A 57,671-nucleotide genomic window follows, 5' to 3' on the forward strand; every position below is an offset into this window, starting at 1 on the left:
GACGAGCACCCGCTGGTGCGCGAGTCGGCGGTGATCGGGGTCCCGCACGAGGATCTGGGCCAGGAGGTCGCCGCGATCGTGGTGGTCGACGACCCGCAGCAGCTGTCGGAGGACGAGTTGCGCGATCACGTGGCCAGACAGCTGGCCTACTTCAAGGTGCCCGCCCGTTGGCTGGTCACCGCGGAACCCCTGCCGCGCAACGCAACCGGCAAGGTGCTGCGCCGCGACCTCTCCCTGGGAAAGTGAATTCCTGTGTACGACACCATCATCAAGAACGGGCGCTGGTTCGACGGCACCGGCGCACCCTCGGCCATCCGTAATCTCGGCATTCGGGACGGCCGGGTGGCGACCGTGTCGGCCGCGCCGCTGGACGAGACCGGCTGCGCGCGAGTGATCGACGCGACCGGCCGCTGGGTCATGCCGGGCATGATCGACATCCACACGCACTACGACGTGGAGGTGCTGCTGGATCCGACGCTGTCGGAGTCGCTGCGGCACGGCGTCACCACGCTGCTGCTCGGGTCGTGCTCGCTGTCCACCGTGCATGTCGGCGGTTCGGACGCGGGCGACCTGTTCGGCCGGGTGGAGGCGATTCCGCGCAAGCACGTGGTCGAGGCGGTGGACGCGCTGAAGACCTGGAACAGCGCGCACGGCTATGTGGCGGCGCTGGAGTCGCTGCCGCTGGGCCCGAATGTCGCTGCCTTCATCGGTCATTCGGATATCCGGGCGTCCCAGCTGGGTCTGCAGCGGGCCACCGATCCGGATGTGCAGCCGACCGAGTCCGAGCTGACGGCCATGGAGCACAAGCTGACCGAGGCGCTGGACGCCGGATTCGTCGGCATGTCCTCGCAGCAGTTGCTGTTCGACAAGCTGGACGGCGAGGTGTGCCGGTCGCGGACGCTGCCGTCGACCTATGCCACCGGCAAGGAGCGGCGGCGGCTGAATCGCATTCTGCGCGACCGCAAGCGCGCGTTGCAGGGCGGTCCCGATGTCGCCAAGCCGCAGAGCATGCTCGGCATGGCGGCCAGCAGCCTGGGCTTCTTCCGGCCCAAGCTGAAGGTGAGCCTGCTGTCGGCGGCCGACATCAAGGCGATTCCCGGTGTGGTGAAGGTCTTTCCGCTGCTGGGCCGGATCATCAACGGGCTCGGCGGCGACTTCCGCTGGCAGCATCTGCCGGTGCCGTTCGAGGTGTACTCCGACGGCATCGATCTGCCGGTGTTCGAGGAATTCGGTTCCGGCGCAGCGGCTCTGCACCTGTCCAACCAGCTGGAGGAGCGGCGGGAACTGCTGGCCGACGAGAACTACCGCCGCTGGTTCCGCAAGGACTACGACAAGAAGTGGGGCCCGCGGGTCTGGCATCGGGACTTCTTCGACGCCGAGATCACCGAGTGCCCGGATGCGAGCGTGATCGGCAAGACCTTCGGTCAGGTCGGCGTGGATCGCGGCGGCGTGCACCCGGTGGACGCCTTCCTGGATCTGGTGGTGGAGTACGGGCCCAAGGTGCGCTGGCGCACCACCATCTCCAATCACCGGCCCGAGGTGCTGGATGTGCTGGCCGCGGATCCCAGTGTGCAACTGGGCTTCTCGGACGCCGGCGCGCATCTGCGGAACATGGCCTTCTACAACTTCGGGCTGCGGCTGCTCGAGCGTGTGCACAAGGCGCAGCAGGCGGGTCGGCCGTTCATGACGGTCGAGCACGCTGTGTACCGGGTGTCCGGCGAGCTGGCCGACTGGTACGACCTGGATGCCGGTCACCTGCGCGAGGGCGATCGGGCCGATGTGCTGATCATCGATCCGGCGCGGCTGGACGACAGCCTGGAAGCCTATGCCGAGAGCCCGATTCCGGAGTTCGACAACCTCTCCCGCATGGTCAACCGCAATGACGACACCGTCACCGCGGTGCTGGTGAACGGTGAGTTCGTCTTCGGGCTGGGGGAGAAGGCCGACACCCTGGGCAAGGAACGCACCGGCGAATTCCTGCGGGCAGGTGCCCGATGAAGGCCCGTAGATTCGACGGCCGCGCCGCGGTCGTCACCGGTGCGGCCTCCGGTATCGGCGCGGCCATCGCCGCCGCGCTGATCGCCGAGGGCGCGAATGTGGTCGGCCTCGACATCGACGAGGCAGGTCTCGGGAAGAAGGCCGCCGAACTCGGCGACGCCTTCGTCCCCGTGGTCACCGATGTCACCGACGAGGCCCAGGTGGAGGCCGGGATCGCCACCGCCGCATCCCGTTTCGGCCGTCTCGACGCGGCCTTCAATGTGGCGGGCGCGTCCCGTATCGGCGCGGTCACCGACCTCACCGAGGCCGACTGGGATTTCACCATCGACCTGATTCAGAAGAGCGTCTTCCTGTGCACCAAACATGAAGCGCGACTGATGAAGTCGACCGGTGGCGGCGCGATCGTGAACATCTCCTCGCTCGACGCCCGCGTACCCATGCCCGGTGGCAGCCCGTACTCCACCGGCAAGGCGGGGGTGGTCATGTTCACCAAGAACGCGGCCCTGGAGCTGGCCCAGTTCCGCATCCGGGTGAACGCCATCCTCCCCGGCCTGGTGGACACCCCGCTGGTCGCGGCGGTCATGGGCTACGAGCCCGCCAAACAGCTGTTCCTGGACCGCATCCCGATGGGCGCGCCCGCCACCCCGGAACAGATCGCCGCCCCCAGCCTGTTCCTCGCCTCCGACGACGCCTCCTACATCACCGGCATCGACATGGTGGTGGACGGCGGCTGGGAGCTGAGCAACTTCCCGAACTTGGCGAAGCTCGCGGGCTGAGCCGGGAACCCGCCCTGGGCCCCGAAACACGTTCCAGCCCAGGGCGGTTCAGCTCACGCCTCAGCGACCGGCCACGGAATGGGAATTCGGGTAACCGTGCCGGGCACGCGCGGCCAACCTGACCTGCTGAGGGGTGGTGCCGAACCAGCGGCGCACCACCCGGGTCAACTTCGATCCCGGACCCTCCGGAATGCCGCAGCGCCCGCCCGATTGCGTGCAGTCGGGCGGGCGCCACCGGCTTCGCTGCGACCGCGGGGCGGCTATCAGGACAGATCGAACCGTCCGCCCTGCACGGCCCGAGTGAACACGTCCCACTCAACCGGTCCGAAAACCAGCGCGGGCTGGAATCGCACGAGTCGTGCGATGGGCGGTGTGAGGCGAAACGCTATTTCGCCGCGCTCGTTCCGTATCTGGACATGCTCGCTCGGCGCCGGGCGGCCTCGTCCGGATGGAATCTGTGGACCTCGCGGCAGTAGTGGGCCGGGCGGCGAATTCAAGAGGCGTGCTGGTCGGTCGGCAGCAGTTCGCGGATGAGTTGTTCTACACGCGTGCGGATTTCATCGCGTATGGGCCGTACGGCGGCGACGCCCTTGCCCGCGGGGTCGTCGAGCTGCCAGTCGCGGTAGTCGACGCCGGGGAAGTACGGGCAGGTGTCGCCGCATCCCATGGTGATGACGACGGTGGAGGTCTGCACGGTGTCGGGTGTCAGGATCTTCGGTGTCTGAGCGGTGATGTCGATGCCGAGTTCGGCCATCGCCTCGACCGCGGCGGGGTTGATGGTTTCGGCGGGTGCGGTCCCGGCCGACCGGACCTCGATCGCGTCGCCGGCCAGGTGGGTGAGGAAGCCCTGGGCCATCTGGGAGCGTCCGGCATTGTGGACGCAGACGAACAGCACGCTGGGTGTGGCGGTCATCGGCTGGGCGGGCCTTTCAGGAGGTCTGGATGTTGTGGGGCGTGACGATGTCGTCCGCCGGCACGGGATCGGGGTAGAGCAGCTCGATCAGGCCGAAACCGAGTGCGGCGCCGAGGATTTGGGCGGCGATGAACGCGGGCACCGACGCGGGGGCGATCCCGGCGAAGGTGTCGGAGAAGACGCGCCCGAGGGTGACGGCCGGGTTGGCGAAGCTGGTGGAGCTGGTGAACCAGTAGGCCGAGCCGATGTAGGCGGCGACGGCTGCGGCCGAGAGTGCCGCACGGCCGGTGCGGGCGAGCGCGAAGATGACCGCGATCAGTCCGGCCGTGGCAACCACCTCGCCGACCAGGTGACCGGTGGTGACGCGGTGATGGGTGGCGATCTGAGCGGCGGGCTGGTCGAACATGATGTTGGCCAGCACCGCCCCCGCGATCCCGCCGGGGATCTGCGCACCGATGTAGGCCGCCAGGTCGGTGGCGCTCAGCCCGGTGCCGCGGCGGCGTCCTGCCCACCAATCTGCTACCGAGACAACGGGATTGAAGTGCGCCCCGGAAACCGGGCCGAGCATCAGGATCAGGATGCCCAGCCCGAACACCGTGGCGGTCGAGTTCTCCAGTAGTTGGAGACCCACATCGTGTGCGGATAGTTGCTGTGCCGCGATCCCGGAGCCGACCACTACGCACACCAGCAGACCGGTGCCGACGAACTCGGCCAGCAGTCGTCGTCTCAGCGTGTTCATCGGATCGCAGCCTCGGGGAGTGCGATGTCCAGTAGTGTCGAAAGCTGGTGCAGTGCAGCGGGTTCGACCCGGTAGTACACCCATGACCCGCGCCGCTCGCTCGACAGCAGCCCCGCCTCGCGCAATACCCGCAAGTGATGGGAGATGGTCGGCTGGGAAACGTCGAAGCCGTCGGAGATATCGCACACGCAGGCTTCCTGCCCGGTGTGGCTGGCGATCACCGACAGCAGCCGCAAACGGACCGGGTCCGACAACGCCTTGAACACCGCCGCCAGTTCCGTCGCGGCCTGTGCTGTCAACGGTTCGCGGACCAGGGGCGTGACCTCACACGCGGGTGAGGTCACGGTCAGCGGAAGCAATCGATTCGACACCCGTCGATATTGATGGATATCGAATCCGTGGGCAAGCGAACACCTGGTGAACGCCCCCGGTGCGGGCTCAGCCGCAGCAGGATGCCCCGGAGGCCACGGCATCCGCCTTGGCCGCGCTGCCGCAGCAGGCCCCTTCGGCGGCGGCTTCCTCCGCGGTGCCACAGCAGACCGCCATGGCCTGCGCGTCGTCCGCGACCGCTCCCGAGGCCAGAACCGGTGCGGTGCCGAAGGTTTCGCTATCGGCCAGCACCGTGTAGACCTCCCAGCGCTCGGCGTCGGGCGCGGTGACCCACACCTTGTCCTGGGTGGCGAAGCAACAGGTGGTCGCGATCTGCTCCTCGGTGAACATGCCGGCCTCGGAGAGCCGCGCGATCTCGGCGTGCACCTGGTCGCTGGACTCGACCTCGACCCCGAGGTGGTTGAGGCTGCCGCCGTGCCCCGGGTTCTCGATCAGTACCAGCTTCAGTGGCGGCTCGGCGATGGCGAAATTGGCGTAACCAGGCTTGCGCTTGGCGGGCTCGGCCTGGAACAGGGTCGAGTAGAACGCCACCGCCCGGTCGATGTCGTCGACGTTGAGAGCGAGCTGAACACGGGACATGAGACTGCACCTCCGCTTGTGAGACATATGTCGAAGAACTTGTGTGACCGAGTCTGCGCCACTATTTCGACATATGTCAAGAAGGTGGGTAACCTGGTTCGCATGCCCAAGGCGCTGCCCGTGATCGACATGTCCGCCCCGGTCTGCTGCGCCCCTGTCGCCGCCGGTCCCGTCGACGACGCCGCCGCCCTGGAAATCGCCCTGCGCCTCAAGGCCATTGCCGACCCGGCTCGCGTGAAACTCCTGTCCCTACTCCTTGCCAGCCCTCTCGGCGAGGAGAACACCGGCGACCTGGCCGCAGCTGTCACCCTCGCCGAATCCACCGTCAGCCACCACCTCGGCCAGCTGAAGAAGGCCGGCCTGATCGAGTCCGAACGCCGCGGCATGAACACCTACCACCGTGTCCAGCGCGACTCACTCGCCGCCCTGTGCGTCGTCCTCGACCCGAACTGCTGCCGCTAGCCGCGACTGTCGAGATCCGCGAACAGCCTCGGTTGTCAAAGGCTTTTCGATGGTGTCGTGCTGCCTCAGGTGCCGGTGGCCGAAAGTCGTTGCCGGTGAGAATGCGTTGACGCGGCGGGCATTTCGTGGGCCGGCCGCGTCGATGCAACCTCGTCGTGTTCGTGTCAGTGGACGCCGGAGCCGGTCGCGGCGTTGCTGTAGATCTGCGCCATGGGGCAGGTGGGCTGGGGGTTGCCGCCGCAGAAGACCAGGACCAGGAAGCCCAGGGGGAAGAGGATCGGTGCGGTCAGCGCATCGGTGAGGGCTGAGCCGGTGGTGGCCACCGGGGTCGCGACGACGGGGGCGGGAGCGGGTGCTGCCGCTGCTGTGGCGGCGGGCGCGGCCGACGCGAGCGCGATCGAGACGATGGCTGCTGCACCAAAACGCTTGGCAATGTTCACTATTGGTCCTCCTTGGCGGGAGAGTATCGATTTGCGAACACTGTAGTTCGTGAAGACTCGGTATGAAGTGACATTGCTTCAAATCGGGTGGGATTGCGCAGGTGGCGCCGGGCGCTCGGCCGGCGAAGCCGATAGCGGCCCCTCCGTCCGGAATCTGTGCTTGGATACGCGAACCTGGGCGGCCGGCGAGGTAGTCCGATGTGACCGTCCGTTGGAACCTGTTTCACTGGGTGAGGTGGGCTTGACCAGGGATTATCGGATTCGATGCCCCGGAAGTTGGGGGCAGTTTCCCGAATCGGGGTGGGTGGGGTGAACGCGTTTTGTACACTGCCCGCTGAAGTGAATAGACGTCACTTCAGATCCTGAATTCGAGGTACCCATGAAGTCTTCAACACCGGTGGGGGTGTTTGCCGTCCGTGTCGCCGCGGCCGTGATCGGCGGGGGGCTGCTGATCGCGGGCGTTGCCGGGTGCGGCAGCGACAAGTCGTCCGACAGTTCGCCGGGCGGTGCCACCAGCACCGCCGCCACCTCGGCGAGCTCCACGGCCGCCCCCGCGCCGACGACCGTCGCGCCCGCGCCGACCACCGAGGCCCCCGCGCCGCAACCGGCGGCCACGGAACCGGCCGCGCCGCAGCCCGTCGCGCCGGAGGTCGTCGCGCCGCAACCGGTCGCGCCGCAGCCGGCCGCGCCCAAGCCTGCGCCGCAGACGCAGCAGCAGCAGAAGCCCGCGCCGCCGACCCTGGACGCGCCCGGATTCGAGCCGCGTGCGGGTTACTGAGAGGGCTGGACAGGTTCGTGCTGGGTAATGGCGGGCGGTGGCTGTGTGCCGCTGCGGTAGCGCTCGCGGCCTCGGTGTCGACCGTGGCCGCGGCGAACGCGGATCCGGCCTCGCCGGATGCCGCCCCCGCGGGCAAAGAGCTGGTAGTGCTGGGTGATTCGTTCTCCGCGAACGCCTGGGACTTCTTCGACGAGGGCAACAGCTGCCTGCGCCACGGCCGGACGGCCTGGCCGGTGCAGCTGGGCCGGCTCATGGGCGTGTACGGGACCGACGAGATGGCCGATCCCTCCTGCCCGGGCGCGTCGATCGACAGCGGCCCGGGGTGGAGCCTGGCCCAGGAGGCCCAGAAAGCGGACAAGGCAGGCGCTTTCGGGCCGAATACCAAGGTCGTCACGCTGCAGTTCGGGCTCAACGACAAGTGGGGCAAGAACGACCAGACGCTCTGGAAGTCGTTGCAGGGCTGCGTGTTCAACCTGGCCGACGGCTGCGATCCGGAGTCGGTCGACCAGGGCCGGATGCCCGACTACAACGGTGTGTCCGGGGCGTTGATGGCCAAGCGCATGAGCAATGCGGTGACCTACATCAAGTACTACGCACCGAACGCCCGCATCGTGTTCGTGGGCTATCCGGAATTGTTCGCCCCGGGCAGCAGCACGGTCTGTCTCAGCATCGGCGGCATCGCGCCGTTCATCCAGTCACGTGGTCGCGCGGTGGTGGAGTACTTCGACCGCATCGACCAGGCGCAGCGGGAAGCCGCCCAGCTGCTGGGCATCGAATTCCTGGATTCCCGCGCGCTCACCACCGGTCATGGGCTCTGCTCGTCGCAGCCCTGGCTGAATGGCGTGTTCGATCCGCGGACCGACCTCGACGGACTGTTCTTCCATCCGTCGAGCCAGGGTGACGCCGTGGTCGCCAATGCCATCTACGACCGATACGGGCACTGATGCCATCGAGATTTCGTCGATCGGACCGTTGACCATCGATAGCCTCCTCGTCGAGTTTCCCGATTGTCCAGGGGTTTTGCGGTTTGCTGAATCGCGCACCCCGGCCCTCGGGGCCTCTTGTACACTCCGCGCAAAAGTGAAAAGTTCACCGTTCAATTTGCGATTCGAGGGTTTCATGAAGTTCCGTATCCCAGGCGCGCGCACCGCGGTGGCCGCCATCGGCGGAGTCGTGCTGATCGGCGCGCTGGCGGCGTGCGGTAGCGACAAGGCCGCCGACACGCCCACCACCCCGGCGAGCACCACCGCTGCCGTCGTGAGCAGTTCGGCCGCTCCCGCGAGCAGCGCCGCCCCGGCGCCGAGCGCGGCCCCCGCACCCGCCGCGGCCCCGGAGGCCGCCACCGAAGCACCCGCCCCGCAGCCGGCGGCTCCCGCAGCGCCCGAAGCGCCTGCGGCACAACCGGTTGCGCCCAAGCCCGCGCCGCAGACCCAGCAGGCGCCCAAGCCCGCGCCGCCGACCCTGGATGCCCCCGGGTTCGAGCCCCGCGCAGGCTACTGACGAAACCGGAGTACACACGTGTCGGGAATCAACGGTCGGTGGCTGTGTGCCGCGGTGGTCGCTTTCGCCGCGGCCATGACGGGAACATCGGGGGCGCACGCGGATTCGGTTCCGCAGGGTAAGGAACTCGTCATCCTGGGCGACTCGTTCACGGCCAACGGCTGGAACCCGCTGTCGCAGGATAAGAAGTGCGACCACGGCGACACCGCGTGGCCGGTGCAGCTGGGCGCGCTGATGGGCGTGCAGGGCACGGATCAGATGTGGAACCAGTCGTGTCCGGGCGCGTCGTTCGACACCGGGGATGGGTACACCCTGAAGGTCCAGGCGGCCAATGCCGACAAGGCGGGCGCGTTCGGGCCGAACACCAAACTGGTGACATTGCAGTTCGGGCTCAACGACTTCTGGGGCGGCGCGAAGCAGTCCCCGTGGAATTCGATCGAGCACTGCTTCTACGACGTCCTCGGCGGCTGTGGTCCCGACGCGGTGGCCGCCGGCCGGATGACCGATCCGCAGAACGTGACCGGCACCGAGTACGCCGCCCGCATCGCCAAGATCATCACCTACATCCGGTACTACGCTCCCAACGCGCACATCGTGATCGTCGGCTACCCGGAACTGTTCCGGCCCGACCAGGATTCGATCTGCTACGACATCGCGGGCATCCCGGCCACCCAGCCGCGCGGCCGCACCGTCGTCGAGTACCTCAATCGCCTCGACCAGGCCGGGCGTGAAGCCGCCACCCAGCTGAACCTGGAATACCTCGACGCCCGTGCGCTCACCGCCGGGCACGGGCTGTGCACGCCGCAGCAGTGGGTCAACGGAGTGTTCGACCCGAAAGTCAATATCGCCGGGCTGCCGTTCCACCCCGCTCCGCAGGGCGACGCCGTGGTAGCAAACGCACTGTACGAGAGGTACGCACGATGACCCGCCCGCCCGAAGTCGCCCCGCGCGAGGCCTCCGCCGCGCTCGCGGTGGAGCAGTACGCCACCCAGCTCCTCCAGCCCGCCCAGTCCACGCGGGCCGCCGAACCGGTCCTGACGGCCGAGCCGGTCCGGCCGAAGGGTCTCACCGAGTCCGTCGCCGAGCGCGCCCGGCGGGAGCGGCCCGCGCTGCCCTCGCTGACCGGCGCGCGGTGGTGGGCGGCCTTCGCGGTATTCGTGTTGCACGCCTTGGTGTTCCTGCCGGTGTACCCGTTCCAGAAGTCGGCGCTGTTCCGCCATATCCACGAGTGGATACCGATGCAGCTCGGGGCCGCGGGCGTCACGTTCTTCTTCGTGCTGTCCGGCTTCATCATCTACTGGTCGTTCCGGCCGGGCATGTCGGTGCGCGCCTTCTACCGGCGGCGGGTGCTCAAGATCTACCCGACGCACCTGCTGGCCGCCGCCGCCTTCATCGTGGCGGCGAGCGTGCCCCTGCACCGCGCGGTGGTGTGGGTGCCGAACCTGCTGCTGGTGCACACCTGGGTGCCGAAGTGGACCACGGTCGGCGGGTTGAACGTCCCGTCCTGGTCGCTGGCCGCGGAAGTGCTGTTCTACCTGAGCTTTCCGCTACTGCTGCCGCTGGTCATGCGAATCCCGACCCGCCGCCTGCTGCTGGCCGCGGGCCTGCTGATGCTGGGCATCGCCCTGCTGCACACCTCGTACTTCCTGTGGGTGGACGGTCCGAAGGGCATCGCGAATGCCTTTGCGCCGCGGCTGGTTCCGGGCAATGCGTCGCCGCACTACGAACTGCACGCCTCCCCGGCCTGGTTCCAGCAGCCCGACATCCCGGTGTCCCCGTCGTACTGGCTCAGCTACACCTTCCCGCTGTCGCGCCTGCCGGAGTTCTTCCTCGGCGTGCTGGCGGCCCGCATGGTGCTCGAAGGTCGTTGGCGCAATACCAATCTCGCCTGGCCGCTGGTCGCGCTGACCGTCGCGTACGCGGCGACCTGGGTGGTGCCGGTGAACTACAAGATGTCGGTGCTGCTGCTGCCCCCGATGACGGCGGTGGTGGCCACCATGGCCGCCCGGGACCTGGCCGGCATCCGCGGCCTCAACTCCCACCCGCGCATGGTGTGGCTCGGCAATGTCTCCTTCGCCTTCTACCTCATCCAGTTCCCGGTCATGGTCGTGGTCACCCGATACCTGATCGGCGGCAGGGAGTTCGGCATCCTCGGCTGGGCCGGCTTCTCCCTGCTGTGCCTGGTAGCGTCCACCGCCCTCGCCGCACTGCTCTACCACTGGGTCGACCTGCCCATCATGCGGAACTTCGCTCGCTCGAAGCGGGTCGCCCGCGCGAAGGTCTAGTCCACGCTCGAACTGTTGCTTGTCGATAGCTGTCCTTGCTGACCGACGTTCCTTGTGGCACAACCTTCCCCATTGCTGGTCGTCCGTCCAAAAGCCGGGTGGTGTTCACCACCCGGCCATGGGCAGAGCGGTGATCCGACACCTAGAACCTGTTCTATTCGGGGCGCACTTCGGTAACGACCCGCAAAGGAACATGTATGCGCCACAAAGGCGTTGGAAACGGCCATGGCAAATTCTTCGCTATCACTGCTGCGGCCGCACTGGCCGTGTTGGGGGGCTCCGCGGTCACGCCGTCCGTGGCGCACGCCGCGGTCACCAGCCCGAACCTGATCGTGGATGGCGATGCCGAGGCGGTGGCGCAGTGCTCACCGAAGGGGCTGGACGGCATGACGCTGCCGGGCTGGACCATCGGCAAGGGTGAGCCGAACGCGGTGTGCTACGGACAGTCCGGATGGCCGGACGCGTCCTCGCCGGGACCGTCGAACCGGGGTTCGAAGTTCTTCGCCGGCGGCGGCACCGGTAATGCCGAGATGGATCAGACCATCAGCGTCTCGGCCGCGGGTGCGGCCATCGACCAGGGTGGCGTGAGCTTCGATCTCAATGGCTGGCTGGGCGGATTCGGTGCCCAGGACGATCGGGTCAACATGACGGCGACGTTCCTCAGCGCATCGGGGTCCGAACTCGGTTCCGTCGAGTGCGACGACGTGAGCAGCATCGATCGCGGCCTGAAAACCGGTCTGCTGCAGCGTGATACGAAGGGCACCCTGCCGAAGGGTACGCGTGCGGTGAAGATCGAGCTGAACTTCAGCTGGACCTACGGCGACACCAACGACGGGTACGCCGACAACCTGTCGTTCACCATCGGCGCCGCACTGCCCGCGCCGAAGCTGACCGCGCCCGCCTCGACGGTGCCTGGTTACGACCACGTCTTCGTGGTCTACCTGGAGAACCAGGACTACGACGGCCTCACCGGCATCATCGGAAATCCCCAGGCCCCCTACATCAACGGCCTGCGGTCGCAGGGCGCGACACTGAGCCAGTCCTACGCCACCACGCATCCGAGTGATCCGAACTATGTCGCGCTGGCGGCCGGCGGACTGTACGGGCTGGTCGACAACAGCGTGGGCGCCACGACCATCGACGCGCGCCACATCGGCAACAGCGCGGACGCGGCGCACAAGAGCTGGAAGGGCTACGCCGAGGACGCCAACGGCAATTGCGACCTGGCTGCCCACGGCGAGTACTACCCGGATGACCTGCCGTTCGCGTACTTCAAGAACATGAAGTCCGACCAGTCCTACTGCGCGGCACACCTGCAGCCGCTCACGCAGCTGACGAGCGACCTGAAATCCGCCGCCACCACCCCGAACTTCGTGTGGTTCGCCGCCAACGAATGCCACAACATGGAGGGCTGCGGCGTGGCCTCGGGCGACAGCTGGCTGAGCACCACGGTGCCCGCGATCCTGGACTCCCCGGCCTGGAAGCAGCAGCGCTCCCTGCTGATCGTGACCTTCGACGAGGGCACCACCAAGGCGTTCGGCCCGCTGTTCCCGAACCGGGTCCCGACCATCGTGCTCGGCTCGCAGAACTCCGTGAAGCCCGGCTACACCAGCTCCCAGCGCACCGACCAGTACGGCTTGCTCCGCACCATCGACGCCGCCCTCGGCCTCCAGCCCCTGACCAACAACGACGGTTACGCGGCCACGGTGAACGACATCTGGTCCGGCCACTGACGGTCCCGTCGCTCGTCCGGACGGTCCGACCGCGCAGGCACACCCGGTGTGCCTGCGCGGCGTATTCGGTGTTGCTGCGCGGCGTGTCCGGGCGACGCGCGCCATGCTGGGCGGATCGCGAGGTGCGGGATCCTGTCGGTTCGCACGGCTAGTCTGCGGGGATGGTCAAACCGGAGTCGGCGCTGCGCCGCTTGATGCGCGATACGGGAAAACTGCTGCAGCCGTATGGGTTTGAGGGGGCCGAGCCGACCTGGGTGCGGGGGATGCCCGGCGGTACGGCCACCGTGGCGCGGACGCGCACATTCCGAACGTTCACCGGTGGACAGCAGATGCTCCGATTCGGGCTGGGCGCCTGGGCGACCCCGACCGCGTGGTGGGAATTCCGCAACTGGCGCAACGAACGCCTGGGCCTTGCACCTCTCGCGATCGAGACCGCGGCGGGGCCCGGCCTGCTCCCGGGCGAGGGTCTACCCGAGGACCCGGACCAGCTGTGGTCGGTACGCCTCGACCCCGACCAGCCGGGGCACGTCCAGCCCGGCGATATCGACCTGATTCGCGCTGAGCTGCCCCGGCGCGTCCATGCCCACGCCCGCCGCGCGCTGCGCCTGCTCGACTCGGACAGCTATCTCGAAGAGCTGCTGGCGCAACCGAATCCGACCGTCGCCACCTGGGAGGCCATCGCCGTGCTGCTCGCCGAGCAGGGCCCGAGCTCCCGCCTCGACGAGGCTCTGGACCGCCTGACGCGCGCGGCGCGGGAGCAGCCCGACTCGCGCACTCAGGACGTCGTCGACTTCATCGCGGCCCGCACCTTGTCGAGCCGCTCGGCGTAGAGGAACACCCGCCCGCATCCCAGGCAGAGCAGGGCGAGCAGGTCCGTCAGGGCCCGCCCTCGCGCTGGATAAGACCCGAAGCGGGACGCCAGGGCGAAGAGCCGGCACACGATCAGCCTCCGACGCAGGCTGTGCCCAACCGGGACCGTCGGCCGGCGCCACCCCTGGCCCCGATCCGGGGGGCAAGGGGTGTGGGGGCAAGGGATTTGCCGGGTACGAACCGGCCGTTTGCTGACCTAACGTTCAGCGCCGCAGGGTAATCAGTTGCGGTAGCGCTCGGAGGAATCGGCGTGGTTGTGCAGTTGGCCGTCGAGGCAGACGTCGCGGGGACGGGTGAGCCGCGATGGAGTCCGTTGCGGCGGATGGTGTTCCGGTATTCATTCGTGACGCTGGGCGTCGGAATGGCCGGGGTGTGGGTGTTGCACATGCTGCTGCGGTCGGTGGGAGTCTCGCAGCAGACCGTGATGGGTGTGGCGAAATGGACGGCACTGCATCCGCTCACGGATTGGCTGGGGGAGCGGGTCTTCGGCGTCCATGTCGACTGGTCGTTCACGGGAAGCGGGGATACCGCGGCGAATTGGGTGTCGATTTTCACCCTGCTGGTCGTCGCTGCGCCGGTCACGGCGGTGTGGTCGGTGCTGGATCGGCGGCGGCCGGACTATGTGCGGCTGTACGCGTGGTTCCGGTTGGTGGTACGTCTGGCCCTGATGAGCGCCCTGCTGCTGTACGGCGTCACGAAACTGTTGCCCTCGCAGATGGCGTTCGCGCTGGACCGGCTGGTGGAGCCGTTCGGCGATCTCAGCCCGATGGCGGTGTTGTGGTCGCAGACGGCCAGTTCCGAGCCGTACGAAATCGCCTTGGGCGCAGCGGAAGTCACCGCGGGTCTGCTGCTGGTCCTGCCGGTCACCGCGGGACTGGGTGCGCTCCTGTCGGTCGTGGTGACCCTCCAGGTGTTCCTGCTGAACCTCACCTTCGATGTGCCGGTGAAGATCCTCTCCGGCGAGCTGCTGGTGTACGCGACGGTGCTGGCGGCCCCGGATATCGGACGCACCGTCCGGGCACTGGTCGGGCGGGCGGTCCCGATGCGCGTGCCCGAGCCGCTGGTCTCCTCGGTGCGCGGGCGGCGAATCCTGGTGGCGGCACAGGCGATTCTGGGGGTGTGGATATTCCTCACAACTCTCGCCGAGGGCCATGACGCCTGGCAGGCGTACGGGAACGGCCGGCCGCGCTCGCCGCTCTACGGGATCTGGAACGTCACCGAATATACGGTCGCAGGCCAGGAGGTCCCGGCGCTGGTCGACTTCCGGTCCTCGCCACCGGATGGGCAGCTCGCAGGTCCACTGGATCGCTCCCGCCGACTCATCTTCGACGTCCCGCAGGGCGTGACCGCCCAGCGCATGGACGACTCGCTGGTGTCGTTCCCGGTGGAGATCGATACCGATCTGCACACCGTGACCATTACGAAGGATCTGGCGCACCAGTGGAAGCTCGCCGTCCTGAACTACGAACAGCCCCAGCCCGATCAGCTGATGCTGGACGGTCAGCTGGCCGGCCGTCCGGTCCATCTGCGCCTGACCCGCGTCGATCTCGACCGCTTCCGGTTGATCTCGCGCGGATTCCACTGGGTCCAGCCTGTGCCGTACCTCCGTTAGTGGCGGCGTGTTCGTCGCGACGTGCAGTGCGGGAGCAGCCCGACTCGCGCGCTCAGGACGTCGTCGACTTCATCGCGGCCCGCACCTTGTCGAGCCGCTCGGCGTAGAAGAACACGCGTCCGCATCCGAGGCAGAGCAGGGCGAGCAGGTCCGTCAGGGCCCGCCCGCCATTGCGCTGGATCAGATACGTATCCATATTCCCGCTCAGGGTGACGCGGCGTTCCCCGCAGTCGGGGCAGGGCGTGGCCGGTGGTGTAACCCGCTCGGGCTCGGTCTTCCTGGAGAACACCGCGCTATTGTCGCCCGGCGAGCCTATTGCTGCCCGGCGGAGCGCTGATACTCGCGCCACGCCTTCTGTGTTTCGGTGAGTTTGGGCTTCGGTGTGCGATTGCGGAAGAAATTGACCACCATCACGACCGGCAGAATGAACGCCTGGAAGAAGATGAGGTAGGAGCCGCCGTCGACGAAAAGGAAGGCGAGATAGAAGGCGTAGCCGAGATAGACCGCGCCGAAAATGCCGTTGATCGAGCGTGAGGCGCCGCTCTGCCCTTGTCGCACCACCGCCAGCGCCAGCATGATCACGCCACTGAGCGCGAGCAGGCCCACATACCAATTGAACATGGTTCCCCCGAAGACAATTCGAGCCCAACTTCGGCTCAACCGCGCCGAACCATAACACCGGCCGGGACCGGGCGCCATCGATAAATCGATGCACGCCCGGTGTCTCAGCGGCGGGGAATGGCGGGGGTATCCCAGGCGCGGGCGTAGCGGGTCTTGTCCGCGGACTTGTTCGGCTTGGCGCGGTACACCACGTACGGGCGGACCAGGTAGCCGATGGGCGCGGAGAACATGTGGACCAGGCGGGTGTAGGGCCAGAAGGCGATGAGGGACAACACGATCAGGCCGTGCGCCTGGAAGGTCCAGGGGGTGCCGACCATGAGGTCGGGGTGCGGATGCAGGGTGAACAGGCTGCGGAACCAGGGGGAAACGGTCTCGCGGTAGTTGTAGGTGCCCCAGAGCAGATTGCTGCCGACGGTGTTGAGCAGACCGGTGATCAGGGCGGCGGCCAGCAGGACGTACATCACCTTGTCATTGGTGGTGGTGGCCTGACGGACGGCGGGGACGGTGACGCGGCGGTAGAGAAGGATGCCGATCCCGGCGATGACCGCCACGCCCGCAACGGATCCCGCGGAGACGGCGACCACGTGATAGGTCTCCTCGGAGATGCCGACGGCGTCGGTCCAGGACTGCGGGATGAGCACGCCGAGCACGTGCCCGCCGATCACCCCGAGCATGCCGAAGTGGAACAGCGGGCTGCCCAGCCGCAGCAGGCGCGACTCGTAGACCTGCGAAGACCGTGTGGTCCAGCCGAATTGGTCGGTGCGATAGCGCCACATGTGCCCGAGCACGAACGACGTGAACGCGATGTAGGGCAGCATCAGCCAGAGCGCGGAGCTCATCGGCGGGCCTCCGATCCGGTGAAGGCGAGCGGGTCCATGGCGAAGGGCTCCAATCCGACTTCTTCCTCGGGCGGGCCCTGGGCGGCGAGTTCGGCGATACGCCGGCGGTCGGCGGTGGTGACCGGTGGCAGGGTCGCCACCACCGACGCCAGCACCCCGGCGTAAGGAGATCCGCTGTCGGAAAGCGACAACCGCAGCAGTTCCAGCACCGGGACGTGTTCGCCCAGCAGTCGTTCGCCGCCGACGGGATCGACGGTGGCGGCGAATTCGAGCAGCACGGGCAGGTGGTCGGGCAGTTCCTCGTCGCCGAGCTCGACCCCGGCGTGGCGGTAGGCGTGCTTGAAACGCAGCAGCGCCATCCCGCGCTTGCGGGTGTCCCCGTAGGCGTAGAAGGTCAGGTGCAGGCTGGCCCGGCGGCGCATGTCGAAGGTCTCGACATACTCCTGGGCCAGGGCGATCGCATCGCCGGTGCGCAGGTGCGCGAGGAACCCGGCCAGCAGCGGACGGACCGCATCCGGCAATTCCGCCGCGGCGGCGTCGAGTTCGTCGAGCATGGCCAGGGTCTGCGCGCTCGGATAGTCGAGCAGCAGCGCGCCCAGCCGCCACACCAGTCGCCGATCGCGTTCGCTCATGGCGACGGCCGGTTCGGGCCGTCGCCGCAGTTTCAGCAGGCTCATCGCGGGGCTCCGGTGGATTCCGTTGCGGCGGTGTCGAGTTCGTCGATCATGGCGCGTGTGCGCGGGTGCGGGTAGTCGAGCGACAGCGCGTTCAGCCGCCAGGCCTGCCGCCGATTCTCTTCGTGCACGGTGACGGCGGGTTCGGTGCGCCGTCGCGGTTTCAGCAGGCTCATCGTGTGGCTCCGGTGGGTTCCGGCTCGGCGGCGGCAGCGCCGTTGCTGACGCCGTCGACACCGGAACCGTGGTGGCCATTGCCGTTTCCGTTGCCGTTTCCGGACGTGGCGGTGGATACGCCGGCGCCGCTGCCGTTCGCTCCGTTTCCGCCATGGCCATTGGCACCGGAGCCATTGGTGCCGGTTTCGGTGGGCACCAAGCCTTTCGTGCTCTTGCCGTCCCAGTTCAACAGGTTGATGCGGTTGGACTTCTGGTCGGGGGAGGCATCGTTGGTGTCGGTGAGGTGGAATTTGTCGGCCATGTAGTCGAAGGCCGTCATGCCGGGGCCGCCGTCGGTGTCGAGCGAGCATCCCGTGGCGAGCGAATCCAGTTCGTGGGCACGGGAAGTCGCGCCCGACGGGATCACGTAGCGGTGTTCGTACTTCGCGATGGCCAGCAGCCGGTACATGGCCTCGATCTCTTCGGGCTCGAGACCGACGGCGTTCGGGATGGACAGATCGGGCTCCTGGCCGAGGTTGATCGAGCGCATGAACGACCGCATCCCGGCGAGCCGCTGCAACGAGGCGCGGACCGGGCCGATCTCACCGGCGGTGAACAGTTCGGCCAAGTACTCCAACGGAATACGCAGGGCGTCGATGGCGCCGAAGAGGTTGTTGTGGTTCTCCCCGTCGTGCCCGGTCTGGGTGAGGGTGTCCACCACCGGCGACAGCGGCGGCACGTACCAGACCATGGGCATGGTCCGGTATTCCGGATGCAGCGGCAACGCGATCTGGTAGTCCACGATCAGCTTGTAGACCGGTGAATCCTGGGCGGCCTGAATCCATTCCGGTGAGATCCCGGCCCGCTCGGCCTCGGCGATGACGCGCGGGTCGTGCGGGTTGAGGAACACACCTAGCTGGGAGGGATAGAGGTCCTGGTCGTTCTCCACCGAGGCGGCCTCGAGAACCTTGTCGGCGTCGTAGAGCATGACCCCGATGTAGCGCAGTCGCCCGACGCAGGTTTCCGAGCAGACGGTGGGGATGCCGACTTCCACACGCGGGTAGCAGAAGGTGCATTTCTCTGCCTTGCCGGTCTTGTGGTTGAAGTAGATCTTCTTGTACGGGCATCCGGTGACGCATTGCCGCCAGCCGCGGCACTTGTCCTGGTCGACGAGCACGATGCCGTCCTCGGCGCGCTTGTAGATCGCGCCCGACGGGCACGACGCGGCACACGAGGGGTTGAGGCAGTGCTCGCAGATGCGCGGCAGGTAGAACATGAACGTTTCTTCGAACTCCAGCTTGACCTGCTCGGAGAGCTTGGCCAGCAACGGGTCCTTACCTACCTGCTCCGGGCCCGACCCCAGCGAGTCGTCCCAGTTCGCGCCCCAGGTGACGTTGGTGTCCTCACCGGTGATCAGCGACTTGGGCCGCGCCACCGGCGTGGTGTCCATCTGTGGCGCGGACAGCAGATTGTCGTAGTCGTAGCTCCACGGGTCGTAATAGTCCGACACCGTGGGCAGATCCGGGTTGGCGAAGATATTGAGCAGCCGCTTCATCCGCGACCCGGACTTGAGGGTCAGCCGGCCCTTCTTGTCGAGGGTCCAGCCGCCCTTCCACTTCTCCTGGTCCTCGTAGCGACGCGGATAACCCTGTCCCGGACGGGTTTCCACATTGTTGAACCACACGTACTCGGTGCCGGAACGGTTGGTCCAGGCCTGCTTGCAGGTCACGCTGCAGGTGTGGCAGCCGATGCACTTGTCCAGGTTCATGACCATGGCCAGTTGCGCCATCACACGCATATCAGTACTCCACTTCCTGCGAGCGCTTGCGAATCGTGGTGACCTCGTCGCGCTGATTTCCGGTGGGGCCGTGGTAGTTCAGCGCGAACGACTGCTGCGCATAGCCACCGATGAGGTGCGAGGGCTTGATCATGATCCGGGTCAGCGCATTGTGGATACCACCGCGTTTACCCTTGCCCCGCTTGACATCCGCCGTGCCTTCGATGCGCGGCACGTTCACCGCGCGGTCCTGGGCGTGGTACATGAACACCGTGCCCTCGGGCATGCGGTGCGACACGATCGCGCGCGCCACCACGATGCCGTTGCGGTTGATGGCCTCGATCCAATCATTATCGGCGACACCGATTTTTGCGGCGTCCCTGTCCGACATCCAGATCGCCTGACCGCCGCGCGAGAGCGTCAGCATGTGCAGGTTGTCCTGGTAGGCGGAGTGGATCGACCACTTCGAGTGCGGCGTCAGATACCGCACGGTCACGCCGTTCTCGCTCACCTTGCCGATACCGGGCTCCGCGAACAGCGCGGTCATGTCCAGCGGCGGCCGGTAGATCGGCAGCTGCTCGCCCAGCTCCATCATCCAGTCGTGATCGAGATAGAAGTGCTGCCGCCCGGTCAGCGTGTGCCAGGGCTTGGACCGCTCCACATTGATGGTGAACGGCGAATACCGGCGTCCGCCCGTCTCGCTCCCGGACCATTCCGGTGAGGTGATCACCGGAACGGGCCGGGCCTGCGTGTCGGCGAAGGTGATTCGCTTTCCCTCGTGTTCGGCAGCCAGGTCGGCCAGCTCGGTTCCGGTGCGCTCTTCGAGCGCATGGAACCCTTCCACCGCGAGCCGGCCGTTGGTGGTGCCGGACAGTGCCAGGATCGCCTCGGCCGCGTGGGTGTCCTTGGCCAGGGACGGACGGCCCTGCGCGACACCGGAAACCACAGTGCCGTTGACGCCGCGCAGGTAATCTACCTCGATATCGGGCAGAGTGGTGACACCCTTGGTGGTGAGTCCCAGCGTTTCGACCAACGGCCCGAGCGCGGCCATCTTGTCCGCGACATTCGGGTAGTCACGTTCGACGACAACGAGTTTGGGCATGGTGACACCCGGAACGGGTTCGCATTCGCCGTGCTTCCAGTCCAGCACCCGCCCGCCGGCCTGCGCCAGCGCGTCGGCGGTGTCGTGCTGCAGCGGCAGCGCGACCACGTCCCGGCGCACGCCCAGGTGCTTCTCGGCCAGCCAGGAGAACCCGCGGGCAATGCGGTGGAAGGCCTCGAAATCGGTCTTGGCTTCCCAGGGCGGGGAGATGGCCGGGGAGAAGGCGTGCACGAACGGGTGCATGTCGGTGGAGGACAGGTCGTGCTTCTCGTACCAGGTGGCGGCCGGGAACACGATGTCGGAGAACAGGGTCGTGGACGTCATGCGGAAGTCCATCGACATCAGCAGATCCAGCTTGCCGGTGGCGGCCTCGTCGCGCCATTCCAGCTCCTGCGGGCGCACCCCGGTGGTCTCGGTGGTCTGCAGGTTGGAGTCCGCGCCGAGCAGGTGCTTGTGGAAGTACTCGTTGCCCTTGCCGGAGGAACCCAGCAGGTTGGCGCGCCACACCGTCAGCACGCGCGGGAAGTTCTCGGGTGCGTCGGGATCCTCGCAGGCGAAGCGAAGATCGCCCGACTTCAGGCCGTCCACCACGTAATCCGCGGGTGTCCTGCCCACCTGCTCGGCCTCGTCGACGAGATCGAGGGGATTGCGGTTGAGCGTCGGATACGACGGCATCCAGCCCAGGCGTGTTGCGAGCGCGATATTGTCGGCCGCCGTGCGCCCGGAGAAGGTGCCCTTGCTCAACGGTGAGGCGAACGACTCGGAGGTGAACGGGTCGTAGCGCCACTGGTTGTTGGCCAGGTACCAGAACACGGTGCCCTGCATCTGCCGCGGCGGCCGCTGCCAGTCCGAGGCGAAAGCCAGTGTGGCCCAACCGGTCACCGGCCGACACTTCTCCTGGCCCACGTAATGCGCCCAGCCGCCGCCGTTCACGCCCTGGCAGCCGGTGAGCAGGGTCAGGGTGAAGAAGGAGCGGTAGATCTGGTCGGAGTGGAACCAGTGGTTGGTGCCCGCGCCCATGAGGATCATGGACCGGCCCTTGGAACGCTCGGCATTGTCGGCGAATTCGCGGCCGAGGCGTTCGGCCTGCTGGGCGGGGACGCCGGTGATCGACTCCTGCCATGCGGGAGTGTACGGCTGGGTCGCATCGTCATAGCCGGTCGGCCAACTGCCGGGCAGGCCGGGCCGGGCTGCGCCGTACTGCGCCAGCAGCAAGTCGAACACCGTCGTCACCCGTCGTCCCGCGATGACGGTGGTCGGCACGCCACGGGTGAGGACAGCTGCATCACTGCCCTCGAACCCACCCGGCGGCCCGTCGAAGCGGGGGAACTGCACGGCCGCAACATCATCGGTGCGCCCGTACAGGGTCAGCAGGGGATCGGTGTCCCCCAGGTCCAGGTTCCAGCGCCCCTTGCCCGCCTCGTTGAAGCGGTGGCCGAGAGAGCCATTGGGCACCTGCGGACTACCGTCCGCGTCCAGCAGCACCGTCTGGTGCTCGACGCCCTCGCCGGTACGGCCGAGATCGGCGGCGGTGAGGAACTTGCCGGGTGTGAAGGTGTGACCGCTGTAGTCGCCTTCGGTGGACCAGCCGCCCTCGTGCTCGTCCAGCACCACCAGGTACGGCAGATCGGTGTAGCGCTTGACGTAGTCGTTGAAATACGGAGTCTGCTTGTCCACGAAGAACTCTCGCAGCACCACGTGACCCATGGCCATGGCCAGGGCGGCGTCCGTACCCGGGCGCGCGGGCACCCACTCGTCGGCGAACTTGGTGTTGTCGGCGTAGTCCGGGGAGACCACCACCACCTTCTGGCCGCGGTAGCGGGCCTCGGTCATGTAGTGCGCGTCCGGGGTTCGGGTGACCGGGACATTGGAGCCCCACATGATCAGATAGCCGGCGTCGAACCAGTCGGCGGACTCGGGAACGTCGGTCTGGTCGCCGAAGACCTGCGGGGAGGCGACGGGTAGGTCGGCGTACCAGTCGTAGAACGACAGCATCGAGCCGCCGATCAGCGAGATGAACCGGGCGCCGACCGCATGCGAGACCATGGACATGGCCGGGATCGGCGAGAAACCCGCGATGCGGTCGGGGCCGTACTTCTTGATCGTGTAAACGTGTGCGGCGGCGGCGATTTCGGCGGCTTCCCACCATTCGGCGCGCACGAACCCGCCCTTGCCGCGCGCGGACTTGTAGGCCTCGGCCCGGTCCGCGTCCTCGACAATGGACTCCCACGCCAGCACCGGATCCTTGAGCCGGGTCTTGGCGTCGCGGTACAGCTCCAGCAGCGTGCCGCGCACGTACGGGTAGCGGATGCGTGCGGGGGAGTAGGTGTACCAGGAGAACGACGCGCCACGCGGACAGCCGCGCGGCTCGTACTCCGGCTTGTCGGCGCCGACGCTCGGGTAGTCGGTCTGCTGCGACTCCCAAGTGATCACGCCGTCGGAGACGTAGATCTTCCACGAGCACGAACCGGTGCAGTTCACGCCGTGCGTGGACCGCACCACCTTGTCGTGCGACCACCGATCCCGGTAGAACTCGTCGGCCTCGCGCCCGCCCACCTTGTGCAGGGTGCGCAGATCACCGGACACCTCGCCGCGGTTGAAGTACTTCCCCAGTCGAAGCAGCGCATCGGCGGACGAGTGTCCGTTCTGCGTAATAGCCATAACGCCCCCTTCGAGCTGGAAAACCGGGCTGCTGGCTCGACTGTAGGGACGCGGGGGGAGGCATCAAAACGGTTTGCTCACAATGCTCGAAGCGCATTTGTGAGCTGTGAGATCGCCGCAATGTTCCGGTCACTGCGGGGTAGCGGCCGAGGTCACACCTTCCGGTCGCGACCTGGGGAAACCCCTTCGCAGGCGGTGAAACACGTTCTCGGAAGGGGCTTCCGGGGCAGTGGCGGTGAAGCTTCCGAAACGGTTGGTTCTCGGTTACTTAATATTTGTTAACACACCTTCGGATTGCTGAGTGATCGCTATATCGTGCACCCATGCAACGATTCGACGGCGTCATCGAGACCGCTGCCAACGGCGGTGCATACATTCGCATTCCCCCCGACATCATCGCCGCCCTCGGCGGCGGCGGCCGCATCCCAGTCCAGGCCACCTTCGACGGCATCCCCTATCGCGGCTCCATTGCCAACATGGGTGCGGGACCGTGCCTGGGACTGCTGAAGGCGATCCGCGCCGAACTCGGCAAGGGGGCAGGCGACCGGGTCGCCGTCACTGTCGAGCGTGACACCGTGGAGCGCACCATAGCTGTCCCCGACGACCTCGCCGCCGCACTGCGGGAGGCGGGGGTGCAGGACGCCTTCGACAGGCTCTCGTACACCAACCGCCGTGAGCACGTCACCGCCGTGACCGATGCCAAGAAACCGGAGACTCGCACGCGCCGGATCGGCAAGATCGTCGAGTCCCTCGCCGGCGGTTCTTGAAACGGATCGGATGTCACATCGAAATTCGTTGACGAAGTTGCTATTTCAGATCCGATCCGTTGAATTACGTTGTAATATAGGACATTTCGGGTTACTCATATTTAAGGATAGCGATAGAATTAGTGCATGGATTCGACGGGGGTGACACTCGACACGTGCGGCATCGCAGAACTGGCGGCCGCCGTCGAAGACCTGTCCGATTCGGTCCTCCACGGGAACCTCACTCCGCTCGCTGATGGTGATGTCGTGGATTTGATGCAGCGGTTGGAAACCTGCAAACGTCAACTGTCGGCGCTGGATTCACGCCTGATCATCGAGGCCTGCAATCGTTCGCTGCCCGAAGGCAGTGGGGCGAAGGGGATGGTGCCGTTCCTGCGGCAGACCTTGGGTCTGTCGAGGTACGACGCATCGGTGCGAGTGAAGATCGCCATGCAGTGCGGGGAATTCTTCGAACCCACCGGACACCTGCGCCCGGCCGCGTTGGAGAAGACCGCCGAAGCCTTTGAGGCAGGCGATATCTCGCGTGATCATGTCCGCAACATCATCGACGTGATGAACCACCTGCCCGCCGACATCCCCGCCGAGACGCGTGCGGAGGCCGAGGGCATCCTGGTAGGCCATTCCCGGGTCGGCTGGCCCGATGATCTGCCGAAGATCGGTCGTGACATCCTCGCCCGGGTCGACCCGGACGGCAAGGTCGTCTCCGACACCGATCGCCGTCGCAAGCGCGGAATCCTGCTGTGCCGCCCCGGCATCGATGGCATGTCCTGGATCGAGGGCTGGATCACCCCCGAACTGCGGGCCCTGCTCGATGCCGTGTTCGCCAAGTTCGCGCGCCCGGGCATGTGCAACCTCGAAGACGCTGAAAGCCCCACCGCCACCGCCACTGTCATCGACTCGAAGGCTCTCGAGGCCGCCGCCCGCCGCGACCGCCGCGACGCCGGTCAGCGCACCCACGACGCCCTGTTCGCACTCCTGCAGCCCGGCGTCGACCCCGCCAAACTCGGCTCCCACCGTGGCCTGCCGGTGCAGGCCATCCTCACCATGAACCTCGCCGACCTCGAGCGTGGAGCCGGGGTCGCGACCACAGCCTCGGGCGGCCACGTCTCGATCAACGAGGCGTTGAAGCTGGCCGAGGGTACCCGCCCGGTACTGGCGGTCCTCGACGCCGACGGGCTGCCGCTGTACCTGGGCCGCTGCCAACGCCTGGCCACCCCCGCCCAGCGCCTGGCATTGATCGCCCGCGACAAGGGCTGCACCCGCCCAGGATGCGACGCACCCGCGAGCATGTGCGCGGTCCACCACATCACCGACTGGGCCAAAGACGGACCCACGGATCTGACCAACCTGACCCTGGCCTGCGATCACTGCCACGCACTGGTCAACGACAGTCCCGAGGGTTGGAAAACCGTTGTCATGGGCAAGGATTCCCCGTATCGGGGGCGGACCGGGTGGATTGCCCCGAAACGTCTCGACCCCACCGGCATTCCTCGCGTGAACGACAGGCATCACGTGGGGCAGCAGGTCGCCGCTGCCATCGAATCCAGTTGCCAGAAGTGGGTGCGCGGGCCGCGTGATTCCCGGACCGCTCGTGTCCTGCTGGCGTGCGCAGGGCACGGGGAGGTGTGGGTGGACGATCGGGATCACGTGGGGCAGTGGGTCGCGGCTGCGATCGATTCCAGTTGCTGGAGGTGGGGTGCACGGGCGGCGTGATTCCCGGCTGCTCGTGTGCTGCTGGCATGCGCAGGGCACAGGGAGGTACGGGTGAACGATCGCCACCACGTGGGGCAGTGGGTCGCCGCTGCCGTCGAATCCAGTTGCCAGAAGTGGGTGCACGAGCGGCGTGATTCCCGGCCGCTCGTGCCCTGCTGGCGTGCGCAGGGCGCGGGGAGGTGCGGGTGAACGATCGGCATCACGTGGGGCAGCAGGCCGCGGCTGCGATCGAATCCAGTTGCTGGAGGTGGGTGCTCGGGTGGCGTGATTCCCGGCTGCTCGTGTCGGGCTGGTGTGCGCTGGGACGGGGAGGTGTGGTCACCTCGCCTGCCCTATCGGACTTGGGCTGACGCCGGGTCGGGAGCGTCTCCCGCCGACCCCGGCCCGGGGACTGCACGCATCACCTTCTACAGACAGAACCCACCGCAAGTCCACCCTGAGTTCCTCGAACACCGAACAACCACAGCGGTCTTCTCCTCGCTACATCCCATCCTGCGGATACCCCAACCCCGAGATCCAAGCGAATACCTGCTGCAGCGACACCCACGTGCAGGTTCAAAGGTGAGCGGGCTGGGAGACGAAGGCGCGTCCCCAAGCCCGCCCCCTCCCTTCTCCAGGCGTCTTTGTCTTTTTGATCTTTTGGTTCTTTGTCTCTTCGTCCTTTTGGGTTGTCGGCTTCGGGTTTTGGGTCTGCTACTCCGCTATCAGTTCGGCTTCGGAATCCAAGACTTGTTGGGTTGACTCGGGCACGCCGACGGGGCCGGGCCGGTAGGTGATGGAGTGGAGGGAGCCGGAGTAGCGGAAGACACCTCGGCGGTCGCGGAGGGGCCAGGAGACGGGACCGCGGGCGTCGAGGCCGACGGAGATCCCCGTCCAGGGGGACATGCCGACGAGTTGGACCTGATTGGGGAGGGTGGCGGCGCGGACGCCATCGATGCCGATGGTGAAGTCCCAGCGCAGGTGGGGTTGGACGGTGGCGGAGACAGTGAAATGGCGGCTGCCGGAGGGGATTTCACCGGCGTCGACTTCGGTGTAGCGGCCGTAGGCGTTGTAGCCGAAGATCAGGTGGTCGTTCTCCACGTAGAGGAGGTAGCCGCCCAGCGGGTCGCCGTGGGCGACGAGAACGCCCTCATCGCCGGGACGGTAGCCGGCCAATTCCACTGTGATCGTGAAGTCGCGGTAGGCGATCAGTCGCTGGGAGCGATAGCGCTCGAGGGTGGGGGTGCCGGGCAGGATGCGGACCTGCCCGCCGAGCCGGGCCTCCTCCGGTCGGCGCCGAGCCAGGTCCTGCCGGGTGACGAGCGGGAAAACCGTGTTGTGCCACGCGGCTTCGTCCCACGCGGCCGAGAGCTCGGCGACCTTGTCCGGACGCTGCCCGGAAAGATCGTGGAGCTCGGTCGGATCGGTGCGGACGTCGAACAGCTGCCAGCGTGGATTGTCGATGCCGCGCTCGGGCTCATAGAGCGCGAGGAGTTTCCAGCCGTCGCGGTAGAAGCCGCGGTGGCCGGTCATCTCCGAATACTGCTCGACGTGCTGCGAGACGGCGGCCGGGTCGCTCAGCACATCCACCGCCGAGACGCCGTCGAAGTCCTTGGCGGGCAGTCCGTTCCGGACCGTCGGCCGTTCGAGCCCGGCGAGTTCCAGCAGCGTGGGCGCGAGGTCTGTGATGTAGACGTACTCCTCGCGCACCCCGGTATCGGCCTCTGTGCGCGGCAGCCCCCTGGGCCACGACAGCACGAACGGCACCCGCACCCCGCCGGCGAAGGTCTGCCCCTTGTAGAAGCGGAACGGCGTATTCGACGCCTGCCCCCACCCGCGCGGATAGTGCACCCCCAGTTTCGCGGTGCCGATCAACTCGTCGTCGTGCGGCACATCCCGCTCCCAGTCGGGCTCGTCGACCTGGGCGAACTGTGCGAAATAGGTCCGGGTGCCCTCGGGCCCGCCCTCCGCGGTGCCGCCATTGTCGGAGGTGAACACGATAATGGTGTTGTCCAGCTCGCCGAATTGCTCGAGCACCTCCACGATCCGCCCCAGGCTCTGGTCGATGCTGTCGACCATGCCCGCGTACACCTCCATGTACCGCTCGAACCGCGCCCGCTGCTCATCGGTCAGCGCATCCCACTCCTGCGCTTCATAACCCGGCTCGGTATTGCGCGGCTTCTGCTGTGTCCCCGCCGGGAACAGCCCCTGCGCGATCTGTGCGGCGAATCGGCTCTGCCGCAACCGATCCCAGCCCTCCCGATACCGCCCCCGATACTTGGCCTGATCCGCGGGCTTGGCCTGCAACGGCCCGTGCATGGCGGTGTGCGCGAAGTAGAGGAAGAACGGTTTGGCCGCGTCGTGCGCCCGCAGGTCCTTGAGGTAGCCGATGGCGCGATCGGTGTAGTCGTCGGTCAGGTAGTACCCCTCGGGATACTCCTCGACATCCACCGCCGAACTGTCGGAGATCAGCTGATTCGGATAGTAGAAGGAGTTCAACCCCTCCAGCGACCCGTAGTACCGGTCGAATCCACGCTGCGTCGGCCACGAATCCCGGTGCGCCGCCGGATGCAGCGTGGCATCGCGGACCAGATGCCATTTCCCGACCGCGTAGGTCGCATATCCATTGGCGCGCAATATTTCCGGCAATGTCAGCACGTCATCGGCCAATTCCAGCCGCAGCCCCGGATAGCCGGGATCGGCATTCGCCACGAAGCCGAAACCGGCACGGTGGGAATTGATTCCGGTCAGCAGCGCCGCCCGCGACGGTGAGCACAGCGGGGTGGTGTGGAAGTTGGTGAGCCGCAATCCGTTCGCGGCGAGCCGATCCAGGGTCGGGGTCTCGATCTCCGACCCGAACGGGCCGATATCGCTGAAGCCCATATCGTCGACCAGCACCACGACGATATTGGGCGCACCGGCGGGCGCGGTCGGCGGATAGTTCCACTCCGGCGTGGAATCGGCGGTGGTGCGGCCGATCTCGCCGGCGAAATTCTCATAGCCACGGGCATGGGCGGGGACTGACATGCCCCCAGCAAAGGGCGCGGGCCCGTGCCGGAGCCAGGGTTTCACTCTGGCTGCGTGCAACCGGTGATCCGTCATACATCCGCGGATAGCGTCGCCGCACACCATTCGGCCCCGGTCCACACTCGAGGTTTTCCAGATGAATTCGTCCCCCGGCGGTCTGCACCGCCGTCATTTCCTGCGCGGTTCCGCCGTCGCCGCCCTGGCGATCCTCGGCAGCGGAGCGCTGGCCGCCTGCACCTCGGCGGTGAACCAGCAACGCGGCGGCGACGACAACGCGCAACCCGTGCGCGGCGGGACGCTGAAGTACGGCGTGCTGGTGGACCTCGTGCCCGCCAACCTGCTCACCAATACCGGCACCACACCGTATGTGATCGGCCTGGTCTTCGAATCCCTGGTGCGCTACCCGCACGACAAGCTCGAACCTCAGCCGCTGCTGGCCAAGAGCTGGACCCTCGCCCCCGACGGCAAGTCCGTCACCCTGGACCTGCGCGACGACGTGAAGTTCCACAGCGGCCGCCCGTTCACCTCCAAGGACGTCGAGTTCTCGCTGCGCACCTACGCCGATCCCAAGTGGTCGGCGCAGCTGAAGAGCACGGCCGCCGCCGTCACCGGCTTCGACACCAGCGATCCGCACCGCATCACGCTGACGCTGGCGCACCCGCTGAGCAATCTGTTCGACCTGCTCGACACCGTCCCCATCCTGGACAGCGAGTCGATCGACCAGCTCGCCACCGGCGACAAGATCATCGGCACCGGCCCGTTCCGGTTCGTGCAGCGAATCCCCAACCAGCAGTTGGTATTCGAGAAGAACACGGCCTACTGGGTGCCGGACCGCCCCTACCTGGATCGCGTCGAATTCACCGTCATCGCCGACAATCAGGCGCAGCTCAACGCCCTCAAGACCGGCCAGATCCACCTCGCCGACGGCATCACCTACCGCGACAACGAGAACCTCGCCAAGACCGACGGCTTCCGGGTCATCACCTTCGAGGGAGCCGAACTCCAGGTCTACGTCGGCGCGAACGTCGCCGACCCCGCCCTCGCCGATGTGCGGGTGCGCCAGGCCATCGCCTACGCCCTGGATCGTGAGCGCATCATCAAGGAGGTCTTCCGCGGGGCCGGCTATCCGCTGAACCTGCCGTGGCCCAAGAACTCTCCCGCCTTCGACGACTCCCGCAACAGCCGCTACACGCGAGATGTGGCCAAGGCCAAGCAGATTCTGGCGCAGCTGCCCAAACCGCCCAAGCTGCCGCTCACCTACAACACCGCCTACCCGGTCTTCGAGGCCACCGCACAGATCGTGCAGGCCAATCTCGCCGAGATCGGCATCGAGGTGGAACTCGCGCCCACCGAGAACGCCACCTTCATCAAACAGCTGATCGGCGCGCAGTTCCCGGGTCTGTGGATCACCGACCACTCCTGGGCGCAGTTCGTGCCGTCCACGCTGACCGTCAGCGCCTACCCGTTCAACGCGCGCAAGAACGCCTCCCGCTACGAATCGCCCGACTACGTCTCGGCCGCCGACGCCGCCTGGCAGCTGCCGCGCGCCACCGGCCCGGACGCCACCCGCGCCTACCAGGCACTCAGCGATCAACTGCTGGACAGCCTGTTCCTGATCGAGATCGGCGTGCACTACCCGCAGGACAGCGCATCCCGGAAACTGCACGGCTTCGACTGGACCAAGCGCCGCGAGCACGTGTTCACCCAGGCGTTCCTGGCATGACCGCCTATCTGCTGCGCCGGGTGCCGTCGGCCCTCGCGGTCCTCTTCGGCGCGTCGGTGCTGATCTTCCTGCTGCTGCGACTGGTGCCCGGCGATCCGGCCACCACCCTGGCCGGGCCGGACGCCACCCCGGAAACCATTGCCGCCATCCGGCATCAGCTCGGCCTGGACCGGCCCATCCCGGCGCAGTACCTGTCATGGCTGCACGGCGTGGTGACCGGAGACCTGGGGCGGTCCTACGTGATCGGTGGCCAGATCGCGGATCTCATCGTGCGGGGTCTGTCGAACACGCTCATCCTGACCGCCGCGGCGTTGTCGCTGGCGGTGATCGTGAGCCTGGCGGTATCCGTCGCCTCGGTCCTGTGGGATCGGCGCTGGCTCAATGCGATCGTGGCGGCCGCCAATACGGTGACCGTCGCCATCCCGGTCTTCGTGACCGGTGTGCTGCTGGTGCTGGTGTTCGCGGTCGCCATTCCGATCCTGCCGGCGGGCGGCATCCCGCCGGACGGGTTCCTGGCCCGGCCCGACATCGCCGTCCAGTACCTGCTGCTGCCCGCCATCTGCCTGGGCCTGCCGGTGGCCGCCGCGCTGACCCGCTTCCTCACCGAGGCCCTGCGCACCGAACTGGCCAAGCCCTACGTCCTCACCGCCCGCGCCCTCGGCATTCCGCGCCGCCGCATCATCACCCACGGCGCACTGCGAAACGCATTGCCCACCATGCTCACCGCGCTCGGCATCCAGACCGGCAATCTGCTCGGCGGCGCGGTGCTGGTGGAGGCCGCCTTCGCCTGGCCCGGCATCGGCCAGCTCATCGAGCAGGGCATCAACCGGCGCGACTATCCGGTGGTGCAGGCGCTGCTGCTGTTCTCGGTGGCCGTGTTCGTGGCCATCCAGCTGACCACCGACATAGCGCACGCCTACCTGGATCCGCGCATTCGTATCGGAGGCCGCGTATGAGCGAGCCCGCCGTCGCCGAGCGCGGCGACACCACGACGGTCACGGAAAGCCCTGGCCGCGAACCGAATCCGGGGCGGCCGCTACTGCGGGCGCTGACCCGCGGGCAGGGGCTGGCGGGCGTGCTGCTGATCGCCGTCATCGCGGTGGCGGCCCTCGCCGCCGGTCTGCTCACGAAATACGGCCCGCTGGAGCAGATTCCGGGAGCCAACCTGCTCGGCCCGAGCGGCGAGCACTGGCTGGGCACCGATGAGCTCAACCGGGATGTGTTCACCCGGACCCTCTATGGCATCCGCGTGGACCTGCTCATCGCCTTCTTGGCGGTCCCGGCGGGCGCGATGCTGGGTTCGATCATCGGTCTCGCGGCCACCGTCAATCCGGTGGCGGATGTGCTGGCGCAGCGCGTCTTCGACCTCATCCTCGCCTTCCCGGCTCTCATCTTCGCCATCGCGCTCACCGCGGTCACGGGACCGGGCGCGCACGCGGTCGTCATCGTGATCATCGCCGCCGAACTCCCCATCTTCGGCCGCCAGATCCGCACCGCCGTACTGGCCGTGCGCGAACAGCCCTACGTGGAGGCCGCGGTGGTGATCGGTGCGAGCACCGGCTGGACACTGCGAAAACACGTGCTGCCCAATGTGATCGAACCGCTCGCCGTGCAGCTGGCGCTGTCACTGTCGCTGGCGGTGTTCGTGGACAGCGCCATGAGCTTCATCGGCATCGGCGTGCGCCCGCCGGACCCGTCACTCGGGTCGATCATCGCCGAGTCCACCCGCAACCTGGACGCCAATCCCGCCATGGCCGTCGGCCCGCTGCTGGTGGTTTCGGCGCTCACCCTCGGATTCCTGTTGATCGCCCAGGCTCTGGGCCGTGCCCGGAGGATCGGATGACCGACGACACTCTGCTCGACATTCGAGACCTGGTGGTGAGTTTCGGCCCGCGCACGGTGGTGAACGGCGTCGGGGTGCGCGTCGCGCGCGGTGAAACCGTCGCGTTGGTCGGCGAATCCGGCTCCGGCAAATCCCTCACCGCCCGCGCCGTCCTCGGACTGCTCCCCACCGGCGCGACCGCCACCGGCTCGATCCGCCTCGACGGCACCGAGATCATCGGCGCCACCGAGACCGACCTGCGCCCCCTCCGCGGCACCCGCGCGGCCATGGTCTTCCAGGAACCACAGACCGCGCTGAACCCGGTGCGCCGCATCGGAACCCAGATCGCCGAAGCCCTGCGCGCCCACCGCCCGATCAGCAGGTCCGAGGCCCGCGCCCGCGCCATCGAACTCCTCACCCAGGTCGACCTCCCCGAACCGGCCGAACGCGTCGACTGGTACCCCCACCAACTCTCCGGCGGCCAGAAGCAACGCGTAGTCATCGCCCTGGCCCTCGCCGGCGACCCCGACCTCCTCATCGCCGACGAGCCCACCACCGCCCTCGACGTCACCGTCCAGGCCGAAATCCTCCGCCTCCTCCAGGACCTCCAGCGCCGCAACGACACCGCCATCCTCTTCATCACCCACAACCTGGGCGTAGTAGCCGCCATCGCCGACCGCGTAGTGGTCATGCGCGCCGGCGAAATAGTCGAAACCCAGTCGGTCCACGACCTTTTCGCGACTCCGCAGTCCGCCTACACCCGCGAACTGCTGGCCGCGGTCCCCGTACTGCCTGCCGGCCCAGCGTCACCGTCGACTGTGGCGGCGCCATCTTCGTCATCGGCGTCTGTGACAGGGCGGTCTGTGTCATCGACGACCGTCGGAGGTCTTTCCGCGCCGTCGTCGAATGCGGACGGGTCGGCGGAACGAGTCGCATCGCCCACCCCACGTGCTGCGGCGGTGCCCCCGCTCAATGGGGTGTCCCCGGTGCCCGCGGGCGTAGTCGTATCCCGGGACGCTTTGGACATTTCGGGCACTGACTCGGCCTCCGATGTTTCCGGGGCCAGTGTGCCCGCGGGCGCGGGGAAGTCAGCGCCGACCGCTGAGTCGGCGGCCGAGCCAGTGCTGCGTCTCAGCGACCTGTCGGTGGTCTACCGCCGCCACGGTAAGCGCTTTCAGGCCCTGCATGATGTCTCGCTGACGCTGGCTCCGCGCGAAGTGGTGGGTCTGGTCGGGGAATCGGGTTCGGGCAAGAGCACGCTCGGCCGTACCGCGCTGGGGTTGGTGCCCGCGGCTTCGGGAGAGGTCGTGTTGCAAGGCGTCTCGTTGACCGGGTTGTCTCAGCGGGAATTGCGGGGGCTGCGCAAGAACGTCGCGCTGGTGCATCAGGACGTCGCCGCCTCGCTGGATCCGCGGCACAGCCTCGAGGACTCGATCGGCGAACCGCTGCGGGTGCATCGGGCGGCGTCGGGGGCGCTGTTGCGGGCCAGGGTCGGGGATCTGCTCGAATCCGTGCGCCTGCCCCGCGAGTATGCGAGCCGGCGGCCGGGCGAGCTGTCCGGCGGGCAACGTCAGCGCGTGGCCTTGGCGCGGGCGCTGGCCCTCGCGCCACGGCTGCTGGTGGCGGACGAGCCGACCAGCGCGCTGGATGTCTCGGTGCAGGCGCAGGTGCTCGAACTCTTCGCCGATCTGCGCGCCGAATACGGATTCGCCTGCCTGTTCATCAGCCACGATCTCGCCGTCGTGCATCAGGTGGCCGACCGCGCGGTGGTGCTGCGGGAGGGTCGCATAGTCGAATCAGGACCGGTCACAGCCGTTTTTCAGCATCCGCGCGAAGAGTACACGCGGCGCCTGCTGGACGCGGTTCCCGCCCCGGACCCGGCCCGCGCGCGCCGAGACGAAATCGTGTCCGTCCAAGTACCCCTCGCATTGGGGGCCTGAGAGTAATTTGGGGAGCGCCATTCCGCGCCGACTGTCACGACACACCGGAACTTATACCAATAGGAGTATCCGGTGATACTGACTGGATTTGCCGCGCGGAACGGTTCGTATCCGAATCTGTGTAAGTATCCGTCTCGAAGGAGATCTCGGCGGCGCCTCCACAGGGAGGCGCGGTGGGCCACCGGGATTCCGTACAGGAGGGAACCAGGTGGGCGCGAAAGCGGTATATGGACAGGATTCTCAGGAACTCGAAGCACCCACCTTGGGAAACCTGCTCCGCCGCCTGCGTGACAATCGCGGTGTTTCGCGCGAACGCCTGGCATTCAACGCCGGTGTAAGCGCAAGTTACATCACGCATTTGGAGAAAGGTGACCGCGGCAACCCGACCCGGGAAGTGGTCGAGGCGCTCACCCGCTATCTGCACCGGCTGGACCCGCTCTCCACCGAGGACCGCCGCCAGCTCGGCGACCTCGCGGGCCTGGGATCGGGCGAGCTTCCCTCCCCGAGCGAACTGCGCGCGGCGATCACACCCGAGATGCTGCGGGCCCTGGAGCTGCACAGCCCGAATATGGCCGCCCTGCTCGACACCCGCGCCAACCTGCTGGCCAGCAATGACAGCTGGGACGCCGCCTTCCCGGGCCTGACCGAGGACGGCAATATGCTGCGCTGGTTCTTCGGCAATGAGCTGGCCACCCGGGTCATCGTGAACTGGGAGGCCGATGCCCGCCGGGTCACCCGCTGGATGCGCGGATTGATCGGGCGATCGGGCAATACCGACGGATTCGCCGATCTCATTCGTGATCTCGGGCAATTCCCGAAATTCCGGCAGGCCTGGTCCGAGGGCGGCGTGGAGTTCGCACCGCATGTGTGGGCCGTGCAGCTGCGCAATCCGGTCACCGGGCTGCGGCACAAGGTCTACGCCCAGTACGGCCGGCTCGACAGCGCCGCCTACCCCGGCCAGTTGCTGACAGTTCTCGGGCTACCCGCCTGAACCCGCGTCACCCACGCAGCGGGATGAATTCGGCCGGTGCGCCGTCCACGGCGTCGGCCGGGACGACCACCACGCCGTCGCGGTGCAGCAGATCGGCCAGGTGCGCGGTGCGCAGCCGGAGATCGCCCCGGAAGCCGCCGCCGGGCAGCGCCTGGGCCGGGACGATGCGCAACACCGGCGCGGTCAGCTCGGCGGCGTTCACCAGCGGGCCCACGATCGGGCGGGCCGGGGTCGCACCCGTCAGACCCTCGACCGTGGCGCCGATCAGCGTGAGCAGGGTGGCGATCGCCGCGAACGGATTGCCCGGCAGCCCTAGAACGACTGGGCCGGAGGCCAATTGCGCGGCCACGGTGGAGCCCCCGGGCCGCAGGCGCAGGCGGCGCAGCAGCATGGTGGCCTCGGAGCGGTCCAGTGCCGAGCGCAGCTGATCGGCCGCGCCGCCGCCGGTCGCGCCGACGATGACGAGCAGATCGCAGTCCGCGGCCGCGGCCAGCACCTCGTCGAAGGCATTCGCGGTGTCGCGCAGGTGAACCCGATCGATGGTGGTGACGCCGTACCAGCCCAGGACATCGGGCAGGATGGGCCCGATCGAGTCCCGGGTCTGACCGGTGTGCAGCGGCCCCTCGCCGCGAATCTCGTCGCCGGTCATGACGATTCGCGCCCGCACCGGGCCGCGCACGTCCGCCGCCGCGACCTCCGCGCTGGCCGCCACCGAGATCAGCGCGGCTGTCACCGGGGTGCCCACGGCCGCGAGTTCCGCACCGGGGAGCCAGTATTCGCCGCGCCGGCGCACATCCTCGCGAATCGGGGTGTCCGGCAGCCGGTACAACATGCCGTCGGCCTCGAGGCGGACGAACTCGTCGCGCACCACCGAACCGGTCCCGTCGGGCACGTGCGCGCCGGTGGCGATCCGCACCGCCTCGCCGTCCAGCAGACCCACCGGTCGCTGCCCGCCCGCGAAACCGATATCGCGGCGCAGCCGCCAGGGCCCGTCGCCGCTCACCGCGTAACCGTCCATGGCCGAGACATCGAAGCGCGGCAGCGCGTCCGCCGCGAGCAGGGGCGCGGCCAGCGTCGCGCCGCGCGCGGCCCGCAGCACCGCGTGGCGCACCGGCAGCGAGGAGATGCGCCCGCGCAGCACATCCCGGGCCTCGTCGAGCCACAGCGGGGCGGCCGTGAGTGCCGCCCCGGTCCGGGCCCGCCGCACGTCCTCGGGGGTGTCGCAGTCGTCCACGCCGGGTAGCGTAACCATGGCGGTATCGACCGGCACCAGCGCCTTCATCGGCCGGTTCACCAGGGAATCCAGGTCTTTCAGAGCAGCGACCAGGGCGGCGCGCCGCCACACCCCGACCAGATACTGCGGGCGGCCCGAGGCATCCGCGGCGAAGACCGCGTCGCTGCCGGATTCCCTTGCATGGGAAAGTAATTCGTCCACCGCCGAGGCGGTGAGGAAGGGCATGTCGGCGGCCAGCACCACGATCAGCCCGGCCGGGAACTCACAGCCGGCGAGGGCGCCGAGCCCCGCGGCAATGGCCGCCACCGGGCCCGCTCCGGCCGGTATCTCCTGTGCCTGAAGGATTTCCGGCGGCAATTCGGGCCGATGCGGGCCCACCACCACGGTGCGTGCACAGCCGGCGACCGCCGCCAGCGCCGCGTCGAGCATGGACTGCCCGCCGACCACGATGGTCGGCTTGTCCACCCCGCCCATCCGGCTGGCCTTTCCACCGGCCAGCACGATGGCGTCGACGGGTGTCACGAGCCCGTTCCGGGGCGGGGGCGTGTCCTTCGTTCGCAGCGCATGGTTGAAGATCGTAGTGGCAGGCTGTTCGGAGCTTGTTGGGCGCACCCGGAAACCTGCGCTTGCTAAGCAATTGCCGTTAGTCGTTACGTTATGAGATGTGCCACGACACATAGTAGAAATGGTGTTGTTTTAACGTTGAGAACAATCTCATATGGCAGTATCCGACCTGAGAACTGGCGGAGTACACGGCGCTCGTCACAGTTCACACCAGGCGTCACACCGGGGTCCCACTGTCCGGTACCGGGAGGACTCAGAGCGATGAAGGTTGGTTTGCTGAATGTTTGTGGAGAGGGAACGGCGTGGTGCTGGGCGTGAAACCGGATAGGGACTCCGACGATCTGAAGCCGCCGACATTCGGACTGCTGCTGCGCCGCCTGCGTGATGAACGAGGCGTATCACGAGAAAGGCTGGCGTTCAATGCCGGCGTGAGCGCCAGCTACATCAGCCATTTGGAGAAGGGCGATCGCGGCCACCCCACCCGCGAAGTGGTGGATGCGCTGCTGCGATATCTGGACCGGATAACCCCGCTGTCGGCCGTCGAGCGCCGGCATCTGCTCGACCTGGCCGGACTCGGCGTGAGCGAATTCCCCACCGTGGAACAACTGCGCGGTGAAATCACCGATGACATGCGCCGCGCCCTCGACCTGCACGAACCAAATCTCGCCGCCTACGTCGACACCCGCTGGAATGTGCTCGCCTGCAACGAGAGCTACTCCCGCGCGTTCCCCGGGCTGGAGCGGGACACCAATATCCTGCGCTGGTTTCTGGGCAACGAGGCCGCCCGCGAGGTCATGGTCGAGTGGGAGGAGGAGGTCCGGCTGACCGTGCACTGGCTGCGCGGTCTGATCGCGAGCTCTGGAGATACCGCCTGGTCGGTTGAATTTCTTGGAGAACTCGGACGTTTCGGACTTTTCCGGGAAATGTGGGACGAGGGCGTCGCGGCCTACGGCAGGCCCCGCGCCACCATGCGGCTACGCGACCGCGAGCGCAATCGGCGCTTCGATATCGCGGTGCAGTTGTTCAGCGTCTTCAATGCGGCCTACCCCAGCCAGATTCAAATCTTCCTCGGCATTCCGAGTTGGCACGAGGCCGGGTGAGAATCCGCCGGCCGTGACCGCCCCGGGCACGGCCCGCTCCCTCGAATACTCGGGGCGGAAGCTCCCCCGTCACCGCACGGCCTGGACCTCGCGTCCCCCACGCATCCGCGGCCACGGTGTCGACAGCGCTCGCGTCAGCCGGTTCTCCCGCCGGGCGTTGGACAGCTCGACCAGCCGGATCAGCAGCGGCGCAACCACTTCCGGATGAGTCCAGGCCGCGCCGTGCCCCGCGCCCGGAATGGTGACCACACCGCCGGCCCCGGCCAGCCCGGTGGCCAACGCCTCGGACTTCTGGGCGGTGCTGTTGGCGTCGTGACTACCGCGCACCACCAGGGCGGGCACGGTGATCTCCGGTAGTCGATGCAGTACCGAGCGCCGGTCCATCAGGCAGCGGGCGGCGGGCATGATGCTCTGGCGGTCGGAGTTGTACCAGCGGCTGGTCCAAGCGCGCCACAGCCGCGGATCGGTGCCGCCGATGAGCTGCGGCGCCAATTCGGCGACCAGTGGGGCCAGCGGCTCCGGACCGGTCCAGCATTCGAAGAATTCGCGGTAGTAGGCCAATTCGGCCGGATTGCACGCGGTGGCCTCGGTATCGATCAGGGCCAGGCCCTGCACCCGCTCCGGCGCCAGCAGTGCCATGCGCAATGCGGCGTAGCCGCCCTGGCTCATTCCGCCGACGACCGCCTTCTCGATTCCGAGGTCATCGAGGACCGCAAATCCGTCCGCCGCCAGATCCCAATAGCTGAACGGTTCGCCATCTGGTGACTGGGTGCGACCATGGCACCGCGCATCGACCGTTACGAGATTGACACCGGCGTCTGCCAGAGGTTCGCGCATCGGCTCGAACATCGACTCGTCCATGAAGAACCCGTGGGCGAGCAGCAGGGTCGGGCCGTTGATCTGGCTGGTGACGTAATGAACTGTTGCAGAACCTGATCGCACATAAGGCATGGTCGGACCCTAGACGGCGGAAGCGGCCGCCCCTACATGTTTGCCCGCGTGGTGCCAGGCACCGTTCGGTGAGGTTCCCGATGGGTACCCACACTGGCCAGTGTCAGTACTGCTAGGGGTTTGCCCCAGATTGCCTCAAAACTGGACAACAAGATCACGAGCCACTTTTAATCAGGCCGTGGCGCTTTTGGGACAAGCGCAATTTCAAGGGAGGAAACAAATGTTCGACGTCACCACCGCAGCTCGGCGCAACGACTTCCGGATCGATCGCGGCGCGGGATTGCGGGAGTCGCTCGAAGGTCTGCTGTTGCACGACGGGGTCGGCCTGGATGCGCGGATGCGCCATGCGATTTCGGCCGTGGTACACCTCGCGGTAGATGCTCCGCTCGGCATTCCGGAAGACGCCGAAGAATTCCTGGGCCGACTGGACGCCTCGTGGCTGTTCGCCGCCTGGAATGACAGCGATCAGGAACTGTCTCTGCTGAATACCCTCGCGTGCGGTGAGGTTCCGGCATTGAGCTGGTGCGAACTCATGTTCACCACCGCGCTCGCGCCTTGGTCGGGTGCGCCGGCTGCCGTGCACGCCCGTCGTATCTTCGTCAATGGTGAGCAGGCCCGCCTCGCCGCCGTCAGTGGCGACTGCGGTATGGGACGCGCGTAAAACATACCACGCGTTTTTCTTTCTGAAACTTATTGAAGGGATAGAGGAAGTGAAGCTGCTTTTCACCAATTTCGACGCAATGTTCGAATCCCTCGCCCGCCGCGACGGATCCGAGAGCGAATCATGGCATCAGCAGGCGCTGTGCACTCAAACCGATCCCGAGGCATTTTTTCCCGACAAGGGCGGCTCCACCCGTGAGGCCAAGCGCATTTGCTCCTCTTGTGGGGTGCGCAAGGAATGCCTCGACTACGCAGTCACCCACGATCAGCGCTTCGGCATCTGGGGCGGCCTTTCGCCGCGCGAGCGCCGTCGTTACGAGCGCGGCGCGGCCTGACGGCTAACCGGACCCGCTGGGTGATCCGGCTCAGCGCGGGCACGGACTTGCCTGATCCTCGCGCGGGGAAGCGGTCGGGATCAGCAGCGTCAATCGATAGTCGCTCGTAAGAGACAGAATTCATTGGTCTCCGGATCGGCCAGGACCAGAACCGGCTCGACAGCCGGTGACTCACCGCCGGACGGCGGTGCGTCGGGGCCGACCGGAACCGCGCCCGCGGCCCGCAACCGGGCCGCCTCCACGACGGGATCGTCGCTGGGGAAGGTGACGAGATCCAGATGGAGACGGCTGCGCTCACCCGGCGCCGCCGGCTCGAGCAGGAATTCCAGCCACGGGCCCTGCCCGGTAGCGGCCCGGATACCCGCGTAGCCGGCGGTCCGGTGGGTGAGCGGCCAGCCGCAGGCGGCGGACCAGAACTCGGCCAGCCGCGACGGGTCCCGGGTATCCATCACGATGGCCGCGACCGCACCGGTGTCCACGTACTGTTCACGCGGCTCCAGCACACAGAACTCATTGCCCTCGGGATCGGCCAGCACCGTCCACGGCACCGCGCCCTGGCCGATGTCCAGTCGGCGGGCGCCCAGGGCCAGCGCCCGGTCCACCTGCAGCCGCTGATGATCCAGCGAGCGGCTGCACAGATCAAGGTGGATGCGGTTCTTGGCGGTCTTGGGCCGCCGCGACGGGAGGAAGGTGAGCGCCACGTCCGGAGCGTCGGGGTCCGGTGCGGCGACATCGACCTCGCCGGGACGGTCCACCGTCACCTCCCAGCCCAGCAGCTCGGCCCAGAAGCGGGCCGCCGCCCTGGGCTCGACCGCATCGAACACCACGCAGGCCAGACGGGTGGACATCTTTTCACGGTAACCGGCGGGCGGGGTGGCGCGTATCAGGTTTCGGCGAACCGATAACGGGCGCGCCGCAGGTCCACCCGGCCGTCCGCGATCGGGCAGCCCTCCGCGGCCAGCTCGGCCAGCTGCCGATGCGCCAAATGTGGTGCGGGCGTGCCGTTTGCGCGCAGCACCCGGTGCCACGGCAGGTCCGCGGAATCGGTGCGCATGATCCAGCCGACCGTGCGGGGCGTGGACAGACCCGCCGCGGCCGCGATATCGCCGTAGGTGGCGACCCGGCCGGGCGGAATGGCCGCGACCAATTCGCGCACTCGCTCGACTTCGGCTTCGGTGGTTGGCATTTCGCGCCTCCTGGGTCAGAGCAGGGCACGGACCAGCGCGGCGGTCTGCACCGGCCGCGCCTGCGCGACCATGTGGTCGCAATCGAATTCGTGGACGGTGAGCCGGTCACCCAGATGAGCGGTGAGCGCCGCCCGGAAGTCCGGAGACACCAGCGGCGGGTTCACCTTCATCGCCTGCACCATGACCGTCGGCATCTCGCGGGGCGGCAGCACGAAGTCCCGGGCGATCTCACCCCAGAAGGCGATGATCGCCGGCATGGTCATGCGCCAGCCCACCCGGCCGTTCGCGGTGGGCACCAGGTGCTCCGCCAGCTCGGCATCCAGGACCGCCGGGTCCACCTCGGCCCAGGACGTCTCCAGCTTGTCGAACCGGGCCTGTTCGATACTCTCGTAATCCGGCGCCGCCAGCATGGAATTCGCGATGGTCAGCATGCGCTCGGGTTCCAGGCCGATGGCCGGATCGAGCAGTACCAGCCCGCGCACCAGCTCCGGGCGGCGATGCGCCAGATGCACCGCGGTGGCCGCGCCGAACGAATGCCCGAGCACCACCACGGGTTCGCTCGTCTCGTGCTCCAGCAGCGCCGCGAGATCATCGACGAGAGTTTCGAAATCCCAGGGCGGCACGCCGGGCGACCTCCCGTGCCCCCGCAGATCCGGTGCAATGATCCGGACATCGGGGAGATGCTCGTCGGCCAGCGCCTGCCAGCGCCGGCCGTGGCCCGTCAACCCGTGCAACGCCAGCACGACCGGACCGGTCGGGGGACCGAAACGATGACTATGAAGCTCCACCACGCTGCCCATTCTGCTGCCTGGGCCCGATATGAACAGCTTCCGGACTGTGATCGGCGGCACGGCCAACTCATGGCAAACGAAACCTGTCGGGGCAGTCTGTTGAAATAGCCGACGTGATGCGATCGGATAGCTCGGTGCAATTGGTGCGCCGGGCCGAGGCGGCGACCCCCTCACGGGAGTGGGACGCCACCCTCCGGCCGCTGTTCGACGACCTCGGCGCCGACCCCGGCTGGCAGCCCTGGCAGGTGCTCGGCGGACCCGGGACCGGCAAGACCGCACTGCTGGTCGATGTGGCCGCCGCGCGCATCCTGGCCGGGGCCGCACCCGAATCGGTGCTGGTGCTCACCTACACCAAGCGCGCCGCGACCGCCGTGCGCGCCGCCATCACCGCCCGCGTCGCCACGGCCGATCCGGAACTGGGCGGGGTGCCCGGCGCCACCCGCGGGCCGCTGGTGCGGACCATCCACTCCTACGCCTTCGGACTGCTGCGTTCCTTCGCGGCGGCGCACGGCAATCCGCCGCCGCGTCTGCTCACCGGATCCGAGCAGGACATCGTGGTGCGCGAACTGCTGCGCGGCGACCTCGCCGACGGCGCCGCCGCATGGCCCGAAAGGCTGCATCCCGCGCTGCCCGCCGCCGGATTCGCCGAACAATTGCGGGACCTCATGCTGCGGGCCACCGAACGCGGTCTGGGGCCCGAGGATCTCATCGAACTCGGGCGCGCCCACGGCCATCCGGAATGGGTCGCCGCCGGGCGCTTCGCCGAACGCTACGAGCAGATCATGATGCTGCGCTGGTCGGTCGGCATGGACGTGCCCGAGGCCAGCGCCCCGGCCCTCGACGCCGCCGAACTCGTCACCGCCGCCCTCGACGCCTTCTACACCGACCCCGAACTCCTTGCCGCCGAACGCAATCGGCTGCACTGCATCCTCGCCGACGACGCCCAGCACCTCGATCCCCATGCCGCCCAGCTCATCCGCGCCCTGGGCAGCGGCGCCGCCACCACGGTCATCGCCGCCGACCCCGACCAGGCCGTCTACACCTTCCGCGGCGCCGACCCCCGCTTCGCCGCCGACCCCGACGCCCCCGCCGACCGCCGCATCATCCTGCGCCACAACCACCGCTCCACCCCGGCTGTCCAGGAAGTAGCCGACCGCATCGCCGCCCGCCTCCCCGGCGCCGCGCCCCACCGCACTCCACCGCCCGATCCGCGCCCCACTGCCGCCACCTTCGATTTCCTGCACGAGATCGCCGCCGGCCTCGGGGACGGCGACGAATCTCGCGGTGCCACAACCCCGCCGCACATCGACGGCCCAGCCGGCACCTCGGGACCGGACGACACGACGTCCACGACTGCCAACGGCGGCACACGCCGTTCGAACGGCCTCCGGCCCGCCGCCGCGGCCCCGCCGCACCAGGCCGGCGCAGGCGATCGGGGCGGCACCGGGCGTAGTCAGGTCGGAGCGAGCGATTCGGCGCGGCGCTCGGCCGGGGGTACCGATGAACGCGGCCGATCCGGGAATGCCCGGGGCGGTTCGCAGTCCGGTGGCGAGGTGCGGGTGCAGGTGCTGACCACACCGGCCAAGGAGGCGGCACTGATCGCCGATCATCTGCGGCGCGCGCATCTCACCCACGGGGTGCCCTGGTCGCACATGGCGGTGATCGTGCGGTCGGTGCCGCTGTCGCTGGCGCCGCTGCGGCGGGCGCTGCTGGCCGCCGGTGTGCCGGTGCGACAGCCGCCCGCGGATGTTCCGCTCGCGCGGCGGCGGGGCGCGGTGTGGATGTTGCTGGCGCTGCGGGCCGTAACCGCGGGCGATCCGACCTCGGTGCGGCATCCGCGGCCGATTGCGTTCACCGTCGACGACGCGCTCGACCTGCTGGCCGGACCGCTGGGCGGAGCCGACCAGATCAGCCTGCGGCGGCTGCGGCGCGGCATCCGGCGCACGGTCATGGAGCTCGGATATCCGGAGCGCGCGACCGAGGACGACGCCGACCGCGATTCGATCGGCGCGGCCGAATCCGATGCGACGGAATCGGATCCGGCGGACAGCGGGCGGCCCTCCGAGTCGCCCGGCGCGGGTGCGGGCCCTTCGTCCGCTGCCACACCGCCGCGTGGCGACAGCCCGGTCCGGCCGCGACCGGCCGCCGAATACGACCGGGACGCGGAGCGATTCGCCGACCTGGATCGGTCGTCGGCGGAGATTCTGCGGGATCTGCTGGTGGGGGCCGGGAATCGGGTGGTGCTGGAGAAGCTCACGCCGGTGGAGGCCGCGCCGCTGCGGCGGGTGCTGAAGGCACTGGGCCGGGCGCGGAAGGTGCGGCGGGACGGGGGCGGGCTGGAAGACGTGATGTGGGGCGTGTGGACGGGTTCCACGCTGGAGCGGCGGTGGGTGGGGCAGTCCGAGCGCGGGGGAGCGGTCGGGATGCAGGCCGATCGGGACCTCGACGCGGTGGTCGGGTTGTTCGAGGCGGCCGCGGCGTATGTGGACCGGCTGCCGCGCGCCACCATCGAAGGGTTCGTGGAATACCTGGAGCAGCAGGAGATTCCGCAGGACAGCGCGCCGGTCACCGATCCGGGCGAGGCGGTGACCATCTGCAGCGCGCACGCGGCCGCCGGGCGGGAGTGGGACACCGTGGCGGTGGCGGCCGTGCAGGAGGGCATCTGGCCCAATCTGCGGCCGCGCGGCACCCTGCTCGGCGTCGAGGATCTGGTGGATCTGCTTGCGGGCGTGGGCGGTTCGGGGGAGAAAGTGAGCCGGGCCGCGCCGCTGCTCGCTGAGGAGCGGCGACTGCTGCTGGTGGCGTGCAGCCGGGCGTGCCGGTCACTGCTGGTGACCGCGGTCGAATCCGTCACGGGGGACCAGGATCTCGTGCCATCGCGGTTTCTGGCCGACATGGACGGCGAGGCCGCCGATGGGCAGCCGGGCCGGATCCCGCCGCCGGTGGACCCGGGCCGGGCCCTGGCCATGCACGCCCTCATCGCCGAATTGCGTGCCGCCGCCTGCGATCCCGAGACCGTGCCGGAGCGCCGGCTGCGCGCGGCCCGGCAACTGGCGCGGCTGGCGGAGGCCGGGGTACGCGGCGCACACCCGGACGACTGGTACGGCACCGCGGAGCTCTCCTCCACGAATCCGCTGTGGGACAGCGAGGACGGCGCGATCTCGCTGTCGCCGTCCACCGTGGATCAGCTGAAGACCTGCCCGCTGCGCTGGGCGCTGGAGCGGCACGGCGGCGGGGACGGCGAGAACCCGCACGCGCTCAAGGGCAATCTGGTGCACACCCTGGTACAGGCGCTGGCCGGGCAGGTCAGCGAGGACCAGGTCAAACAGGCCCTGGCCAAGGCGTGGAAGAAGGTCGACCCCACCGCCCGCGACGGCGAGAACTGGCACTCCCGGGCGGAACTGCGCCGCACCGAGACCATGGTCGACACCTTCCTGGCCTGGCTGCGCAATACCCGCGACGAGCTCACCGCCATCGGCGTCGAGGTGCCGGTGGACTGCGTGCTGCCCGCCCGCGGTCCCGGCGAACAGCCGGTGCGGATCAGCGGCCGGGTCGACCGGGTGGAGCGAGATGCCTTGGGCCGCTTCGTCATCGTCGACGTGAAGACCGGCAAGACCCCCATCTCCAAGCAGGCCGCCGAGGAGCACGCACAGCTGGCCACCTATCAGGTCGCCGCCGCCGAGGGCGCGCTCGGCGAGGGCGAGCCCGGCGGCGCGCGCCTGGTGTACGTGGCCAAGCCCAGTAGCAAGGAGGGCGCGACCCAGCGCACCCAGCCGCCACTGGACGCGGACGGAATCGAGACCTGGCGCACCGTCATCCACGACGCCGCCGATGCCTCCAAGGGCCCCAGCTACCTCGCCATGCGCAATGACGGCTGCCGTCACTGCAAGGTCGCCGGCAGCTGCCCCGTGCAGGACACCGGCCGGCAGGTGACGGACTAGTGCGCGTCACCCCGCGTCAGCTCGCCGACGCGCTGGGCCTGCCGCCGCCCACCGACGAACAAGCCGCCGTCATCGCCGCCCCGCCGGGGCCCACCCTGGTGGTGGCGGGCGCGGGCGCGGGCAAGACCGAGACCATGGCCGCCCGCGTGGTCTGGATGGTGGCCAACGGCCTGGTCGAACCCGAACAGGTGCTGGGACTGACCTTCACCCGCAAGGCCGCCCAGCAGCTCACCCAGCGCATCCGCACCCGGCTGGCCCGGCTGGCCGGCGCACCGGTGCTGCGCGACATCGACCCCACCGGCCACCTGCGCGCCCAGCTCACCGCGTCCGAACCGGAGATCAGCACCTACCATTCCTACGCGGGCCGCCTGCTCACCGAATACGGCCTGCTGCTGCCGGTCGAACCCACCGCCACCCTGCTCACCCAGACCCAGCTGTGGCAGCTCGCCTACCGGGTCGTCTCCACCTGGGACGGCGACCTCGACACCGACCGCAGCCCCGTCGGCGTCACCGAGGCCGTGCTCGCCCTCTCCGGCCAGCTCGCCGAACATCTGGTGGAACCGCACCAATTGGCCTCGGCCCACCTGGAATTGGAGCGCCTCGTCCACACCCTCCCCGCCGGACCCCGGCAGAAGGGCGGCCCCAAGAAGGCGCTCCTCGACCTCCTCGAAGCCCAGCACGAGCGCGTCGCCCTGTTGCCCCTGGTGGATCGCCTCGCCGAGGAACTGCGCCGCCGCGGCGCCCTCGACTTCGGCGCGCAAATGTCCTTGTCCGCCCGCCTGGCCGCCACCCACGCGGAAGTCGGTGCGGCCGAACGCGATCGCTTCCGCCTGGTCCTCCTGGACGAATACCAGGACACCGGTCACTCCCAGCGCATCCTGCTCTCCTCCCTCTTCGGTGCGACGGCTCCGCCCGACCCGGCAGCGGCGCCGACCCGGCAACCGCTGGCCGTGACCGCGGTCGGCGACCCCATGCAGTCGATCTACGGCTGGCGTGGCGCGTCGGCGGCCAATCTGCCGCGCTTCGCCACCGACTTCCCCAGTGCCCCGGGGATTCCCGCGCCGATCCTGCCGCTGCTCACCAGCTGGCGGAATCCGCCGGAGGCCCTGGATCTGGCCAACCTGGTGTCGGATCCCCTGCGCGAGCGGGCGGCGCGCGGCGGGGGAGTGACGGTGGACGCGCTGCGGCCCCGCCCGGACGCCGCGGCCGGACTGGTCGCCATGGCGCTCGCGGAAACCGTTGCGGTGGAACGGGAGTGGGTCGCCGAGCGGATCGCCGCCGAATGGGAGACCGCGAACGACGCGGGCGACCCGCCGCCCACCTCCGCGGTGCTGGTGCGGCGCAATGCCGATGCCGCGCCGCTCGCGGAAGCCCTGCGAGACCGCGGATTACCCGTGGAGATCGTCGGCCTGGGCGGGCTGCTGCACACGCCGGAGGTTGCCGATATCGTCGCCACCCTGCGCCTGGTCGCCGACCCGTCCGCCGGTAGCGCGGCGGTGCGCATTCTGACCGGTGCCCGCTGGCGGATCGGCGTCGCGGACATCGCGGCCCTGTCCCGCCGTGCGCGGGAGCTGTCCATCCGCCACCCCGCCGGGCAGACCGACGCCATCACCGACACCGCCACCCTGGACGAGGCGCTGCGCGAGGTCGCGCCCGAACCCGCGGAGAAGGCCGGTCTCGGCGACGCCATCGCCGATCCCGGTGAGCCGGACCAGTATTCGGCCCAGGGCTTCGCCCGCATCACGGCGCTCGGCCGCGAGCTCTCCGCGCTGCGCGAGCGGGCCGGCCAGCCGCTGGCCGAACTGGTCGCCGATGTGGAGCGCACCATCGGCATCGGCGTGGAGACCCAGGCCCGCCGCACCCACGCCGCCGCCGGGCGCGAGCACCTCGACGCCTTCGCCGAGGTGGTGGCCGGATACTCCGCCGACCACCGCTCCTCCCTGTCCGGCCTGCTCGACTTCCTCGCCGCCGCCGAAGAGGTCGAAAACGGTTTGGAGCCAGGCGAAGTCGAGGTCGCCCACGACCGCGTCCAGGTGCTCACCGTGCATGCGGCCAAGGGCCTGGAGTGGGAGGTGGTCGCGGTCCCGCACGTGGTGGACGGCACCTTCCCGTCCGGCACCGGCACCGCCACCTGGATGGGCGCGCTCGCCGAACTCCCGACCGCGCTGCGCGGTGACCGCGAGCAGGAGGACGCCACCGACGGCGTCCCCGTCCTCGACCTGGCCGACCTCTACGACCGCGCCGACCTGGAACGCGCCCTCGACGACCATAAGAAGGCCCTCGCGGCCCGCCGCCTCGACGAGGAACGCCGGCTGTTCTACGTGGCCCTCACCCGCACCGAGCGCGCCCTGTTCGTCTCCGCCCACCACTGGTCGGAAACCGGCTCGAAACCCAAGGGCCCCTCCGCTTTTCTGCTCGAGCTCAAACACGAGACCGAGGCCCCGGGCTCGGAGCTGGCGCGCGGTGCGCGCATCGACCGCTGGGACGATCCGCCCCTGCCCGACACCCCCAACCCCTTCACCGACAACCCGCAGACCGCCACCTGGCCGCGCGACCCGCTCGGCTCCCGCCGCGAATTCGTGGAGGAAGGGGTGACCCTGGTCAAGGCCGCACTCGACGACCTGCGCGCCGAATCCCGCCCACGGCAGACGGAACTCGACTTCGGACCCGAATTCGGCGGCGCCGCAGCCGATCCCGAGCCGGAGGACGCGGATACCGAAGGCTGGGCCGAGGATGTCAGCGCCCTCATCGCCGAGCACCGCGCCGCCGAACAGGCCGTGCGCGAGGTCGAACTGCCCGGCCAGCTCGCGGCCACCGCCCTGGTCGACCTGAGCGCCGACCCCGCGAAACTCGCCGCGCGCCTGCGCCGTCCGCTCCCGTACCCACCCAGTCCCTACACCCGCCGCGGCACCGCCTTCCACGCCTGGCTGCAGCGCTGGTTCGGCGGCGCGCGCCTGCTCGGCTTCGAGGAACTGCCCGGCGCGGCCGACATCACCGACACCGACGCCGACCTCATGCGTCTGCAGGAGGCCTTCCTCGCCTCCCCATGGGCCGACCGCAATCCCGTCGAGGTGGAGGTCTCCTTCGAAACCACCATCGCGGGCACCGTGATTCGCGGCCGCATGGATGCCGTCTTCCGCCGCCCCGACGGCATCTGGGTCATCGTCGACTGGAAGACCGGCGCGGAACCGCAACGCGCCGACGAGGATTCGGTCGCCGTCCAGCTCGCCGTCTATCGGCTGGCCTGGGCCCGTCTGGAGGCCGCCCGCAGCGGCCGCGCCGAATCCGACCTGCTGGCCGAGACGGTCGCCGCCTTCCACTACGTCCGCACCGGCCGCACCATCGCCCCCGAACACCTGCCCGGCCCAGCCGAACTCGCCGCCATCATCACCGACGCGGCCCCCCGCCGGATTCCGCCGACCCCGCCCGAACCCCCGCTCCCACCCGAGCCGGACGACGACGACCCGGATCCTGCCGAGCCCACCGATGTCGAAATGCTGCGTCTCCCGGCCGCTTCGGGGCGATCCGCACCCGCCGGATACGACGATGAACCCGCGCCCGGGCTCGAACCACCGCCCGACCCGGAAGCGCCACCCGGCCCAGATGCGTCATCCAGCTCCGATGCGCCACCGCCCTCGGCGCCGATGCCCACCGAGCGCGCCGATGCCCACCCGGGCTCGCACCGGGATCCGGTGCCGGGCTTCGATTTCCCGCCCGATTTCGAGCCGCCACCCGATCCGGAATCGGTGCCGCCGGACCCGCTGTACTGAGTCCCGGACCGTCGCGCGACTTCGCGACGCGCGCCCGCCGAAACCGCCGCACGGCGTTTCGCCCGGTACGCTCCGGACCTGTGCCGCAGCCAGAAGTGCCCGAAATGACCGGTGATTCACGTGTTCGGTGACTCCTCGCGCGGGCTGGCCGGTCTCACCGAGCGGCCCGACCACGCGCTGGTCGGCGTCCTGCGGGTCCCCTCCGCCCAGTCCAGCCCCTGGTACTCCCTGGTGCGACGGCTGGGCGTGGCGGTGCTGCTGCTGGTGGCGGCCACCCTGGTGGTCTACATCGGACGTGACGGCTACCACGACAACGCCCGCGACCGGATGGGCCTGCTGGACTGCGCCTACTACGCCACGGTGTCGCTGTCGACCACCGGCTACGGCGACATCACACCGGTCACCCCCACCGCGCGGCTGATCAATATCCTCATTGTCACGCCGCTGCGGATCCTGTTCCTCATCGTCCTGGTCGGCACCACCCTGGCGGTGCTCACCGAACGGTCCCGGCAGGCGTTCAAGATTCAGCGATGGAGGCGCACCGTGCGTAATCACACCGTGGTAGTCGGCTACGGCACCAAGGGCCGCACCGCAGTGGACGCCATGCTGGCCGACGGCGCGCAGGCCGGCGACATCGTGGTGGTCGACACCGACCCGCAGGTGCTCGAATTCGCCGCCAATGCCGGGCTGGTGACGGTGCACGGCTCGGCCACCAAGTCGGATGTGTTGCGGCTGGCCGGAGTTCAGCACGCCGCGGCCGTCGTGGTGGCCGCCAACCGCGACGACACCGCCGTCCTGGTCACGCTCACCGCCCGCGAAATCAATCCCAGGGCAAAGATTTCCGCGGCGGTGCGCGAGGCCGAGAACACCCACCTGCTGCGTCAGTCCGGCGCCGACTCCGTGGTGGTGTCCTCCGAGACCGCCGGCCGCCTGCTCGGCATCGCCACCACCACCCCGGCGGTGGTCGACATGATCGAAGACCTGCTCACCCCCGAGGCCGGTTTCGCCATCGCCGAACGCGACGTGGAGACCGAGGAGATCGGCGGCTCCCCGCGTCACCTGCGCGACATCGTGCTGGGAGTGGTCCGCGACGGCCGCCTCATCCGCGTCGGCGATCCCGAGACCGACGCCCTCGAGACCGGGGACAAGCTCCTCTATCTGCGCCGCGTCCACGCCTGACCATCACGCCCGTCTAATCTCGGGGTGTGTCAGGTTTCCAGCTGAATGCCGTTCCGGTGCTGTCCCGTACCTCACTCGACCGGGCCGAAGACCTCCGCTCCGACGAACAGGCCCTGAAAGAGGGCTGGGCCCAGGCCAAACTCCTGCGAATGAACAAGCGCGGCCAGGTCCGCGTCGACAACGGGACCGTGGTACTCGAGCCCGCGCTCACCCTCGCCCCCGAACGTGCGCCCGAGGCCGTCTTCCTCGGCGTCGACGACGGCACCCACCTGTGGGCCGTGCGCGACCACACCATCGAGGGCACGCTGGCCGACCTGCGCGCCTACGGCTCCACCCTGGACCTCGACGATTTCGGCACCGGCCTGCTCTCCACCGCCATCGCCCTGCTGAACTGGCACGACAAGGCGGCCTTCAGTGCCGTCGACGGCACCCCCACCACCTCTGCCAACGGCGGCTGGTCGCGCATCAGCGAAACCGGGCACGAGGATTTCCCGCGTACCGACCCGGCCGTCATCTGCCTCATCCACGACGGCGGCGACCGCGTGCTGCTGGCCCGCCAGCACACCTGGCCGCAGGGGTTGTTCTCGCTGCTGGCCGGTTTCGTGGAGGCGGGGGAGTCGCTGGAACGCTGCGTCGAACGCGAGATCAAGGAGGAGGTCGGCGTCGACGTCCGCGAGATCCGCTACCTGGGCAGCCAGCCCTGGCCCTTCCCGCGCTCGCTCATGCTCGGCTTCGCCGCCGTCGCCGACCCGGACCAGCCGCTGTCCTTCCACGACGGTGAGATCGCCGAGGCCTACTGGTTCACCCGCGACGAGGTGCGGGCCGCGCTGGCCGCGGGCGCGTGGGGATCGCCCACCGGCGCCACCGGCGGCGAGGCGAAACTGCTGCTGCCGGGGTCGATTTCGATAGCCCGGACCATTGTCGAATCCTGGGCCGCCGAAAGCTGATCGGGCACAACAAGAAGCCGCACACCTACTGGTGTGCGGCTTCTTTCTTCATCCCCGGGGCTAGCCGATGGCGGCGAGGGCCTCTTTCACCTGTACCAGGGTCGGGTTGGTGGCCGTCGAGCCGTCGCGGTACTTCACGGTCGGCACAACGTGATTGCCGTTGTTCACACTGCCCACGAATTCGGCGGCATCGGGGTGGTCCTCGATGTCGATCACCTCGTAGGTGATGCCGGCCTCGTCGAGCTGCTTCTTGAGGCGACGGCAGTAGCCGCACCAGGTCGTCGAGTACATGGTCAGATCGGTAGCAGTCACGGTCGGTGCAACATACTCGCCGCGGATCGTGTTCCCCGCGGAGGGTCGGTTGTGAGCCGATCGACGCCGTTCCGAACCGATCGAAGATCAGGGGTTGACGAAGAAGTACTAAGCGCGCATACTAATTGCATGACGTTCATCGCTGAAGCCTCCGCCACCTCGACCGCCACCCCCGCCGCCTTCTTCACCAAGTGGGCCGACATGGCCACCTGGCCCGAGTGGAACCAGGACACCGAATGGGCCGAGCTCGACGGCAAGTTCGAGCAGGGCGCGACCGGCGTTATCAAGCCCAAGGGCGGTCCCAAGACCAAGTTCGTCGTCACCAAGCTCACCGATACCGAATTCATCGACTCGTCCAAGCTGATCGGCGCGCGGCTGATCTTCGCCCACGAGGTCACCACCGACGGTGAGCGCACCACCGTGAAGGTCCGCATCACCATGGAGGGCCCGCTGCGCGGCCTCTGGAACAAGATCATGGGCGGCAATCTCGCCAAGTCCCTGCAGGGCGATGTCGAGGCGCTGGTCGCTGCCGCCGAGGCGGTGCTGGTATGAGCACCAGGTACTGGCTCGCGGTCGTCTCCCGCGATCATGTCCGCCGGGGTGTGGAACTCGGCTTCGCGCAGGCCAATCACGGCAAGCGCGCGGCCGTGGAACGCATGAAGGCCGGGGACGGACTGGTCTACTACTCGCCCCGCACCGGCATGCGCGAGGGCGAACCGATCAAATCCTTCACCGCCATCGGCACCGTCGCCGATGGCCCGGCCTGGCAGGTCGAGGAACAGGGCGGCTGCTTCCGCCCCTGGCGGCGCGCGGTCGACTACGACCCCGCGGCCCGCCAGGTCGCCATCGACGACCTGCGCACCGAGCTCGACCTGACCAGCGTCCCCAACTGGGGGATCGTGCTGCGCCGCGGCCTGGTCGAGCTCACCGCCCACGACTTCGACCTCATCTCCCGCGCTATGGTCGGGCAGTGATGGCGAATGACGGATTGCACACCGAATTCGAGCACGCCGACGAAAGCCCCGGTCTCTTGCTCTGGCAGGTGACCAACCGCTGGCAGGCCGCGCAACGCGCGGCACTGGCCCCCTTCGACCTGACCCACGTCCAGTTCGTCCTGCTCGCCGCCCTGACCTGGCTGACCGGCCGGTCGGGCGGCGAGCCGGTCACCCAGCGCGATGTCGCCCACCAGGCCGCCACCGACCCCATGATGACCTCCCAGGTGCTGCGCACCCTGGAACAGAAGGGCCTGCTGGAACGCCGCGACCACCCCACCGACCGCCGCGCCAAATCCCTCCTCCCCACCGAATCCGGTGCGGCCCTGGTCAATCGGGCGATCGGCGCCGTCGAAGCCTGCGACCGCGACTTCTTCGCCCCCCTCGGCGACCGCACCCCCCGCTTCACCGCGGCATTACGCCAACTCCGCGACCGCGGCTAGTCCAGGTCTCCCACGGCAGCGGGGCCACCACACCTGTCGGAGGGCACTGTCATGATGGACCGCGTGACTGCCGCGACCACCCAGGCCCAGCTCCGGCTCGACGAACTCGATGCCGAGCAGGCCGCGGCCGTGCGCGCACCCCGGGGACCGGTCTGCGTGCTGGCGGGCGCCGGCACCGGCAAGACACGCACCATCACCCATCGCATCGCGCACCTGGTCTCGGCCGGGCATGTGCGTGCCGACCAGGTGCTGTCGGTGACCTTCACCGCCCGCGCGGCGGGGGAGCTGCGCAATCGGCTGCGGGCACTGGGTTTGAGCGGTGAGGCCGGGCAGGTGCAGGCGCGGACCTTCCATGCCGCGGCGCTGCGGCAGCTCAAATACTTCTGGCCGCAGGTGGTCGGCGAGGTGCCGTGGCGGCTGATCGACGGCAAGTTCCCCATCGTGGCCCAGGCCGCCGGCCGGGCCGGGCTGCCCACCGACACCGACAGCCTGCGCGACCTGATCGGCGAGATCGAATGGGCCAAGGGCTCGCTCGTCGCGCCCGAGGACTACGCGGGTGAGGCGGCCCGCCGCCACCGCGATGTGCCCTACGAGGCGAAGAAGGTCTCGGCGGTCTACACCTACTACGAGGCCCTGAAGAACACCCCCGACGGGCTGCTGCTCGATTTCGACGATCTGCTGCTGCACACCGCGGCCGCGCTCGAGGACTATTCGTCGGTGGCCGAGGAGTTCCGCGGCCGCTACCGGTGTTTCGTGGTGGACGAGTACCAGGACGTCACCCCGCTGCAGCAGCGGGTGCTCGACGCCTGGCTCGGCGATCGCGACGACCTGACCGTGGTCGGCGACGCCAACCAGACCATCTACTCCTTCACCGGAGCCAGCCCGGCGTATCTGCTCGACTTCTCCCGCCGCTTCCCCGACGCCGCCGTGGTCCGCCTGGAACGCGACTATCGCTCCACCCCGCAGGTGGTGTCACTGGCCAACCGGGTGATCGGTGCGGCCCGCGGCCGCATCGCGGGCACCCGGCTGCAGCTCATCGGCCAGCGCGCCGACGGCCCGGAACCGACCTTCGCCGAATTCGACGACGAGCCCGCCGAGGCCGCCGCCGTCGCCAAGGCGGCGGCGAAACTGCTCGGAAACGGTGTTCCCGCAGCGGAAATCGCGATCCTCTATCGCATCAACGCGCAATCGGAGGTCTACGAACAGGCGCTCACCGAGGCGGGCATCCCGTATCAGGTACGCGGCGGCGAGGGTTTCTTCCACCGGCCCGAGGTGCGGCAGGCGGTGTCGGCGCTGCGCATCGCCGCCAATCGCGACGACCTGCCCGATGCCCGCGGCGAGAAGCTGGTCACCCTGGTGCGCGCGGCGCTGGCCCAGGTCGGGCTCACCAAGGAGGAGCCGGTCGGCGCCCAGGCCCGCGAACGCTGGTCCTCGCTGATGGCGCTGGTCCAGCTCACCGAGGAACTAGCCGAACAGGATCCGGCCCTGGAACTGACCGGTCTGTTGCGCGAGCTGGCCGCCCGCGCCGAGGCCCGGCACCCACCGACCGTGCAGGGCGTCACCCTGGCCTCGCTGCACGCTGCCAAGGGTCTGGAGTGGGACGCCGTCTTCCTGGTCGGCCTGGCCGACGGCACCCTGCCCATCCAGCACGTACTCGGCTCGGACGCAACGGTTTCCGACGAGGCCGCCCTCGAGGAGGAACGCCGCCTGCTCTACGTCGGCGTCACCCGCGCGCGGGAACACCTCCAATTGTCCTGGGCCCTGGCCCGTTCCGCGGGCGGCCGCAAGGTGCGGCGTCGTTCCCGCTTCCTCATCGGCCTGGTCCCCGACGACTCCCCGGCCTCGCGCATCGCCGCCCACACCACCGAGCGCCGCAGCGGTCCCAAGCGCGTCCACCCGACCTGCCGCATTTGTGGTCGGCCGCTGCTGAATACGCAGGCCACCATGCTCGGCCGTTGCTCGCGCTGCCCCGCCGACATCGACCCGGAATTGCTCGAAGCGCTGAAGGAATGGCGGCGCGAGAAGGCCGAGGAGCTGTCACTGCCACATTTTGTGGTATTCAGCGATACGACCCTGACCGCCATCGCCGAACAGCGCCCGGCCGACGACCGAGCCCTGGTCGCGATCCCCGGCATCGGGGCCAAGAAACTGCAGACATACGGGGCGGATGTCCTCGCGATCGTCCGATCGCGGCTACGGGACTCTTCCTAGCCCGTGCGAAGAATGTGTGCAAGCCCCTGAAACCGCAGGTCAAAAATAGGTTGTGTGCATCCGTATAGATACCTAGTGTGGTTCTCACGCACCGGGGAAGAACCCGCGTGTTCCAAGCACTGATCGCTACGAGTGAAGGAGGGAGGCAGACCGATGAACAACATTTCGAGCTTCGTTTCGACCGGCAGCATCGCCGGCCGTCCGGCGACGGCATGCGTCATGTCCGTCGCGTCCGTCTCCCGGGGGATCCTCGCGCCCAAGGGGATTCGTATGTCCGGCGTGAATGGTGATCTTGGTCTTCAGGTCTTTGCAAGCAAAGCCCAAGCGGATCAGCAGATCGTGATCAAGCAGGACAAGCCCAAGGGTGACTGGCACCCGGCTGCCGTGTACGCGGCCGTCGAAACCCTCGCAGTCGCAACCGGAACCGAGCGTCCGGTGCATCTGCTGGCAGCCCGTCCCCGCACTACCGACCCAGCGACCGTGATCAGGAGTCGACACCGAAGTCGACTCAGGTAGGGAATCACTCCCAGACCTCCTGGCCACGGATCGCGACCCCGCGAAACCGTGGCCAAAGTTTTATCGGCCCTGCAGCCACCGGCACCGGTTTCGCGAAACACCGAACGACCGATGCACGAGCTGAAGGAGCCCGACGTGTCCACCACGGTCATCCGTGAACGAGTGACATGCCGCAACACCGTGGCCAACACGACTACCCGCACCCGCCGGGGAGTCACCATCACCCTGCCCTGCCGAGTCGGCAACCCGGACCTCTGGTTCGCCGAGGCCCCCGCCCAGCTGGAAGAGGCGAAGGCGCTGTGCGCGTCCTGCCCGATCCGCCAGGGCTGCCTGTCGGCCGCACTGGATCGCGGTGAGCCCTGGGGTGTCTGGGGCGGTGAGATCTTCGACCAGGGTGTCGTGATCGCCCGCAAGCGCCCGCGTGGCCGCCCGCGCAAGGTCGCGGTGGCATGACCGCCCCGGCTTCCGGGGGAGTAGAACGCATACGACCCGCTTACCAGACGGTAGGCGGGTCGTTTTGCGTCGCAGGGGAATTCAGCTCGCGGCGCGGAGGGTCTCGACGTAGCCGGGGACCCAGTCGTTCATGAGCTTCATGAAGGGGATTTCGGCGTCGAGCTGGGCACAGATCCCTACCGAGCCGCCGAGGACTCGGAAGATCATCACGTGCTCTGCCGGGAGTTGCAGGGAGCGAGCGGTTTTCATCATGTCGGCGTTGGAGATGTCGGTGGCCTTGCCCGCCACGCGCTGCATCCACCGGCGGGTGAAGTGGAAGGTTTCGGTTTTGATGGGGTCGGTGAAGGGGCGCAGGTAGTCCTGGATCTCCTGGATGCTCACGGTCTTGCCGGGGATGACCCAGCCGTTGTCGTGCAGCAGCGCCGTCAGTTCGTCGTAGCGCTCCTGGACCTCGAACGCCACCATCTGGCCCAGGATCTTGGGGAAGCCATTGGGCAGGGGAGCGCAGGCGCCGTAGTCGATGACCGCGAGGCGACCGTCCTCGAGCACCATGAAATTGCCCGGATGTGGATCGGCGTGCAGCAGGCCCGCGATCGACGGTGAGCTGAAATGGAATTCGCCCATCAGCGAGGCAGTCCGATTGCGCAGGTCGACCGTGCCGGCCGGGTCCGCCATGCCGCGCTGAATGATCTTCGAGACCGGGGTGGCATCGTCCAGCCACTCGGTGACGATCACCTTCGGTGCGCTGGCCACCACCTTCGGCACCAGAAAGCGCGGGTGCCCCTCGTAGGCCCGGGCGAACTGGCGCTGGTGCCCGGCCTCGATCCGGTAGTCCAGCTCCTCCTCGGTGCGCTCACTGATCTCGGCGAGAATCGGCTTGATATCGGCGCCCGGAATGAGCGCGCTCATCATGCCCGCCATCCGGTTGAGCGTCTTGAGATCGGCGCGCAGCGCCTCGTCGGCGCCCGGGTACTGCACCTTCACCGCGACCACGCGGCCGTCGGACCAGATCGCCCTGTGCACCTGGCCGATGCTGGCCGAGGCGGTGGGCGCGTCGTCGAATTCCCGGAAGCGTTGCCGCCAGCCGGTTCCCAGCTGCTGGTCCAGCTGGCGATGCACGGCCGCGGCCGGCATGGGCGGCGCGGCGGCCTGCAGCTTGGTGAGCGCCTCGCGATAGTGCTCGCCGAACTCCTCCGGGACGGCGGCCTCCATCACCGA

Annotated in this window: 51 protein-coding genes and 1 pseudogene (1 of these 52 running past the window's edge); 32 read left to right on the forward strand and 20 right to left on the reverse strand. The window is 68.4% G+C overall.

The window, feature by feature from the left end; genetic code table 11:
• The 3 genes and pseudogenes from ABZV44_RS24145 to ABZV44_RS24155 form a co-directional block, all read left to right on the forward strand.
• Positions 1-246, forward strand: a pseudogene (locus ABZV44_RS24145) (long-chain fatty acid--CoA ligase); the annotation flags it as partial.
• Between the two features lie 6 nt (positions 247-252).
• A complete protein-coding gene (locus tag ABZV44_RS24150; protein WP_354840312.1) occupies positions 253-1,998 on the forward strand; it encodes an amidohydrolase family protein in 1,746 nt (581 codons plus the stop codon).
• A complete protein-coding gene (locus tag ABZV44_RS24155) occupies positions 1,995-2,774 on the forward strand; it encodes an SDR family NAD(P)-dependent oxidoreductase (RefSeq protein ID WP_354840315.1) in 780 nt (259 codons plus the stop codon). The genes ABZV44_RS24150 and ABZV44_RS24155 overlap by 4 nt, the downstream gene beginning before the upstream one ends.
• A gap of 493 nt (positions 2,775-3,267) precedes the next feature.
• Here ABZV44_RS24155 and ABZV44_RS24160 read toward each other — a convergent pair whose 3' ends face one another.
• The 4 genes from ABZV44_RS24160 to ABZV44_RS24175 form a co-directional block, all read right to left on the reverse strand.
• Complete coding sequence (locus ABZV44_RS24160; RefSeq protein WP_354840318.1) at positions 3,268-3,687, reverse strand: arsenate reductase ArsC; 420 nt, start codon at positions 3,685-3,687, stop codon at positions 3,268-3,270.
• Between the two features lie 16 nt (positions 3,688-3,703).
• On the reverse strand, positions 3,704-4,426 hold the full coding sequence (locus tag ABZV44_RS24165; RefSeq protein ID WP_354840321.1) for an MIP/aquaporin family protein: 723 nt from the start codon (positions 4,424-4,426) through the stop codon (positions 3,704-3,706).
• A complete protein-coding gene (locus ABZV44_RS24170; RefSeq protein ID WP_354840324.1) occupies positions 4,423-4,797 on the reverse strand; it encodes a metalloregulator ArsR/SmtB family transcription factor in 375 nt (124 codons plus the stop codon). Before ABZV44_RS24170 ends, ABZV44_RS24165 begins: the two co-directional genes overlap by 4 nt.
• A 67-nt stretch (positions 4,798-4,864) precedes the next feature.
• Positions 4,865-5,395 (reverse strand): ArsI/CadI family heavy metal resistance metalloenzyme, encoded by a 531-nt coding sequence (locus ABZV44_RS24175; protein WP_354840327.1) that lies wholly within the window; start codon positions 5,393-5,395, stop codon positions 4,865-4,867.
• 102 nt (positions 5,396-5,497) lie between these two features.
• On the opposite strand from ABZV44_RS24175, the gene ABZV44_RS24180 reads away from it, so the two are divergent.
• Positions 5,498-5,857 carry an Rv2640c family ArsR-like transcriptional regulator gene (locus ABZV44_RS24180; protein WP_354840330.1) on the forward strand — a complete coding sequence of 120 codons (360 nt, stop codon included), beginning with the start codon at positions 5,498-5,500 and terminating at the stop codon, positions 5,855-5,857.
• A 164-nt stretch (positions 5,858-6,021) separates the two neighbouring features.
• On the opposite strand, the gene ABZV44_RS24185 is transcribed toward ABZV44_RS24180, so the two are convergent.
• Positions 6,022-6,297 (reverse strand): hypothetical protein, encoded by a 276-nt coding sequence (locus tag ABZV44_RS24185; RefSeq protein WP_354840333.1) that lies wholly within the window; start codon positions 6,295-6,297, stop codon positions 6,022-6,024.
• A gap of 379 nt (positions 6,298-6,676) precedes the next feature.
• Between ABZV44_RS24185 and ABZV44_RS24190 the strand changes: the two genes are divergently transcribed.
• From ABZV44_RS24190 to ABZV44_RS24225, 8 genes are all read left to right on the forward strand, one after another.
• Positions 6,677-7,075, forward strand: coding sequence for a hypothetical protein (locus ABZV44_RS24190; protein WP_354840336.1), 399 nt, complete (start codon positions 6,677-6,679; stop codon positions 7,073-7,075).
• 17 nt (positions 7,076-7,092) lie between these two features.
• Positions 7,093-8,019: an SGNH/GDSL hydrolase family protein gene (locus ABZV44_RS24195; protein ID WP_354840339.1), complete on the forward strand. Its 927-nt coding sequence runs from the start codon at positions 7,093-7,095 to the stop codon at positions 8,017-8,019.
• Between the two features lie 175 nt (positions 8,020-8,194).
• Complete coding sequence (locus ABZV44_RS24200) at positions 8,195-8,575, forward strand: hypothetical protein (RefSeq protein ID WP_354840341.1); 381 nt, start codon at positions 8,195-8,197, stop codon at positions 8,573-8,575.
• 18 nt (positions 8,576-8,593) lie between these two features.
• The gene (locus tag ABZV44_RS24205; RefSeq protein WP_354840344.1) at positions 8,594-9,499 is read left to right on the forward strand and encodes an SGNH/GDSL hydrolase family protein; all 906 of its coding nucleotides are present in this window, start codon (positions 8,594-8,596) and stop codon (positions 9,497-9,499) included.
• Positions 9,496-10,860, forward strand: coding sequence for an acyltransferase (locus ABZV44_RS24210; RefSeq protein WP_354840346.1), 1,365 nt, complete (start codon positions 9,496-9,498; stop codon positions 10,858-10,860). Before ABZV44_RS24205 ends, ABZV44_RS24210 begins: the two co-directional genes overlap by 4 nt.
• A gap of 197 nt (positions 10,861-11,057) precedes the next feature.
• Positions 11,058-12,593: an alkaline phosphatase family protein gene (locus ABZV44_RS24215; protein ID WP_354840348.1), complete on the forward strand. Its 1,536-nt coding sequence runs from the start codon at positions 11,058-11,060 to the stop codon at positions 12,591-12,593.
• A 161-nt stretch (positions 12,594-12,754) separates the two neighbouring features.
• Complete coding sequence (locus tag ABZV44_RS24220) at positions 12,755-13,423, forward strand: hypothetical protein (protein WP_354840351.1); 669 nt, start codon at positions 12,755-12,757, stop codon at positions 13,421-13,423.
• Between the two features lie 290 nt (positions 13,424-13,713).
• Positions 13,714-15,075, forward strand: a complete 1,362-nt coding sequence (locus ABZV44_RS24225) for a DoxX family protein (protein WP_354840354.1) — start codon at positions 13,714-13,716, stop codon at positions 15,073-15,075.
• 52 nt (positions 15,076-15,127) lie between these two features.
• Here the strand turns inward: ABZV44_RS24225 and ABZV44_RS24230 are convergent, their stop codons facing one another.
• From ABZV44_RS24230 to ABZV44_RS24260, 7 genes are all read right to left on the reverse strand, one after another.
• Positions 15,128-15,364: a hypothetical protein gene (locus ABZV44_RS24230; RefSeq protein WP_354840357.1), complete on the reverse strand. Its 237-nt coding sequence runs from the start codon at positions 15,362-15,364 to the stop codon at positions 15,128-15,130.
• Positions 15,365-15,387: 23 nt separating this feature from the next.
• Entirely contained in the window at positions 15,388-15,681 is a 294-nt protein-coding gene (locus ABZV44_RS24235; RefSeq protein ID WP_354840360.1) for a hypothetical protein, read from the reverse strand.
• Between the two features lie 119 nt (positions 15,682-15,800).
• Complete coding sequence (gene narI / locus ABZV44_RS24240) at positions 15,801-16,535, reverse strand: respiratory nitrate reductase subunit gamma (protein ID WP_354840363.1); 735 nt, start codon at positions 16,533-16,535, stop codon at positions 15,801-15,803.
• Positions 16,532-17,212 carry a nitrate reductase molybdenum cofactor assembly chaperone gene (gene narJ / locus ABZV44_RS24245; RefSeq protein ID WP_354840365.1) on the reverse strand — a complete coding sequence of 227 codons (681 nt, stop codon included), beginning with the start codon at positions 17,210-17,212 and terminating at the stop codon, positions 16,532-16,534. Before narJ ends, narI begins: the two co-directional genes overlap by 4 nt.
• Positions 17,209-17,385, reverse strand: a complete 177-nt coding sequence (locus ABZV44_RS24250; protein ID WP_354840368.1) for a hypothetical protein — start codon at positions 17,383-17,385, stop codon at positions 17,209-17,211. The genes narJ and ABZV44_RS24250 overlap by 4 nt, the downstream gene beginning before the upstream one ends.
• Complete coding sequence (gene narH, locus ABZV44_RS24255; RefSeq protein ID WP_354840800.1) at positions 17,382-19,154, reverse strand: nitrate reductase subunit beta; 1,773 nt, start codon at positions 19,152-19,154, stop codon at positions 17,382-17,384. Before narH ends, ABZV44_RS24250 begins: the two co-directional genes overlap by 4 nt.
• A 10-nt stretch (positions 19,155-19,164) precedes the next feature.
• Positions 19,165-22,905, reverse strand: coding sequence for a nitrate reductase subunit alpha (locus tag ABZV44_RS24260; protein WP_354840370.1), 3,741 nt, complete (start codon positions 22,903-22,905; stop codon positions 19,165-19,167).
• Between the two features lie 323 nt (positions 22,906-23,228).
• Between ABZV44_RS24260 and ABZV44_RS24265 the strand changes: the two genes are divergently transcribed.
• Positions 23,229-23,672, forward strand: a complete 444-nt coding sequence (locus tag ABZV44_RS24265; RefSeq protein WP_354840373.1) for a YdeI/OmpD-associated family protein — start codon at positions 23,229-23,231, stop codon at positions 23,670-23,672.
• A gap of 126 nt (positions 23,673-23,798) precedes the next feature.
• Positions 23,799-25,385: a DUF222 domain-containing protein gene (locus ABZV44_RS24270; RefSeq protein WP_354840375.1), complete on the forward strand. Its 1,587-nt coding sequence runs from the start codon at positions 23,799-23,801 to the stop codon at positions 25,383-25,385.
• A gap of 693 nt (positions 25,386-26,078) precedes the next feature.
• On the opposite strand, the gene ABZV44_RS24275 is transcribed toward ABZV44_RS24270, so the two are convergent.
• A complete protein-coding gene (locus ABZV44_RS24275) occupies positions 26,079-28,391 on the reverse strand; it encodes an arylsulfatase (protein WP_354840377.1) in 2,313 nt (770 codons plus the stop codon).
• A 136-nt stretch (positions 28,392-28,527) separates the two neighbouring features.
• Between ABZV44_RS24275 and ABZV44_RS24280 the strand changes: the two genes are divergently transcribed.
• The 5 genes from ABZV44_RS24280 to ABZV44_RS24300 all read left to right on the forward strand — a co-directional run bounded on the left by ABZV44_RS24280 (position 28,528) and on the right by ABZV44_RS24300 (position 34,867).
• Positions 28,528-30,114, forward strand: coding sequence for an ABC transporter substrate-binding protein (locus ABZV44_RS24280; RefSeq protein WP_354840380.1), 1,587 nt, complete (start codon positions 28,528-28,530; stop codon positions 30,112-30,114).
• Positions 30,111-31,070, forward strand: a complete 960-nt coding sequence (locus tag ABZV44_RS24285; protein WP_354840383.1) for an ABC transporter permease — start codon at positions 30,111-30,113, stop codon at positions 31,068-31,070. The genes ABZV44_RS24280 and ABZV44_RS24285 overlap by 4 nt, the downstream gene beginning before the upstream one ends.
• A complete protein-coding gene (locus ABZV44_RS24290) occupies positions 31,067-31,957 on the forward strand; it encodes an ABC transporter permease (protein WP_354840385.1) in 891 nt (296 codons plus the stop codon). The genes ABZV44_RS24285 and ABZV44_RS24290 overlap by 4 nt, the downstream gene beginning before the upstream one ends.
• Positions 31,954-33,876, forward strand: coding sequence for an ABC transporter ATP-binding protein (locus ABZV44_RS24295; protein WP_354840388.1), 1,923 nt, complete (start codon positions 31,954-31,956; stop codon positions 33,874-33,876). Before ABZV44_RS24290 ends, ABZV44_RS24295 begins: the two co-directional genes overlap by 4 nt.
• A gap of 262 nt (positions 33,877-34,138) precedes the next feature.
• Positions 34,139-34,867 carry a helix-turn-helix transcriptional regulator gene (locus ABZV44_RS24300; RefSeq protein ID WP_354840803.1) on the forward strand — a complete coding sequence of 243 codons (729 nt, stop codon included), beginning with the start codon at positions 34,139-34,141 and terminating at the stop codon, positions 34,865-34,867.
• 7 nt (positions 34,868-34,874) lie between these two features.
• Here the strand turns inward: ABZV44_RS24300 and ABZV44_RS24305 are convergent, their stop codons facing one another.
• The gene (locus tag ABZV44_RS24305) at positions 34,875-36,623 is read right to left on the reverse strand and encodes an NTP transferase domain-containing protein (protein WP_354840390.1); all 1,749 of its coding nucleotides are present in this window, start codon (positions 36,621-36,623) and stop codon (positions 34,875-34,877) included.
• A 356-nt stretch (positions 36,624-36,979) separates the two neighbouring features.
• On the opposite strand from ABZV44_RS24305, the gene ABZV44_RS24310 reads away from it, so the two are divergent.
• Entirely contained in the window at positions 36,980-37,765 is a 786-nt protein-coding gene (locus ABZV44_RS24310) for a helix-turn-helix domain-containing protein (protein WP_354840393.1), read from the forward strand.
• A gap of 69 nt (positions 37,766-37,834) precedes the next feature.
• On the opposite strand, the gene ABZV44_RS24315 is transcribed toward ABZV44_RS24310, so the two are convergent.
• Positions 37,835-38,716 (reverse strand): alpha/beta hydrolase, encoded by an 882-nt coding sequence (locus ABZV44_RS24315; RefSeq protein ID WP_354840395.1) that lies wholly within the window; start codon positions 38,714-38,716, stop codon positions 37,835-37,837.
• A 220-nt stretch (positions 38,717-38,936) separates the two neighbouring features.
• On the opposite strand from ABZV44_RS24315, the gene ABZV44_RS24320 reads away from it, so the two are divergent.
• Together ABZV44_RS24320 and ABZV44_RS24325 are read left to right on the forward strand one after the other, a co-directional pair.
• Entirely contained in the window at positions 38,937-39,377 is a 441-nt protein-coding gene (locus ABZV44_RS24320) for a hypothetical protein (protein WP_354840398.1), read from the forward strand.
• A gap of 49 nt (positions 39,378-39,426) precedes the next feature.
• Positions 39,427-39,711 carry a WhiB family transcriptional regulator gene (locus ABZV44_RS24325; protein ID WP_354840400.1) on the forward strand — a complete coding sequence of 95 codons (285 nt, stop codon included), beginning with the start codon at positions 39,427-39,429 and terminating at the stop codon, positions 39,709-39,711.
• 89 nt (positions 39,712-39,800) lie between these two features.
• On the opposite strand, the gene ABZV44_RS24330 is transcribed toward ABZV44_RS24325, so the two are convergent.
• From ABZV44_RS24330 to ABZV44_RS24340, 3 genes are read right to left on the reverse strand one after another with little or no spacing between them, the layout of a single operon-like run.
• Complete coding sequence (locus ABZV44_RS24330; protein ID WP_354840402.1) at positions 39,801-40,559, reverse strand: VOC family protein; 759 nt, start codon at positions 40,557-40,559, stop codon at positions 39,801-39,803.
• Positions 40,560-40,594: 35 nt separating this feature from the next.
• Entirely contained in the window at positions 40,595-40,897 is a 303-nt protein-coding gene (locus ABZV44_RS24335) for an MGMT family protein (protein ID WP_354840404.1), read from the reverse strand.
• A 15-nt stretch (positions 40,898-40,912) separates the two neighbouring features.
• The gene (locus ABZV44_RS24340) at positions 40,913-41,698 is read right to left on the reverse strand and encodes an alpha/beta hydrolase (protein ID WP_354840406.1); all 786 of its coding nucleotides are present in this window, start codon (positions 41,696-41,698) and stop codon (positions 40,913-40,915) included.
• A 107-nt stretch (positions 41,699-41,805) separates the two neighbouring features.
• Here ABZV44_RS24340 and ABZV44_RS24345 point away from each other — a divergent pair, with 107 nt between their 5' ends.
• The 4 genes from ABZV44_RS24345 (at position 41,806) to nudC (ending at position 51,526) form a co-directional block, all read left to right on the forward strand.
• Positions 41,806-45,630, forward strand: a complete 3,825-nt coding sequence (locus ABZV44_RS24345) for a PD-(D/E)XK nuclease family protein (RefSeq protein ID WP_354840806.1) — start codon at positions 41,806-41,808, stop codon at positions 45,628-45,630.
• Positions 45,630-49,400: a UvrD-helicase domain-containing protein gene (locus ABZV44_RS24350; protein ID WP_354840409.1), complete on the forward strand. Its 3,771-nt coding sequence runs from the start codon at positions 45,630-45,632 to the stop codon at positions 49,398-49,400. Before ABZV44_RS24345 ends, ABZV44_RS24350 begins: the two co-directional genes overlap by 1 nt.
• Before the next feature lie 111 nt (positions 49,401-49,511).
• Positions 49,512-50,579, forward strand: a complete 1,068-nt coding sequence (locus ABZV44_RS24355) for a potassium channel family protein (RefSeq protein ID WP_354840412.1) — start codon at positions 49,512-49,514, stop codon at positions 50,577-50,579.
• Between the two features lie 26 nt (positions 50,580-50,605).
• A complete protein-coding gene (nudC, locus tag ABZV44_RS24360) occupies positions 50,606-51,526 on the forward strand; it encodes an NAD(+) diphosphatase (RefSeq protein ID WP_354840415.1) in 921 nt (306 codons plus the stop codon).
• Between the two features lie 60 nt (positions 51,527-51,586).
• Here nudC and ABZV44_RS24365 read toward each other — a convergent pair whose 3' ends face one another.
• On the reverse strand, positions 51,587-51,838 hold the full coding sequence (locus ABZV44_RS24365; protein ID WP_354840418.1) for a mycoredoxin: 252 nt from the start codon (positions 51,836-51,838) through the stop codon (positions 51,587-51,589).
• A 129-nt stretch (positions 51,839-51,967) separates the two neighbouring features.
• On the opposite strand from ABZV44_RS24365, the gene ABZV44_RS24370 reads away from it, so the two are divergent.
• The 6 genes from ABZV44_RS24370 to ABZV44_RS24395 all read left to right on the forward strand — a co-directional run bounded on the left by ABZV44_RS24370 (position 51,968) and on the right by ABZV44_RS24395 (position 56,453).
• Complete coding sequence (locus ABZV44_RS24370) at positions 51,968-52,390, forward strand: SRPBCC family protein (protein WP_354840421.1); 423 nt, start codon at positions 51,968-51,970, stop codon at positions 52,388-52,390.
• A complete protein-coding gene (locus ABZV44_RS24375) occupies positions 52,387-52,812 on the forward strand; it encodes an EVE domain-containing protein (protein ID WP_354840424.1) in 426 nt (141 codons plus the stop codon). Before ABZV44_RS24370 ends, ABZV44_RS24375 begins: the two co-directional genes overlap by 4 nt.
• Positions 52,812-53,273 carry a MarR family transcriptional regulator gene (locus ABZV44_RS24380; protein WP_354840809.1) on the forward strand — a complete coding sequence of 154 codons (462 nt, stop codon included), beginning with the start codon at positions 52,812-52,814 and terminating at the stop codon, positions 53,271-53,273. Before ABZV44_RS24375 ends, ABZV44_RS24380 begins: the two co-directional genes overlap by 1 nt.
• A 54-nt stretch (positions 53,274-53,327) precedes the next feature.
• Entirely contained in the window at positions 53,328-55,484 is a 2,157-nt protein-coding gene (locus ABZV44_RS24385; RefSeq protein ID WP_354840812.1) for an ATP-dependent DNA helicase UvrD2, read from the forward strand.
• Between the two features lie 153 nt (positions 55,485-55,637).
• On the forward strand, positions 55,638-56,000 hold the full coding sequence (locus ABZV44_RS24390; protein WP_354840427.1) for a hypothetical protein: 363 nt from the start codon (positions 55,638-55,640) through the stop codon (positions 55,998-56,000).
• A gap of 180 nt (positions 56,001-56,180) precedes the next feature.
• The gene (locus tag ABZV44_RS24395) at positions 56,181-56,453 is read left to right on the forward strand and encodes a WhiB family transcriptional regulator (RefSeq protein ID WP_354840815.1); all 273 of its coding nucleotides are present in this window, start codon (positions 56,181-56,183) and stop codon (positions 56,451-56,453) included.
• Positions 56,454-56,534: 81 nt separating this feature from the next.
• On the opposite strand, the gene ABZV44_RS24400 is transcribed toward ABZV44_RS24395, so the two are convergent.
• On the reverse strand, positions 56,535-57,671 hold the 3' portion of the coding sequence (locus tag ABZV44_RS24400) for an AarF/UbiB family protein (protein ID WP_354840817.1). 252 nt of this gene lie beyond the right edge of the window; only the last 1,137 of its 1,389 coding nucleotides appear in the window; its start codon lies beyond the right edge, outside the window — the gene reads right to left on this strand; its stop codon occupies positions 56,535-56,537.

The organism is Nocardia sp. NPDC004860 (genome assembly GCF_040609015.1).
GTDB lineage: Bacteria > Actinomycetota > Actinomycetes > Mycobacteriales > Mycobacteriaceae > Nocardia.

Excerpts from the sequence above, each read along its gene's own strand:
- ABZV44_RS24290 (WP_354840385.1), top strand. The coding sequence starts at position 31,067 with ATGAGCGAGCCCGCCGTCGCCGAGCGCGGCGACACCACGACGGTCACG.
- narH (WP_354840800.1), bottom strand. The coding sequence starts at position 19,154 with ATGGCGCAACTGGCCATGGTCATGAACCTGGACAAGTGCATCGGCTGC.
- ABZV44_RS24380 (WP_354840809.1), top strand. The coding sequence starts at position 52,812 with ATGGCGAATGACGGATTGCACACCGAATTCGAGCACGCCGACGAAAGC.
- ABZV44_RS24335 (WP_354840404.1), bottom strand. The coding sequence starts at position 40,897 with ATGCCAACCACCGAAGCCGAAGTCGAGCGAGTGCGCGAATTGGTCGCG.
- ABZV44_RS24270 (WP_354840375.1), top strand. The coding sequence starts at position 23,799 with ATGGATTCGACGGGGGTGACACTCGACACGTGCGGCATCGCAGAACTG.
- ABZV44_RS24390 (WP_354840427.1), top strand. The coding sequence starts at position 55,638 with ATGAACAACATTTCGAGCTTCGTTTCGACCGGCAGCATCGCCGGCCGT.
- ABZV44_RS24385 (WP_354840812.1), top strand. The coding sequence starts at position 53,328 with ATGGACCGCGTGACTGCCGCGACCACCCAGGCCCAGCTCCGGCTCGAC.
- narJ (WP_354840365.1), bottom strand. The coding sequence starts at position 17,212 with ATGAGCCTGCTGAAACTGCGGCGACGGCCCGAACCGGCCGTCGCCATG.
- ABZV44_RS24175 (WP_354840327.1), bottom strand. The coding sequence starts at position 5,395 with ATGTCCCGTGTTCAGCTCGCTCTCAACGTCGACGACATCGACCGGGCG.
- ABZV44_RS24330 (WP_354840402.1), bottom strand. The coding sequence starts at position 40,559 with ATGTCCACCCGTCTGGCCTGCGTGGTGTTCGATGCGGTCGAGCCCAGG.
- ABZV44_RS24295 (WP_354840388.1), top strand. The coding sequence starts at position 31,954 with ATGACCGACGACACTCTGCTCGACATTCGAGACCTGGTGGTGAGTTTC.
- ABZV44_RS24220 (WP_354840351.1), top strand. The coding sequence starts at position 12,755 with ATGGTCAAACCGGAGTCGGCGCTGCGCCGCTTGATGCGCGATACGGGA.
- narI (WP_354840363.1), bottom strand. The coding sequence starts at position 16,535 with ATGAGCTCCGCGCTCTGGCTGATGCTGCCCTACATCGCGTTCACGTCG.
- ABZV44_RS24210 (WP_354840346.1), top strand. The coding sequence starts at position 9,496 with ATGACCCGCCCGCCCGAAGTCGCCCCGCGCGAGGCCTCCGCCGCGCTC.
- ABZV44_RS24285 (WP_354840383.1), top strand. The coding sequence starts at position 30,111 with ATGACCGCCTATCTGCTGCGCCGGGTGCCGTCGGCCCTCGCGGTCCTC.
- ABZV44_RS24160 (WP_354840318.1), bottom strand. The coding sequence starts at position 3,687 with ATGACCGCCACACCCAGCGTGCTGTTCGTCTGCGTCCACAATGCCGGA.
- ABZV44_RS24180 (WP_354840330.1), top strand. The coding sequence starts at position 5,498 with ATGCCCAAGGCGCTGCCCGTGATCGACATGTCCGCCCCGGTCTGCTGC.
- ABZV44_RS24260 (WP_354840370.1), bottom strand. The coding sequence starts at position 22,905 with ATGGCTATTACGCAGAACGGACACTCGTCCGCCGATGCGCTGCTTCGA.
- ABZV44_RS24165 (WP_354840321.1), bottom strand. The coding sequence starts at position 4,426 with ATGAACACGCTGAGACGACGACTGCTGGCCGAGTTCGTCGGCACCGGT.
- ABZV44_RS24375 (WP_354840424.1), top strand. The coding sequence starts at position 52,387 with ATGAGCACCAGGTACTGGCTCGCGGTCGTCTCCCGCGATCATGTCCGC.
- ABZV44_RS24370 (WP_354840421.1), top strand. The coding sequence starts at position 51,968 with ATGACGTTCATCGCTGAAGCCTCCGCCACCTCGACCGCCACCCCCGCC.
- ABZV44_RS24265 (WP_354840373.1), top strand. The coding sequence starts at position 23,229 with ATGCAACGATTCGACGGCGTCATCGAGACCGCTGCCAACGGCGGTGCA.
- ABZV44_RS24190 (WP_354840336.1), top strand. The coding sequence starts at position 6,677 with ATGAAGTCTTCAACACCGGTGGGGGTGTTTGCCGTCCGTGTCGCCGCG.
- ABZV44_RS24215 (WP_354840348.1), top strand. The coding sequence starts at position 11,058 with ATGCGCCACAAAGGCGTTGGAAACGGCCATGGCAAATTCTTCGCTATC.
- ABZV44_RS24200 (WP_354840341.1), top strand. The coding sequence starts at position 8,195 with ATGAAGTTCCGTATCCCAGGCGCGCGCACCGCGGTGGCCGCCATCGGC.
- ABZV44_RS24250 (WP_354840368.1), bottom strand. The coding sequence starts at position 17,385 with ATGAGCCTGCTGAAACCGCGACGGCGCACCGAACCCGCCGTCACCGTG.
- ABZV44_RS24345 (WP_354840806.1), top strand. The coding sequence starts at position 41,806 with ATGCGATCGGATAGCTCGGTGCAATTGGTGCGCCGGGCCGAGGCGGCG.
- ABZV44_RS24155 (WP_354840315.1), top strand. The coding sequence starts at position 1,995 with ATGAAGGCCCGTAGATTCGACGGCCGCGCCGCGGTCGTCACCGGTGCG.
- ABZV44_RS24275 (WP_354840377.1), bottom strand. The coding sequence starts at position 28,391 with ATGTCAGTCCCCGCCCATGCCCGTGGCTATGAGAATTTCGCCGGCGAG.
- ABZV44_RS24280 (WP_354840380.1), top strand. The coding sequence starts at position 28,528 with ATGAATTCGTCCCCCGGCGGTCTGCACCGCCGTCATTTCCTGCGCGGT.
- ABZV44_RS24315 (WP_354840395.1), bottom strand. The coding sequence starts at position 38,716 with ATGCCTTATGTGCGATCAGGTTCTGCAACAGTTCATTACGTCACCAGC.
- ABZV44_RS24320 (WP_354840398.1), top strand. The coding sequence starts at position 38,937 with ATGTTCGACGTCACCACCGCAGCTCGGCGCAACGACTTCCGGATCGAT.
- ABZV44_RS24340 (WP_354840406.1), bottom strand. The coding sequence starts at position 41,698 with ATGGGCAGCGTGGTGGAGCTTCATAGTCATCGTTTCGGTCCCCCGACC.